Here is a 57671-nt window from a genome sequence, read left to right as displayed (position 1 = left end):
GGCCGTACGCCCGTGGCCCTGCAGGTCGACCAGGATGACGCGGTGGTTCGCCGTGAACTGCCCGAGGATCGGCCCGAACATCTCGCCGGAGCCGAGCCCGCCGTGCAGCAGGATCAGCGGCCGGCCCTCGCCGTGCGACTCGTAGTACAGGTTGATGCCGTTGACCTCGGCGTACTCGCCGGTGCCGGCGTTGTCCTGCGTCCAGTTCGTCATGGGGTGCCTCCGGGCGTCTCGTGTCCTGTGCCCTCTACGACCGGGCCGAGCCGGCGTACTCATCGGTGCGACGGAGGTTTTTCTTGTCGTACCCCTCCGCTAGGTTCGGCACTGTGAGCGACGTTGCCACCCCGATCGAGATCCAGCTCGAGGCCTTCCGCCCCGAGCTCACCGGTTACTGCTACCGCATGCTCGGCTCCGCCTTCGAGGCCGAGGACGCGGTTCAGGACACGATGGTGCGCGCCTGGAAGAGCTACGAGGGCTTCGAGGGCCGCTCGGCCCTGCGCTCGTGGCTCTACCGCATCGCCACCAACGTCTGCCTGACCATGCTCGGCAGCGCCCAGCGGCGTGCCCGGCCCATGGACTTCGGCGGCCCGGGCGACGGGCACGCCACCCATCCGGGCGAGCCGAGACCCGACGAGATCTGGGTCGGCCCCGTGCCGGACGGGCGGGTGCTGGCCTCGGTGGCCGACCCGGCCCAGGTGGTCGCCGACCGCGAGTCGATCCGGCTGGCCTTCGTCGCGGCGCTGCAGCACCTGCCGGCCAAGCAGCGGGCCGTGCTGATCCTGCGCGAGGTGCTCGCCTGGTCGGCGCAGGAGGTGGCCGACCTGCTCGACACGTCGGTGCCCAGCGTCAACAGCGCCCTGCAGCGGGCCCGCGCCACGATCGCCGCCACCGACAAGTCGGCCCAGGTGCTCGAGCCCGGCGACGACGAGCAGAAAAAGCTGCTTGCCCGCTACGTGCAGGCCTTCGAGGCGTACGACCTGACGGCGCTCACCGCCCTGCTCCACGAGGACGCGACGCTGTCCATGCCTCCGCTGCCCCTGTGGCTGCGCGGCCACGACGACATCACCGCCTGGATGTCCGGCACCGGCTCCGGCTGCCGCGGTTCCCGCCTGGTGCCCGTGGTCGCGAACGGCCTGCCCGCCTTCGGGCAATACCGGCGCAGCCTCACCGGCCCCGGCCACGAGCCGTGGGCGCTGATCGTCCTGGAGATCTCAGAGGGGAGGATCGCCGGCGTCAACAACTTCCTCGACACCCAGCGGCTGTTCCCGCTGTTCGGACTCCCCGCCCGCCTCGACCCGGCCGCCTGACCGGGCGCCCACCCACCAGGCCGCCGACCGCCCGCGGCCCGGCGGCCGATCGGGCGCTGGACTGGCTGATGCTCGCTCGGCGGCAGCTGCTCGTTCTGCCGCCGCGTGCTGCGCAGCCACCTGCTGCGCGGCACTTCCGTGGCCGGTCGCCCGCTGCGCGGCGGCTTCGTGCCCGGCCGCTTGCTGCGCGGTTGCTCCGTGCCCGGCCGCTTGCTGCGCGGTTGCTCCGTGGGCGGTCGCCTGTTGCGGCGGGGCGGCGGCGTGCGGCGGGGCGGTGTGCTCGTCGCCTGCCTGGACTGCGGCGTGCGGCGCGGTGGCGTGCGGCGGGACGGTGTGCTCGTCGCCTGCCTGCGCTGCGGCGTGCGGCGCGGTGGCGTGTGGCGGGGCGGTGTGCTCGGCGCCTGCCTGGTCGGCAGGCGGGTGGGGGTCGCCCCGGCGGGAGGCCTGCTGGGCGGCGGCGAAGAAGCCGCCCAGGCCCATCAGGCTGAACAGGCTCAGCAGTTCGGGGCCGGCGCCGCGCACGACGAAACGCCAGCCGTGACGGCCCGCGGTCAGCCGCAGCCGGGCCAGGGCCTCGACGGTCACCACGTCGGGCCGAGTCACCGTGGACACGTCGCAGACGACGTTGCCCGGTGCGTCCCGGTCGCGCAGCCGGTCGGCCAGGCCCGCGCACAGGCAGGGAATGTCCGCGCGGGTGATGGCCGCGCCGACGGCGAAGAGGACCGTCATACCGGGTATGACCGGCCGGAGCCGCCGAACTCATCGCTGCCCGGCACTTTCCGCGACGCAGCGATCACCTCAGCGTCCGGGCGGCGGTCGCGGCGAGGGGCGGCGAGCGGGAGCTCTGCCACGGGTCAGTTCGGCGGCTGCGGCGAGGGGCGGCAAGCGGGAGCCCGCCATGGGTCAGTTCGGCGGCCGCGGCGAGGGGCGGCGAGCGGGAGCCCGCCATGGGTCAGTTCGGCGGCCGCGGCGAGGGGCGGCGAGCGGGAGGCCGCCACGGGTCAGTTCGGCGCCTGCGGCAAGGGCGGCGAGCGGGAGCCCCGCCATGGGTCAGTTCACGGTCAGGCGGATGACTCGGGCGCCGTTGTGCCAGGCGCGGTGGAGGTCGTCGGGCCGGGGGTTGCCGTGGGCGTCGAGGGCGATCTTGTTGAAGCCGGCGAACTGGTGGTTCTCGCGGGCGATCACGGCGTAGTCGGCGACCACCTCGTCCTCGGCGGTGTGGACGCGTACGTCTGCTGTCGTTCTTCTGCCGAGGTAGTCGACCGGCACGCGGTCGCCGGTGCGCAGGTTGCGGGCCCAGGCGAACGGCGTGCCGATGAGCAGCACGCCGTCGTGGCGGACGTAGGCGACGGGGACGGCGTAGTGCTTGCCGGAGCGGCGGCCGGTCACGTGCAGGGTGATCAGGTTGCGGCCGATCACGCGGGCGACGCCGGGCGTGCGCAGCAGGGCGCGCACGATCACGTTGACCAAGCCCTGGGCGGCCAGGGTCTGGGGTTTCTCGTCGGCCATCCGGCTCACCCCTCGATCGGCTGTTCCGACGATATCGCTCCCGCGAAGCATTCGCCGACGTCCGTTTCGTGCCGTGGCCTGCACGGAGTCCGATTCGCGTGCTTGGGTGGCGGCTGCGCCCCTGAACGACGTACGGGAAAGGGTTCTAGATTGGTCTGATGAGCGAGCGAGTGACCAACTGGGCCGGCAACATCGTCTTCAACGCGCGCAGCGTGCGCCGGCCCGCCTCGGTGGACGAGGTGCAGGAGATCGTGGCCGGCGGCGGGCCGATCCGCGTGCTGGGCAGCGGGCACTCCTTCAACCGCATGGCCGACACCGACGGCACCCTGGTCTCGCTCGCCGACCTGCCGCGCGTCGTCGAGATCAGCGCCGACCGCCGCTCGGTGCGCGTCGACGGCGGCATCCGCTACGGCGAGCTGGCCGGGGAGTTGCACCGCAACGGGCTGGCGCTGCACAACATGGCGTCGCTGCCGCACATCTCGGTGGCCGGCGCGATCGCCACCGCCACGCACGGCTCCGGCGCGCGCAACAAGAACCTCGCCTCCGCCGTGTCGTCGATCGAGTTCGTCGACGGCTCGGGCAAGCCGGTCACCGTCTCCCGCGGCGACGCCGACTTCGAGGGCGTGGTGGTCAACCTCGGGGCGCTGGGTGTGGTCACCGCGCTCACGCTCGACGTGCAGCCGGCCTTCGAGCTGCGCCAATACGTGTACGACAACGTGCCGCGCGCCTCCGTCGACGAGCACCTGCACGACATGCTGGGCGACGGCTACAGCGTCAGCCTGTTCACCAACTGGACCGGCCTCGACATCAGCCACGCCTGGCTCAAGCGGGCCGAGCCGCTGGGCGACGAGTGGTACGGCGGCCACCTCGCCGACGGGCCGCGCCACCCCGTGCCCGGCATGCCCGCGATGAACAGCACCGAGCAGGGCGGCGTGCCCGGGCCGTGGCACACGCGGCTGCCGCACTTCCGCATGGAGTTCACGCCGTCCAGCGGCGAGGAGCTCCAGTCGGAGTACCACGTGGCCCGCGCGGACGGTCTCGCCGCGATCGACGCGGTCGCTTCCATCCGTACGCAGGTCGCGTCCGTGCTGCAGGTCTGCGAGGTCCGCTCGATCGCGGGCGACGAGCTGTGGCTGAGCCCGAACTACCGGCGCGACAGCATCGCGCTGCACTTCACCTGGATCGCCGACAGCGACGCGGTGCTGCCGGTGGTGGGCGAGCTGGAGCAGCGGTTGGCGCCGCTGAACGCGCGCGCCCACCTGGGCAAGGTGTTCACGCAGACGCCGTCGACGATCCGTTCCTCGTACGAGCGGTTCGCCGACTTCCAGGAGCTCGTGCGCCGCTACGACCCGGCGGGCACGTTCCGCAACGAGTGGCTGGACGCCATCCTCGGCTAGTCACAGGGCGGCGTGTACGGGATCTCGCCGAGGTAGAGGTCCCACTCGTCGGCGGTCAGGGGCTCGCCGACCAGCGAGCACAGGCGGTCGGTGACCGCGGCTGGTCCGACCGGCCACAAGTCGAGGACGCTATTGCCCTTCGTCGCGAGCATCGTCCCGTCGCGGTTCAACGCGACCGAGTATTCCGGGGCGGTGTCGTCGTACACCAGAGAGGCACGCAGCCGGGGTTTCGACGGTTTGCCGAGGTCCCAGAGATCGAACCGGCCGTCACCGCCGGCAATGGCCAGCGTGCGGCCGTCGTGGCTCAGCGCCATCCGCTGGTTGCCGTTCTCGTTCGAGGTGGTCACCTGAACCGGGTCACCGACGATGCCGTCGTCGCCGATCTCGAAGATGCGCAGGAGCTGGCTCTTGTCGCCGACGACGAGACGGCTGCCGTCGGCGGTGAACGCCCCGCCCGGGAGGCCGGCATCGACCGGGAACCGCCACGACCTGAGCGGTCTCGGGGAGGCGGGATCGGTCAGGTCGTGCAGGAGCACCTGCTCGCTGGTGATGATCGCCAACCGCCGGCCGGCCGGCGCGAAGGCCACCTCCATGGTCATGGCCTCGATCGACGCGACGCGACGGGGACGGGCGGGATCCGACACGTCGAAGATCTTGACCGTGCTGGGTACTCCGCCCGGTTCCCAGGCGCGGTCGGCCACGGCGAGCAAGGTGCCGTCCGCGGAGAAGGACAGGGACACACCGCCGTAGTCCATGTCGGTGATCGTCGCGAGCGGCGGGCCGCCGGGCCGGGCGGTCGGCACGAGCAACACCTGCGGCCGAGTGTCGACGAACCTGGTCGTGGCCAGGACCTTTCCGTCGTTACTGAACGCCAGGCCCATGCCCGCCTCCATCCCGAAGGATTGGTTCTGCCTGCCGATCCCGCGCACGAGGCCGACCCGCCGCGGATGCGCCGGGTCGGACACGTCGAGGATCACGGTCCCGCCGCCGCCGCTCTTGTCGGCCAGCAACGGAGGGCCCACCGGGTTGTAGACGGTGCGCAACGAGAACCCGCCGGGCATGTACGGCAGGGTGGCGATCGTGCCGGAGCGGTACGGGTTGGAGACGTCCCACAGATAGAGCCCGCCGGTGGAGGCGACAGCTGCGACGGCCTGCTCGCGGATCGCTATGGCTCCCGACGTCACGCTCAGCCCCGCGCGGCCCGGCATCTCCATGCCCGGACGCAGTTCGGCGTCGTCGTTCGGGTCCGGCACGACCGTCGTCGTCCTGCGGTCGGAGGACACCACCAAGGCGTGCGGGGTGAGCGCGAGCGCATGGATGCGGTCGCTGGTGACGACGTACTTCGTCATGGCACGAACCTTCTTCGGCACGCGGCCGGAGACGTCGTACGTGATCGGCGTCTCGGCGTATCCGCTGCCGGTGGGCAGGGCGAGGCCCTTGCCGGCGCTGTCGAACGCCAGGCGGTGCTGCACCATCGTGACGGCGGGTGCGAGCTCGACGGTCGATCCGGTGAGCCGGGCTCGCGCGGTCGGCCGGGCCGCGTTCGTGAGGTCCCACAGGCGTACGGCGCCGTCTTCACCGTTGCTGGCCAGCAGCCGGCCGGTCGGGGCGAACAACAGCGAGTCGATCCGCCCGGTGTGGGCGGCAACGGCGGGCAGGGCGCGCGTCTTCGCTCGGTCGGACGTGTCCCAGAGCCGGATGCGCCCGCCGGTGCCGGCCGCCGCCAGCACCCGTCCGTCGGCCGCGAAGGTCAACGTGACGATGCTGGCCTCGCCGGCCGCCAGGGTGGGCAGCGCCCGGGGCCGGTTGGGGTCGGTGACGTCCCACATGCGGATCCGGGGCCGGGGCAGCGTCAGCAGCTGCGTGCCCGCCGACCGGGGTTCGTGGTTGCTCGCCGGGCCTTCCGCGGCGGCCAGCACCGTGCCGTCCGGCGAGAGCGCGACCGGCCCGGTGAAGCCGAGGTCCTGGCGGAAGAACTCCCGCTGCGCGTCGCGGAGGATCACCTCGGTGCCCGTCGCGAGCGCGAGCAGCCTGCCGGCCCGGTCCTGGGCGAGGTCCAGGATCTTCTCCGTGCTGTACAGCTGACCGGGCAGGGCGAGGCTCGGAAGCAGCGCGGTGTAGGCCTCTTCCGGGGCCAGCTTGTGCGCCGCGACCGCCAGCTGTCTGGCCAGCCCGGGCTGCCGATCGCGGATGCGCTCCACGTCCGCCGCCAGGGCCCGGGCCAGAGCTCGGTTGCGCGCCACCGTTGCCGCATCCCGTTCGGCCTCGCTCTCGCGCTGGGCGTCCACCGCCACCAGGAAGCCGGCGCCGGCGAGCACCACCAGCACGGCCAGCACCGCTGTCACCGCCCGGCGGACCCTGGCCGACCGCTGCTCCAGCCGCTGTGACGCCTCGAGGAACTCCCGCGGCTCGGCGGGCAGCTCCGGGTGCGCGTCCGCGCCGTCGCGGGCCGCCGCCAGCCGGCTGCCCCGGTAGGCGAGCGCCGGGTCGCGCCCGGCCCGCCGCCACGCGGCCGCGTCCGCCGCGAGGCGCTGGCTGGTCCGCAGCCACTCGCGGTCGTCGTCGAGCCAGTCGCGCAGCCGCGGCCACACCCGCAGCAGCGCCTCGTGGCTGAGCCGTACCGTGTCGCGGTCCTGGGTGATCAGCCGGGCCGTCGTGAACGCCTCCAGCGCCGCGAGGTCGACCTCGGGCGTACCGGAGAGAAGCTCGTCGCGGGGCACCGGGCGCAGGGTGTCGGGGTGGTCGTCGCCGACCTGCACCAGCCGCGGCAGCATCCGCCGCAGCGCCGCCCGCGCCGGTTCGTCCAGCCTGTCGTACACCTCGTCCGCGCTGGTCGCGACCGCCCGCTCGACGCCACCCGCCGCGCGGTAGCCGCGCACGGTGAGAAGGTCGCCGCTGCGGCGCCCCCAGGTGGCCCACAGCGTGTGCGACAGCAGCGGCAACCGCGCGCTGCCCGCCGTGTCGCCGTCCGCACCGCCGGTCACGCCGAGCTCGTGCAGGATCACGTCGGCCAGCCCGCCCTCGAGCCGCAGCCCCGCCACCTTCGCCGGTTCCTCGATCGCCGCGCGCAGCTCGTCGGGCCCCATCGCCGTGACCCGCTGCTGGTGCTCGTCCAGCGCCGCCCGCAGCTCTACCCGTTCCGCCGCCGCGCCGTAGAAGTCCGCCCGCAGCGCGATCACCACGAGGTGCCGCCGGGCCAGCGCGACCAGCTCGCCGAGGAACGCCGTCCGCTGGTCCGGCGAGCGGCACAGCGTGACCATCTGCTCCGCCTGGTCCACGACGATCACGGCCGGCCCGTCGTCGAGTGCCACGCCGGCCAGCCTTGCCCGCAGCCGCGCCGCCGGTTGCTCGCCCGGCGTCAGCGTGACGACCGGCCACCCGTCGTCGCGGTGCAGCGCGGGCAGCAGCCCGGCGTGCAGCAGCGACGTCTTGCCGGCGCCGGACGGCCCGATGACGAGCAACGGCTGCCCCGCGGCGCGCGCCCGGCCGGCCCTCGCCACCACCTGCGCGACGAGCTCCTCGCGCCCGAAGTAGAGGTGCGCGTCCCCGGCGCCGAAGGCGGACAGACCCAGGTACGGGCTCTCGCCGGCGCCCGGCGGCTCGTCCGCGGCGTCCTCGGCCGGCGGAGCGGCGCGGTTGACCGCGAGCACCAGCGCGCCGGACGTGTCGCCCGCCTGGCGGCGGGGCAGCGGCGCATCCTTGGCCCGCAGCCTGCTGACCAACCGGTCGTAGACCACGTCCAGCGTGAGCCGCCGGCCGGCGCGCTCGTCGCCGTCGGTGAGCAGCCGGACGAGCTCGCCGCCGAACGTGGTGAGCTCCGCGTCCGCGGGCGCCGACGCGAGGTTCTCCGCGGACGCCAGCACGTAGGCGCCGTGCACCGGCGGCGGGACGAACCCCGGCCGTACGCCCGGGACCTCGCCCGGAGCGCCGGCCCGGCCCGAGAAGCAGCAGTCGAGGATCAGCACGACTGTCGACGCGCGGCACCCCGCCAGGGCCTGCCGGATCGCCGAGTAGGCCAGCGCCTGGTGCCCGCTGAGCCCGGGCGTGAGCTCGTCGGTGCCGCACGCGGCCAGGTGCAGCTCACCCGCCGGGTCGAGCAGCCCGTGCCCGGCGAAGAAGATCAGCAGCACCGACTCGGCCTCGCGCGCGGCCCGCGCCACCGCCTCGGCCATGTCCCGCGCCTGCGGCGGATCGAGCAGCAACCGTACGGACTCCTCCGCCGCGCCGCAGGCCTGCGTGAGCGTCTGCGCCACCGCCCGCGCGGTGCGCCCGGCCGACGGCACGGACGGCAGCGCGCCGGTGTGCGTCGCCGTGCCGATGACCAGCGCCCGCACACCGGGCCCGCTCAGCCCGGTCGCCTCGCTCACGACCCCGGGCGCGGTCCGCTCGGCGCCTGCTCGGGCGTGGGGCCGTCCGCTTCGGAGGGGTCGTCCGGCTGCCGGTCGCCGGCCGAGCGGCTCACCTCGGCCCGGCCCTCCGACCCCACCGCGGCCGCCAGCGACGCGACCTCGGCCCGCAGCGCGTCCGCGTCGAGCCCCCGCACCCGCTGGGCGGAGACCTCGAAGGAGCTGCCGTCGGCGCGCTCGACCCGCACCGTCACGTCGCTGTTGCGCTGGCGCAGCCAGGACACCAGCCCGGTGACCAGCGCGGCGGCGGCTCCACCGGGCCCGAGCGCCACGAGCAGCGTCTCGAGCACCGGGCCGAGCGTGTCGGGCCGGGTCGCGGTCTCGCGGGCGCTCACCCGCCCGCGCAGCTCGGGCTCCCCGGCCAGCCAGGAACGCAACGCGCGCAGATCGTCGGCGTCGCCGCCCGCGGCCACGCTGATGGTGACGGTCACCGGCACCTCCTCGGTCGATGGGAGGCCCAGCCAACCAGAAACCGCCGTGCGCTGTCTGCCCCCGTTCGCCCGCCTGTGGAAAACCTTCGCGGCCGCGAACCGGCGGCGCTCAGTAGCGGTCGCGGCGGACGACGTGGTCGTCGACGAGGGCGAGGAACGCGCTCGCGGCCCGCGTCGGCGCGACGGTGGTGTTGCGGGCCAGGGCGAGCATCCAGCTGGTCGCCGGCGGGTCGAGGTCGACGGGCACCACGCCGGTGCCCTCCTCGGCGGCCAGGGGTGGCACGAGCGCCACGCCGATGCCCGACTCGACGTAGCCGGGGATGGTGCTCAGGTCGCCGACCTCGATCGCTATCCGCCGGGTGATGCCGGCCAGCCGGAAGTCGTTGTCGGTGCGCACCCGGTTGCAGAAGCCGGTCGGCAGGTCGACGAACGGCTCGTCGGCCACGGCGGCCGGGCTGACGGTGCCGCGGCCGGCCAGCGGGTGGCCGGCCGGGACGATCAGGCGCGGCTGATAGGTGGCGATCACGTCGAGATGCACGCCGGGGACCACCGGGGACGGCATGCCGGGGACCACCGCGGACGGCACGCCGACGAACGCGAGGTCGAGCGCGTGCGCGTGCAGGTCGGCGAGCAGGCCCTCGGTGCCGGCCGCGGCGACGCCGAGGCTCAGCTGCACCCGGGGGTGGCGCTCGCGGAAGTCGCGGACGAGCCCGGGCAGATCGACCGCGGTCAGCCCCGAGAGCGTCCCGATGCGCAGGCTGCCGCCGATCCCGTCGCGGACCCCGTCCACGGCGGCCCGGGCCAGGTCGAGCGCGTCGAGCGCGCGGCGGGCCTCGGGCAGCAGCGCCTTGCCGGCCTCGGTGAGCACGACCCGCGCGGTCGAGCGCTGGAACAGCGGGGCGCCGAGCTCCCGTTCCAGGACGCGGATGCTCGCCGAGACCGTCGACTGCACGGCGTGGGTGCGGCGCGCGGCCCGGGTGAAGCTGAGCTCCTCGGCCACCGCGACGAAGAACTGCAGCTGACGTTGTTCCACGCCGCGACCTTATCGCGTACGGCGATGAGCGCCATCGGAACTATTCGTTGGTGGCTCATAGCCGGCCGGGGCAAGCTGGAGCCAAGAGATCAACTGCGAGGAGTTGTCATGAACGTCTTCCTGACCGGCGCCACCGGCTACATCGGGTCCCGCGTGCTCGTGGCGCTGGGCGAGGCCGGCCACAACGTCACGGCGCTGGTGCGGAATCCCTCCGTACGCGTGGAGGGCGCGACGACGGTCGTGTCCGACATGCGCGACCGCGAGACCGTACGGCGGCTCGCCGCCGAGGCGGACGCGGTGATCGCCACTGCCTCGCCCGGCGACGCGACGAGCGCCGACGCCGACCGCGACTTCGTCGACGCCGTGCTCGCCGGACTGCGGCCGGGCAGCACGCTGGTGCGTACCGGAGGGGTCTGGGTGCACGGCTCGAGCGCCGACCTGACCGAGGAGACCCCGCTGGCCGCCCCGGGCCTGACCGCCTGGCGCGTGGAGATCGACAACCGGGCCCTGACCGCGCCGGGCATCCGGTCGATGCTGGTCGAGCCGGGCATCGTGTACGGCTACGGCGCCGGCATCCCGGGGATGGTGTTCGGGCAGCCCCGGGTCGGCGACCCGGCCGCGCTGCAGCTGATCGGGCCGGGCTCACAGCACTGGACCACCGTGCACGTCGACGACCTGGCCGACCTCTACGTCGCCGTGCTGACCCAGGGCGGGTCGGGCGAGCGCTACATCGGGGTGAGCGGCGACAACCCGACCGTACGCGAGCTGGGCGAGGCGGCGAGCCGGCGGCTCGGCCTCGACGGGCGGGTGGCGCCCGAGGAGGCGTCGGCCACGGCCGCGCGGCTGGGCGCCTTCGGCGAGGCGCTGCTGCTCGACCAGCAGGCGACGGGGGAGAAGGCCCGGCGCGAGCTCGGCTGGAAGCCGTCGCGGCCGTCGCTGCTCGACGCGATCGCCTCCGGCGAGTACGACCCGGCCTGACGTTTCGGGTTCTGCGAATCCGGGCGCGAGTCTCGCGCGTCACGACCGCGCGTTCCTGTCACACGGTGGGGGTAGCTTCGCGCCATGCCCGCCGATGCGCCCAACACGCCGCCGCCGCAGCGCCCCCACCCGTGGAGGGTGGAGGGCGCGCCGCCGGGCGGCCCACCCGGTGGCCCGCAAGGGTCGCGCTCCACCTGGCTCCGCTTCGGCGGCATGCTCGTCGTGCTGCTCGCCCTCAACTGGATCATCTCGTCGTTCTTCCTGGCGCCACCCGAGCGCGCGCCGGTGTCCTACACGTTCTTCGTGAGCCAGCTCCAGGCGGCGAACGTCTCGGAGATCACCTCGACCGGCGACACGATCGAGGGCCGCTTCAAGAAACAGACGGCCTACACGCCGACCGGCGAGACCAGGTCGGAGCAGGTCGACCGCTTCACCACCCAGCGGCCCTCGTTCGCCGAGGACAACCTGTTCGCGCTGCTCCAGCAGCAGAACGTGCCGGTCAACGCGAACCCGCCGGACGCCCGGGCCCCGGTCTGGCAGCAGCTCCTCATCGGGTTCGGGCCGACGATCCTGCTGGTCGCGCTGTTCGTGTGGATCAGCCGGCGGATGGCGGGCGGCGCCGGCGGCGCGCTGGGCGCGTTCGGCCGCTCCCGCGCCAAGCTCTACCAGCCCGAGTCCGGCCCGCGCACGACGTTCGCCGACGTCGCCGGCATCGAGGAGGTCGAGCAGGAGGTCACCGAGATCGTCGACTTCCTGCGCGAGCCCGAGAAGTACCGCAAGCTCGGCGCGAACATCCCGCACGGCGTGCTGCTGTCGGGCCCGCCCGGCACGGGCAAGACGCTGCTGGCGCGCGCGGTCGCCGGCGAGGCGCGGGTGCCGTTCTTCTCGATCTCGGCGTCGGAGTTCATCGAGGCGATCGTGGGCGTCGGCGCGAGCCGCGTGCGGGACCTGTTCGACCAGGCCAAGAAGGTGGCACCGTCGATCATCTTCATCGACGAGCTCGACGCGATCGGCCGGTCCCGCGGCGGCGCGCAGTCGCTGGGCGGCAACGACGAGCGCGAGCAGACGCTCAACCAGATCCTCACCGAGATGGACGGCTTCACCGGCAGCGAGGGCGTGGTGGTGCTCGCGGCCACCAACCGCGCCGAGATCCTCGACCAGGCGCTGCTGCGGCCCGGCCGCTTCGACCGGCGCGTGGTGGTGAGCCCGCCCGACCTGGCCGGTCGCCGCGAGATCCTGGCCGTGCACACCCGCGGTGTGCCGGTGGCGCCCGGGGTCGACCTCGACGCGCTGGCCGCCGCCACGCCGGGCATGGTCGGCGCCGACCTCAAGAACCTGGTGAACGAGGCCGCGCTGCTGGCCGCCCGCCGCAAGCACGACCAGGTGCAGACCGCCGACTTCACCGACGCTCTGGAGAAGATCGTGCTGGGCACGGTGCGCGGCATCATGCTGACGCCGCAGGAGAAGGAGCGCACGGCGTTCCACGAGTCCGGCCACGCGCTGCTGGGCATGCTCACCCCCGGCGCCGACCCGGTCCGCAAGATCTCGATCATCCCGCGCGGCCAGGCGCTGGGCGTGACGTTCCAGAGCCCGTCGGCGGACCGCTACGGCTACTCGGCGAAATACCTGCGCGGCCGGATCATCGGCGCGCTGGGCGGCCGCGCCGCCGAGGAGGTCGTCTACGGCGACATGACCACCGGCGCCGAGAGCGACCTCGACCAGGTCAGCAACATCGCGCGGCAGATGGTCGGCCGGTGGGGCATGTCCGACGCGATCGGGCCGGTCACGGTGCTGCCGCCGCCCGGTCAGGAGTCGCCGCTCGGGCTCGACGGTGTCGCGCCCGCCACCAAGGAGCTGATCGACGCGGAGGTCCGCAAGATCGTCGACGAGTGCTACGCGGAGGCGCTCGCGCTGCTGCGCTCGCACCGCACCCAGCTCGACCACCTGGCCGGCCGGCTGCTCGAGACCGAGACGCTCGACGAGGCGGACGCGTACGCGGCGGCCGGCATCGACCGCGGCACCGCCCCCGGAGCGGTCGCCCGCGGGGAGGCGCCGGGTGCCCTGCCCGCGCCGGGGCTGCCGCAACCGGCGGTCGACTCCGGCGCGGCCGCCCCCGCCTGAGCGACGCGGACGCGTCGGTCGACTGCGGCGCGGCCGCCCCCGCCTGAGCGACGCGGACGCGTCGGTCGACTCCGGCGTCTCCGCGCGCCTGAGCGACGCGGACGCGGAGACGCGCGCCCGGGTGGGGGTCCGGGCGCGCGTCTGACCGCGGAAGGCTGGGCCTGCTCAGCTCACTGGTTGAGCGCGCAGGGGGCCAGGCCCTCGGCGTTGAGGTCCGGCTTGGCGGCGTTGCGGCCGATCGCCGTCTCGATGCGGTTGATGGTGGCGAACCGCTTGTCCTCCAGCGGGCCGAGGATGGCGTTCCGGATGAAGTTGGGGCCGCCCTGGCCGACGGTCGACGCGATGCGGGCGTTGGCCTCGGCGATCTGCGTGTCGAGCAGCTGCAGGTTGCGCTGCACCTCGGCCTGCGCCTGGGTGGGCACGGCGCCGACCGTCACCTCCGGGCAGTTGACCGTGGGCAGCGCGGCGTTCCCGCCACCGGCGTTGCCGTTGCCCTCGTCACCGCCCGCGTTGCCGCCGGGCACCTCGGTCGGCTGCTCCGCGGAGGCGCCGCCGTCCTCGTTGAGCGAGCATCCCGACAGGCCTTCGGCGTTGAGGTTCGGCTTGGCGGCGTTGCGGCCGATCGCCGTCTCGATGCGGTTGATCGTGGCGAACCGCTTGTCCTTCAGCGGGCCGAGGATCGCGTTCTGGATGAAGTTCGGGCCGCCCTGGCCCACCGTGGACACCAGCCGGGCGTTGGCCTCGGCGATCTGCGTGTTGAGCAGCTGGAGGTTGCGCTGCACCTCCGCCTGGGCCTGCGCGGGCACCGCGCCGACCGTCACCTCCGGGCAGTTCACCGTGGGCACCCCGGCGTTGCCGCCGCCGTTCTCCCCGCCGCCGCCGTTCTCCCCGCCGCCGCCGTTCTGGCCGCCGTTGCCGCCGCCCGCGCCCGGGACCTCGACCGGCTGCTCAGCCGACGCGCCGCCGTCCTGGTTCAGCGAGCACCCCGACAGCCCCTCGGCGTTCAGGTCGGGCTTGGCGGCGTTGCGGCCGATCGCCGTCTCGATGCGGTTGATCGTGGCGAACCGCTTGTCCTTCAGCGGGCCGAGGATCGCATTCTGGATGAAGTTCGGGCCGCCCTCGCCGACCGAGGTGCGCAGCCGGTTGTTCGCCTCGGCGATCTGCGTGTTGAGCAGCTGCAGGTTGCGCTGCACCTCGGCCTGCGCCTGCGCGGGCACCGCCGGCAGGTTCGTCAGCTGAGGACAGTTCACCGTGGGCACCGTCTCCGCGGCCGAGGCAACTCCCAGGCCGATGCCGACCGTGGCCACCGCGACGCCCGCAACCGCCGCGCCGACCTGCCAGCGCCGCGCGTTGGTGCGGGACTTGTTGTACCGGGCTCTGTACATTGGGACTGCGCCTTCCGCGACGGGGGACCGAATTTCGCCTTCGCCCGTCCTTACGGGAGCGCTCCCACGGCCGATCACCGCTTAAGCATTTCTTAAAGTGATCTTTCTGCCGTAGCGGCAAAAGCGCAGGTCACGACGTTCCGGCGACGGGTCGACGGCGCCGGCGAAGCGGTTCGGCGGGCGAGAGGGCCGGCCGCCTCCGGCTGGCGTCCGGCCGGTGCGAGGGACTGGTTCGGCGAGCAGACCGGCTCGATGCGGAATTCCGGCTCGCCCCGGAGACGATCGGACCGTCACGGCCGTTGCGGGCCGGGGAAGCCGGTCCCCGGCCCGGCCGTACGATCCGCAACCGGATCTCCGAGATGCTCGGTAAGCTCGGCGTCTCCGGCCGCGACGAGGCCATCGGCCTGGCCGCTCGGCCGGCCTGGGCCGGCGCTGACCGGAAACGGCGGCGAGGCCCCCGGCGACGCTGCCGGGGGCCTCGTGAGAGAGGAGGAGCGGTCAGTGGCGGCCGACCAGCTCCGGCTCGGGGGTGGGCGGCGCGGTGACGGCCGGTGCGGCGTGGCGCCCCCTGGGGCGCATGAAGCGCGGCGCCCACCAGTTGGCCTTGCCGAGCAGCGTCATCGCCGAGGGCAGCACCACGGCCCGGATGATGGTGGCGTCGAGCAGGATGGCGGCGGCCAGGCCGATGCCGAGCTGCTTCATGTCGATGGTGGACAGCGTCGCGAAGATGGAGAACACGGCGACCATCACCAGCGCCGCGCTGCTGACCGTGCCGGCCGAGCCGGTGATGCCCTCGGCCACGGCCTCGCGGGTCGGGACGCCGCGCAGCACGGCCTCGCGGATCCGGGAGACCACGAACACGTGGTAGTCCATCGACAGGCCGAACAGCACGACGAACAGGAACAGCGGCAGCCAGCTGACGATCGCGTCCATCGACGTGAAGTTGAGCAGGTCCGGCGCCCAGTCGCCCTGGAAGACGAGCACCAGCAGGCCGTACGCGGCCCCGACCGACAGCAGGTTGAGCGCGATCGACGTCAGCGCCACCACGACCGACCGGAACGTCCAGGCCATCATGAGGAACGTCAGCAGCAGCACCACCCCGGCCACGATCGGCAGCGTCTTCCAGATGTGCGCGGCGTAGTCCTCGCTGTCCGCCACGCCGCCGCCGACGGCGTACGTGTATCCGCCGAGCGCGGCCGGCGCCAGCGTCTGCCGCAGCTCGTGCAGCGAGTCCGCGGCCTCGTCGCTGCGCGAGGTGAACGGCGTGGCCAGGTTGAGCACGGTCACCGTCTTGTCGGGGGAGACCTCGATGTCCGGCCCGGTCTGCTCGAGCGGCGCGAACAACCTGTTGCCCTGGGTGCTCTGCGCCAGCTTCTCCAGGGCGTCGCGCACCGAGCCGGCCGACGACGCGGGCGCCTCGACGGCGACCAGGTGGGTGGTGCCGTTGCTCGGGTACGCCGCGGCCAGCCGGTCGTACGCCTGCATGGCCGGGGTCGTCCGCGGCAGGTCCTCGGTGCCGGGGAACTTGAGCTTCATGCCCAGCGCCGGAGCGGCGAGCGCCAGCAGCGCGAGCACGCTCACCAGCAGGGTGACGGCCGGCCAGCGCAGCGCCGGGCGCAGCACGCCGCGCCAGAACCGCGAACCGGTGCCGGTGCGGCGGGCGGTCAGCCGCCACAGGAACGGCACGCGCGGGCGGTCCACCCAGCGGCCCAGCTTGGCCAGGATCGCGGGCAGCACCGTCAGTGAGCCGAGCACGGCCACCGTGACCACCAGGATCGAGCCCACGGCGAGCGAGGAGAACGTGGTGTCGCCGGCCAGGAACAGCCCCGCCATCGCGATGACGACCGCCGTGCCGCTGACCACCACGGCGTGCCCGGACGTCTCCGCGGCGATCTCGACCGCGTCGACGTGGCCGCGGCCCTTGGCGCGTTCCTCCCGTTCCCGCCGCACATAGAACAGCGAGTAGTCCACACCGACCGCCATGCCGATCAGCAGGATCACGCTCGACGTCACGTCGGTGGACGGCACCAGGTGCGAGGCGAGCGTGGAGAGCCCCATGGCGGCGGCCACCGACGACAGCGCCAGCAGCACCGGCACCCCGGCGGCGATCAGCGCGCCGAAGACCAGGATCAGGATGGCCAGCGTGACCGGCAGGCTGAGCAGCTCGGCCCGCTTGAAGTCGCCGCCGAGCGTGTCGTCGAGGGCCTTGCCGATCGACGGCCCGCCGACCTGTTCCACGCGCAGCGCCGGATGGGCCTGCTGCACCTCGGCGGTGGCCGCGCGCAGCGGCTCGATGCGGTCGGAGGCGGTCTCCGGGTCACCGGCCACGGTGATCGGCACGAGCAGCGCCGAGCCGTCGCGCGCCGGGATCGGCTTGCCGACCTCGGCGACGCCGTTCACCGAGCGCAGCTTGGCGGTGGCGTCGGCGGCGGCGCGCTGGGCGGCCGCGGCGTCAAGCTTCCCCGAGCGGGCGGTGATCAGCACGTTGTCGACGGCGGGCTCGTCCTCGAACCCACCCTTCTCGATCATGACGTACGCGCGGCCGGCCTCGCCGATCGCGTCGTCCTGCGCGGTCGACTCCTTGAGGCCGGCCGCGTTGCCGCCCACGAAGCACACCGCCACGAAGACCACCCAGAGCGCGATCGCGCGCCACGGATGCTCGGCGCTCCACCGCGCCATGCGTACCGTCACCGGTCGCCTGCCCATGTCGTTTCCCCCCAGCTTTCCTGTGTAGAACCTGAACCTAGGAATCCCTGGAGCTGACAACATCCGGGCTCGACCCCCGTCCGACCCCGATCATGCCGGGACCCGAAACCGTCGGATGGGCGACTGCGGGCGCCCGCGAAAAGCCGCGAACCGGCGCGACACGCCCTCCGGCCCTCAGGGATTCCCCGGAGAACGTCCCGGAGTTCCACCCTTGAACCGCGGGGCTAAGGTCCTCCACATGGGACAGCGAAAAAGGTCGATACTCACCGTGCTCGGGGCCTTCGCCCTCGTGATCGCCGGGTCCGCGGCCCCGGCGAACGCGATCGCGAACGGCGACCCGGTCAAGCCGGGCCGATACGCCTTCTCGGTCAAGCTGACCATGACCGGCATCCCGACGGCGGACGGCGGCAGACGCAACAGCGCCTGCTCCGGCTCGCTGGTGGCGCCGCAGTGGGTGCTCACGGCCGGGCACTGCTTCCGGGACGCGAACGGCGTCCGGGTCGAGCGCCCGGTCGCCGACTCCACGGTCGCCACCGTCGGCCGCACCGACCTCACCGACACCTCGCGCGGGCACGAGCTCGAGGTCGTGGCGGTGCGCCAGTCGCCCACCGCGGACGTGTCGCTCGCCAGGCTCGCCGAGCCGGTGCGCGACGTCCACCCGATCCGGCTCGCCCGCACGGCGCCGGAGGCGGGCGACGTCCTGCGGGTCACCGGTTACGGGTCCACCACCAGCACCAACCCGGCTCCGGTGACGTGGCTGCGCACCGGGAGGATGCAGGTCGTCGCGCTCACCGACACGGTCACCCAGGTCAAGGGGTACGCCCCGCAGCCCGACACCACCCCCTGCCCGTACGACTCGGGGGGCCCGTTCTTCGTCGAGCGCGGCCGGAAGGGCCCGGCGCTGGTCGCGGTCGTCAGCAACGGCCCGTCGTGCCCGCACACCCAGATCGAGAACGCGGCCCGCGTCGACAACATCGCCGGATGGGTGGCCTCGGTCATCCGCTGACTTCTGCAGGGTTCGACGGCCGGTTGCGGGGAAACCCGCAGCCGGCCGTTTTGTTTGGGGTAGGTCTGAGGGATGCGCTTCCCTACTGTGAGGACCGCCACGGTCGGTGACCGACCGACCTGGTCCCTGTCCGACTAGGCTGGTCCACATGCCGCGGCCGACCAAGCAGCAGATCGACGACGAGATCCTCGAGGCTGCCGCCACGCTGTTCGCGCGGCACGGCTTCAAGGAGACGTCGGTCCAGCGCATCGCCGACGCGGTGGGCTACTCCAAGACCGGCCTGCTGCACCGCTATCCGACCAAGGAGGCGCTGCAGCAGGCGGTGGTCGACCGCGCGCTGCGCGACATCCGCGCGGTCGCCGACGAGGTCGCCGCCCTGCCGCTCGGGCCGGCCCGCGACCGCGCGGCCATCACCGGCGTCGCCCGGCTCGCGGTGGAGTGCCCCGGCACGGTGGCGCTGCTGCTCACCGGCCTGTCGAACCCCCAGGACAGCGACTTCGCCGGCGTCCTCGAGAGCATCGGCGAGGTGGTGTTCGAGATCTTCGCGGTCGACCCTGACGCCGACCCGGTGCGCGGCGTCCGGGTGGTCGGCGCGCTCGGCGCCCTCGCCGTCGCGGGCGTCGCCCTGCGCGAGAAGCCGCTGCAGGCGGGCGTCGACGACCTCATCGACGTCAGCTACGACGCGCTCGGCCACGGGCGCACGACCCACCACCAGTAAAGGGAATCCCCACATGGCAACGCTGCTGCATCGCCTCGGACTGGGCGCCGTACGCCATAAGGCACTGGTCATGGTCGCCTGGCTGGTGGCCGTGCTCGCGCTCGGCGCCGGCGCCGCCACGCTCTCGGGCACGATGGTCAACTCGTTCTCGATCCCGGGCCAGGAGTCGACCACCGCGCTCGAGCTCATGCGCGAGCGGTTCGGCGACGCCTCGGCCGGGGCGAGCGCCCAGGTGGTGATGGAGGCGCCCGGCGGCGGCAGGATCACCGACCAGGCGAACGCGGCGCAGGTGGCCGCGGCCGTCGCCAAGCTGCAGAAGCTGCCCGGCGTCGTGTCGGCGAGCAACCCGCTCGATCCCAAGGCACCGACCGTGTCGCAGGACCAGCGGGCCGCCTACAGCACGGTGACGTACGGCGTGCAGGCGTCCGAGATCACCGTCGAGGAGCGCGAGGCGCTGACCTCCGTCGTGGACCAGTCCCGCGCGGGCGGGCTGATCGTCGAGGCGCGCGGCGAGGCCACCCAGGAGTCGGGCGCCGACATCGGCGGCACGGGCGAGATCCTCGGTGTGGTCGTCGCGCTGGTCGTGCTCGCCGTCACGTACGGCTCCCTGGTCCTGGCCGGCATGAACCTGCTCACCGCGCTGGCCGGCGTCGCCATCGGCGCGCTGGGCATCACGACGCTCAGCGGGTTCACCGAGCTGCAGTCGACCACCCCGATCCTGGCGATCATGCTGGGCCTCGCGGTCGGCATCGACTACGCGCTGTTCATCGTCACCCGGTTCCGGCAGGAGCTGCGCCGCGGGCTGCCGGTGCCCGAGGCGGTCGCGCTCGCGGTGGGCACCGCGGGCTCGGCCGTGGTCACCGCCGGCCTGACCGTGGTGATCGCGCTCGCCGGCCTGTCGGTCGCGGGCATCCCGTTCCTCACCGAGATGGGCCTCGCCGCGGCCGGCACCATCGTGTTCGCCGTGCTGGTCGCCATCACGCTGGTGCCCGCCTTCCTCGGCGCGGTCGGCATGCGGGCGCTGCCCAAGCGCGAGCGCACCGACCCCGCCGCGGCACAGGCCAGGGACCGCGGCTTCTACCGCGGCTGGGCGACCATGGTCACCCGCCGCCGGCTGCTCAGCCTCGTCGTCGCGGTCGCCGCGCTGGCGGTCGTCGCGATCCCGTTCTTCTCGATGCGGACCACGCTCAACCAGGCGCCCGCCGAGGGCAGCAGCGCGGCCAAGGCCGACGCGATCATCGCCGAGCGCTTCGGGCCGGGCTTCGCGGGCCCGCTGCTGGTGCTCGTCGACGGCTCCGGCGCCCCCGCGTACGCGACGACCGTACGGGAGAAGGTCGCCACCCTCCCGGACGTGACCTTCGTGGCCCCGCCACGGGTCAACCAGGCGGGCGACGCCGCCCTGATCACGATCATCCCGGCCTCGGAGCCCGACAGCGGCACCACCGTCGACCTCGTGCACGCCATCCGCGACGACGTGGCCGACGGGCCGGGCGCCGAGGTGTACGTCACCGGCACCACCGCGGTCAGCATCGACGTGTCGCAGAAGCTCGACCAGGCCCTGCCGGTCTACCTGATCCTGGTCGTCGGGCTGGCGTTCGTGCTGCTCGTGCTCGTGTTCCGGTCGCTGCTCGTGCCGGTCGTCGGCGTGCTGGGCTTCCTGCTCACCATCGGCGCCGCGCTGGGCGCCACTACCGCGGTCTTCCAGTGGGGCTGGCTGGCCGGCGTGGTCAACGCACAGACCACCGGCCCGCTGCTCAGCCTGGCGCCGATCATCATCGTCGGCATCCTGTTCGGGCTCGCCATGGACTACCAGGTCTTCCTGGTCTCGCGCATGCACGAGGCGCACGCCCACGGCGCCGAGCCGCGCGAGGCCGTGGTCACCGGATTCAAGCAGGCCGCCCCGGTCGTTGTGGCCGCGGCGACGATCATGTTCGCGGTGTTCGCGGGCTTCGTGCCCGAGGGCAACGACACGATCAAGCCGATCGCGTTCGCGCTGGCCATCGGCATCCTGTTCGACGCGCTCGTGGTCCGCATGATCGCGGTGCCGGCGGCGATCGCGCTGCTCGGCCGGTCGGCGTGGTGGCTGCCCCGCTGGCTGTCCTGGCTGCCCGCGGTCGACGTGGAGGGCGCCGCGCTCGAGCGCCACGCCCCCGGGCGTCCGCGCGATGTCGAGGAGCCCGCCCACGCGGCGTGACGGCCGTCGTGCCGATCACCGTCGCGTGATCGGCACGACAGGTCCCCGCAAGCCCGCAAGGACCGGTATGCCGCAAATAGCCGAATTGCCAGCGTAACGGGCGTCCGTCTTGCTGCAATTGAGGCATGTGGCCGGAACATGAAGCGGATACGGATGGGCTCCCGGGCGCCGAGGTCAGGTCGGCGCTGGAGACCTGGCGCTCCGGCCTGGTCGACCTGACCGGCACCAACCCCCTGCTCAACTTCGCTCGCGTCCCGTCGGGCGCCGTGGAGATCACCGGCCCGTCGCCCAAGGTGATCGTCAAGGTGCTGCAGGACGGCGGCGGCTACGCCTTCCACGACGACCACCGGGAGCCCACGGCGCACGTGCTGCGTACCGAGCTGCCCGAGGAGCAGCTGGGCGCGCTGCTGCACCACTTCTGGCGCCGCTCCCGGCAGGAGATGCAGGACCGCGGGGTCTCGCCGCTCTACCTGGGCCTGGGCATGCTGCACTGGTCGGACGACGACGGGTCGCCGTACGAGAGCCCGATCCTGCTGATCCCCGTCGAGATCGACCCCGCGGGGCCGCGGCTGGTCGCCCGCCCCGAGGACCCGATCGTCAACCCGGCGCTGGTCGTGCGGATGGGCGAGCTCGACATCGACATCCCCGAGGTCACCTCGCTGGCCGAGCTCGACGTCACCGTGCTGTGGGCCAAGGTCGACGTGGCGATCGGCGAGCGCCGCGGGTGGTACGCCGACGAGACCGTGACGCTGTCCTGCCTGAGCGTGCACCGCGAGGCGATGTACTACGACCTGTTCGAGAACGAGCCGCACATCGTCGAGCACCCGGTCGTGCGCGCGCTGGCCACGCGCGACGCCGACCGTACGTTCGCCTTCGAGCCCACCCCGGTCGAGCGCATCGACGTGGTCGCGCCGCCCGAGGACGTGCCGCTCGTGCTCGACGCCGACGCCACCCAGCGGGTCGCGGTCGCCGCCGCGGTGGCCGGGCGCAGCTTCGTGCTCGACGGCCCGCCCGGCACCGGCAAGTCCCAGACGATCGCCACCATGGTCGGCGGCCTGCTGCACGCCGGCAAGCGCGTGCTCGTGGTGTCGGAGAAGGCCGCCGCGCTCGACACCGTGCAGCGCCGGCTCACCCAGGCGGGGCTGGGCAACTACCTGCTCGCGCTGCACAGCGACCTGGTCGGGCGGCGCGAGGTGGCGGCCGAGCTCGCCACGGCGCTCGAGACCGACCCGGTGCCGCTGGCGAGCATGGACCCGATCGACCGGCGGGCCGCGCGCGAGCGGCGGGAGCGGCTCACCTCGTACGCCGAGGCCTTGAACCGGGTGCGGCAGCCGCTGGGCCGCAGCCTGTTCGAGGTGCTGGGCATCTGCGCCCGGCTGCTCGACGTGCCCGCCGCGCCGGTGGCGACGGTCTCCCCGCACGACCTGAGCAGCGAGTCGATCTATCGGATCCGCGACGCGGTGGCCCGGCTCGGGCGGGTCCGCAGCGAGAGCTACCTGTGGCGCGAGGCGATCGACCGGGAACCGCTCGACCCGCGGCTGCGCCAGGCGATCACCGCGCTGGGCAAGCTGGCCGAGACGGTGATCGCCAACTCGACCCTGGCCGACGCGTTCGACCTGCACGAGCCGTCCGGCGCGGGCAAGCTGGCCGCGCTCTCGGCGCACGCCGGCAAGCGGCCGCCCAAGGTCGAGGAGGACTGGCTGACGATCGACAGCATCCAGCCGGTGCAGAAGGCGGCCACCGACCTGACCCGCCACCTGGCCGCGCTGCGCTACGGCGGCATCCCGTGGTCGGAGCTGCCGTCGGCCGACGAGATGGCGTCCGTGCCGGACCTGTCGCACCTGGTGCCCGAGGCCGTCGACCTCAAGCCGCTCAACGCCGCGCAGGCCGACCACCTGGCCAACAAGTTCGCCGAGGAGGCCGACCGGCTGGAGAGCCGCCAGGAGAGCCTCGACCGGGTCACCGCCCGCCTCGGCCTGCCCAACGTGGTGACCTTCCCCGACTCGGCCCGCGTCATCACGATCGCCGAGCTGATCGAGCGGGAGCACAAGCCCGAGCCCGCCTGGTTCGAGACCGGCGGGATGGCCGCCGCGCACGCCGCCGTCCGCGTGCTGCGGCTGGCGATCGAGCGGGTGCGCGAGACCGAGGCACGGGCCCGGCGCCACTTCGGCGAGGAGGTGCTCGAGGAGCCGATCACCGAGGTGGCCGACCGGCTCACCCGCAACCGCGGGCCGCGCAAGCTGCTGCGCCCCTACCGGCGCGACAAGCGGCTGGCGGCCGAGGTCGCGCTGCCGGACGTCAAGCCCGCCGAGGCGGTCGCCAACGTCGAGGACGCCGCCGCCTGGAAGCAGGCGCTGGAGGACCTGGCCGAGGCCGAGGCCGAGCACGCCGAGCTGCTGGGCCGGCACTACAAGGGCGTGGACACCGACTTCCACGCGATCCAGGAGGCCCTGCACACCGCCGACGAGGTGATGCGCGAGGTGCCCACCGACGCGCTGCCCGCGGTCACCGTGCACGTCTGCGCGCCGCGGCCCAACAGCGCGCTGCTACGCATCGTCGGCGAGGCCCGCGACGAGTTCACCCGCTTCCGCACCACGCTGCGGCCCTCGCCGGCCCGCGCGCCGCGACCCGAGCTGGGGGAGGGGCCGATCGCCGAGGCGGTCAGCTGGCTGCGCGCCCACATCGCGCCGCTGCACGCCGCGGCCGAGATGATCCGCTCCTACAGCGTGCCGACCGGGCGCGACCTCACGCTGGCCGAGGCTCTGGCCATCGCCGAGCAGCGGCAGGCGGCCACCGACGCCGAGGAGGCGATCTGGGCCGAGGCCGCCGCGCACGCAGCCGTGCTGGGCTCGGTCTACCGGGGCGCCAAGACCGACGACGAGACGATGAACGAGGTCGTCGCGTGGACGGTGCAGGCCCGCCGGCTGAGCACCGGCGAGGACGCGCCGATGACCCGCGAGCAGGCCCACGCGCTGATGACCGCCCAGCCCACCGAAGGGCTGGCCGCCGCGGTGGCCGGCTGGGAGGCGGCGCGCTCGCAGGTGCTCGACGCGTTCGGCCCCGCCCGGCACCCCGAGCTCATCGAGCGGCTCGGCGACTACGACAACGCCCGCGACCTGCTCGTCGAGCTGCTGCACGACCCCGAGGGCCAGCAGGAGTGGTTCCGCCACGAGGACGCCCGGCGGGTGCTGGTCGAGCACGGCCTGGCCGAGGCGCTGGAGTTCTGCGCCGACGAGGAGCTCGAGGCCGACCAGGTGTGGCCGGTGCTGGAGCGTGCGCTGCTGCGCGGCTGGGCCGACGCGGTCATCGACGAGGACCCGGGCCTGCAGCCGGTGGCGGCCGAGGACCGTACGCACCTGGTCGACGTCTACCGGCTGCTGGACCACGAGCTCACCGGCGCGGCGCTGGCCGACATCGTGTACGCCGTGGAGGCGCGCCGGCCGTCCGCCTCGTCCAGCGGCGAGCCGGGGGTGCTGCGGCGCGAGGGCAACAAGCAGTCCGGCCACCTTCCCGTACGGGAACTGCTCGCCCAGGCGCGGCACGCCGTGCAGGGTCTCAAGCCGTGCTTCCTGATGTCGCCGCTCGCGGTGAGCCGCTACCTGCCGCCCGAGATGGAGTTCGACACCGTCATCATCGACGAGGCGTCGCAGGTCACCACCGCCGATGCGATCAACTGCATCTACCGCGGCGACGCGCTGGTGGTCTCGGGCGACGAGCGGCAGCTGCCGCCCACCTCGTACTACGACCGCGTCGAGGACGACGTCACCGACTTCCCGTCGATCCTCGAGCTGGCCCGCGAGACGTTCCCGGTCCTGCACCTGGGCTGGCACCACCGCAGCCGGCACGAGGCGCTGTTCGCGTTCGCCAACCTCGCCTACTACCACGGCCGGCTGGTCGGGCTGACCCGCTGCTACCCGCAGGAGCCCGACCACGGCGTCGAGATGTTCCTGGTGGACGGCGTCTACCGGCGGCAGACCACGTCGGACAACCCGATCGAGGCCGAGGCGGTCGCCGAGCGGGTGCTGCACCACTACGCCACCCGGCCCGGCAAGACCCTCGGCGTGGTCACGCTGTCGGTGGCGCAGGCCGACGCGGTCGACGACGCCGTACGCCGGGCGATGGCCGAGCGCCCCGACCTCGAGCACCACCTCGAGGACGACGACCGGCTCACCGGCTTCTTCTGCAAGAGCCTCGAGGCCGTGCAGGGCGACGAGCGCGACGTGATCATCCTGTCGGTCGGCTACGGCTACGACGAGAACGACAAGATCAGTACGAACTTCGGGGCGCTCAACCGGCCCCGCGGCTGGCGCCGGCTCAACGTCGCGATCACCCGTGCCCGCGAGCGGGTCGAGGTGATCTCCTCGATCCGGTCCGCGGACGTGCCCGACATGGGCAACGAGAGCGTGCGGCACCTCAAGGCCTATCTGGAGTACGCCGAGAGGTCCGCGGCCACGCTCGGGCGCGAGATCACGGATCGGGACGACGCGTCGCCGTTCGAGGACGCCGTGGTCACCGCCCTGCTGTCGTGGGGTTACCGCGTACGGCGGCGGGTCGGCGCGGCCGGGCACTGGATCGACCTGGCCGTGCTGCACCCCGACCAGGACGACGACGTGTTCGCCATCGGCATCGAGTTCGACGGTCCGGAGTACCAGGCCGTGCCGTCCGCCCGCGACCGGGACCGGCTGCGCGGCGAGGAGCTGCGCGCGCTCGGCTGGCACCTGCACCGGATCTGGTCGGTGGCCTGGTACCAGAACCCCGCCGAGGAGCAGAACCGGCTGCGGGCCGCGATCGACCGCGCGCTGGCCGACCCGGTGGGCGTCGACGAGCTCGCCGCGCCGGAGTGGCCGCCCTACCGGGCCATCTCGGGGGAGTTGCTGCCGCCGGAGTCCAGCGACCGCCGATGACCTCTTTCGGGGTACCCCTTATGCAGTGAATAGCCGATATCCGCACATGGTGAGTCGTTTACCGGCCAGCCGTGGCCGGTTGCGGAGGGCCTTCGTTGGTTCGTCATGCGCGGACGTCATGCAATCTCTCGGCACGGGCACCGGGAGGGCATCGGCACTGTGACCGTGACGGCGGACTGGGACACCGCCGTCACCGTGGTTACCGTGCGCGGGCCCTGGGGAAACCCGTTGCGCCAGGAAACTTTCACGGCCATCAAAAAGGTGCTCAGCGAGCACCCGGCGGCGATGATCGTCGATCTCTGCGACCTCCGCGACGTGCGCGCGGTGAGCGTGCCCACGTGGCTCACGGTGTCCCAGGTGGCGGCCTCGATGGAACCGCCCGTGCGGGCGGTCGGCTGCCTGCCGCGCGGCAGCGCGCTCGGCAACCGGCTCGACCGGCTCGGCGCGCGCAACTTCCTGCCGCTGTTCGACGACCTGGCCGGGGCGGAGGCGGCGGTGGCGGCCGGCGGGCCGGTCACCGACCGGCTGCGCATCGACCTGGCGCCGCACCCGGACAGCCCGGCGCTGGCGCGCAACCTCGTGACCGAGGCGTGCGGCGCGTGGGGTCTGCCCGAGGTGCTCTACCCCGCGCGGCTGGTGATGAGCGAGCTCGCGGCCAACGCCGTCGAACACGCCCGTACGGCCTTCACCGCGCTGGTGCTGCGGCGCGGCGCCGGTGTGCACCTGATCGTCAGCGACCGCGAGCCGCGCATGCCCCGGCTCGTGGAAGCGCCCCACGACCCGCCCGGCAACCTGTGGGACGTCCGCGGCCAAGGGCTACGCACGGTGCAGGCCGCCGCGGCGGGGTGGGGCGCACTGCCGACCCGGGACGGCAAGATGGTCTGGGCCACCGTCCGCCCGGGCTGAGCTACTTGCCGGCCGGCACCCGGGCGCCCGTCTTCTCGACCTGCTCGGCCGGGTGCTTGCCGCTCGGCACGGCGGTCGCGTCGGAGTCGCCGAGCGAGGTGTCGGCGTCCTCGCTGGTCGACGTGGACTCGGCCCGGACGCTGGCGAACGGGTCGCCGAACTGCTGCATGGCCCGCCTGGCGAACGCCTGCTGCTCGGTCGCCACGCGCTCGGCCCGGCCGCGGCCCAGGAAGCTGACCGCCCAGTGCAGCACCGTGGTGAACCTGTTCTTGAAGCCGACCAGGTAGACCACGTGCACGGCCAGCCACATCAGCCAGGCGATGAAGCCCGACAGGTGCAGCTTGCCGATGCTGGCCACCGCGGAGAACCGCGAAATCGTGGCCATGCTGCCCTTGTCGAAGTACTTGAACGGCTCCGGCGCGTCCTTGCGGCGCAGCCGGCGCTTGATGACGTCGGCCGCGTAGCGCCCGCCCTGGATCGCGACCTGCGCGACACCGGGCAGCGGACGGCCGTCCTCGCCGGGCAGGTGCATCATGTCGCCCAGCACGAAGATCTCGGGGTGCCCCGGCACGGTCAGGTCGGGCTGCACCATGACCCGGCCCGCGCGGTCGGTCTCGGCCCCGGCGGCCTCGGCGAGCTGCTTGGCCAGCGGGGGAGCGGCGACGCCCGCGGCCCACACCTTGGTCATCGACGGGATGCGCTGGTGGCCGCGCTCGGAGTCGACCTCGATGCCGGTCAGGTCGACGTTGACGACCTTGGTGTTGAGCTCGACCTCGACGCCCATCAGGTGCAGCTGGCGCAGCGCGCGCGTGGAAAGGCGGTCGCCGAACGTGTTGAGCACCGCGCCCACCGCGTCGATCAGGATGATCCGGGCCTTGCGCGGGTCGATGTGCTTGTACTGCCCCGGCAGGTTGCGGTGCGCGAGCTCGGCGATCTGGCCGGCCATCTCGACACCGGTCGGGCCCGCGCCGACGACCACGAAGGTCAGCCAGCGCTCCCGCGCCTCGGGGTCGGTCTGCAGGTCGGCGATCTCGAACGCGCCGAAGATCTTGGCGCGCAGCTCGAGCGCGTCGTCGATGCTCTTCATGCCGGGCGCGTAGTCGTTGAAGTGGTCGTTGCCGAAGTACGACTGCGAGGCGCCCGCGGCCACGATCAGCGTGTCGTAGTCGACCGTGTAGTCGATGCCCGGGCCCGCGACGTAGATGCGCTTGGCGTCCGGGTCCACCCGCTGCGCCCAGCCGAGCTTGACGTCGACGTTGTCCTGGTTCTTCAGCACCTCGCGGATCGGCGGCGCGATCTCGCCCTCGGAGAGGACGCCCGTGGCCACCTGATAGAGCAAGGGCTGGAACAGGTGGTAAGCCGTGCCGTTGATGAGCGTGATGTCGACGTTCGCCTTGCGGAGCGCCCTGATCGCGAAAAGACCCCCGAAGCCGGCGCCGATGACTGCCACCCGATGCCGCTGCATTACCACTCCCTCGGTGCTCGGTGTCTCACCTAGTAGAGCACCCTGGCCAGGCCGATTATGCCGTGAGTATCAACACTGTGGAGGCCCGCCGGGGGCCTCCGCGGCTGATGTTCCCAGCCCGGCAGGGGGATAACCCGATTCCGCCATCATGCCGCAGATCACGGCGTTACCGTGAGGGTTTCGTGGGGTAGATCGCCTCGCATGGCAGAAGTGCGCACCAATGTGCCGGCGCGGCTCGACCGGCTGCCCTGGGCCCGATGGCACTGGATGATCGTGATCGGGCTCGGCACGGTGTGGATCCTCGACGGGCTCGAGGTCACCATCGTCGGCAACCTCTCCGGGCGTCTCGCCGAGCCCGGCAGCGGCCTGGACATCACGCAGAGCCAGGTCACCGGCCTGGGCGCGGCGATCTACGTGCTCGGGGCTTGCTTCGGGGCGCTCTTCTTCGGCTGGCTGACCGACCGGTTCGGACGCAAGAAGCTGTTCATCCTCACGCTCGGCGTCTACCTGTTCGGCACGGCGATGACCGCGCTGTCGTTCGACCCGTGGTGGTTCTTCGTCTTCCGGTTCGTCACCGGCGCCGGCATCGGCGGCGAGTACGCAGCGATCAACTCGGCGATCGACGAGCTCATCCCGGCGCGCTACCGCGGCCGCATCGACATCGTCATCAACGGCACCTACTGGGCCGGCGCTGCGTTCGGCGCGCTGCTCACCGTGCCGATCCTCACCGCGCTGCCGGTGAGCTGGGGCTGGCGGGTCGCGTTCGGCCTCGGCGTCGTGCTGGGGCTGGTCATCCTGCTGGTGCGCCGGCACGTCCCGGAGAGCCCGCGGTGGCTGTTCATCCACGGCCGCGGCGACGAGGCCGAGAAGCTGGTCGCCGAGGTCGAGCAGACGGTCGCGCGCGAGGACGACGTACAGCTGGAGCCGGCCGAGAAGTACATCACCATCCACCAGCGCCGCACGATCGGGTTCGGCGAGATCGCGAAGACGCTCGTACGCCAGTATCCCAAGCGGGCGGGGCTGGGGTTCGCGCTCTTCGTCGGCCAGGCGTTCCTCTACAACGCGATCACCTTCGGCTACGCGCAGATCCTGCAGACGTTCTTCGACGTGCCCTCCGGCAGCACCGGCTACTACTTCGCCGTGATCGCCGTCGGCAACCTGGCGGGGCCGCTGCTGCTCGCGCGCTTCTTCGACTCGGTCGGCCGCAAGGTGATGATCACCGGGACGTACGTCCTGTCGGGTGTGCTGCTGCTGGTCACGGCGTGGCTGTTCAGCGCCGGAGCCCTGAACGCGGTCACGATGACGGTCTGCTGGTGCGTGGTGCTGTTCTTCGCCTCCGCGGGGGCCAGCTCCGCCTACCTGACCGTCTCGGAGATCTTCCCGATGGAGACGCGGGCGCTGGCCATCGCCTTCTTCTACGCGGTCGGGACCGCGGTCGGTGGCATCACGGGGCCGCTGCTCTTCGCCGAGCTGGTCGGGACCGGGCAGGTGGGGGACACCGTGCTGGCGTTCGTCATCGGTGCTTGCCTGATGATCGTTGCCGGGCTGGTGGAGGCGGTCCTGGGAGTCAAGGCTGAGGGTCGCAGTCTGGAGGATCTCGCTACGCCTTTGACTGCTGCTCAGTCTTGAGTTTCCTCGGTTTCCTTGCGGTGGGACGGTCTTAGGTTTCCTCGGATCTCTTGGGCTGGGACGGACCGGGGCCGAGGGTGCCCGAGCTCGATCGTCAGGCTTGATATCGATCTCGGTCACCCTCGGCCCCGGACCTTGCATGGGGGCCTGTGACGGCCAGGTGGGGGCTTACTCGCTGCTTTGTGCGTGGCCGGCGTGGGCGGTCCCCCTGCGGTGGGTGGTCCGGCTGCCGCGCTGTGGGCACGCCAGGGGATTCCGTCGGGCTGGCCGACCTTGGTGGGTGGCTGGTGTGACTAACCGCGCCGCTGACGGCCGGCGCTGCGCGCCTAGTGGTGAGAGACGTCGCAAGCGCCACACACCATCACTCCCGACCCGACCAGCTCACCCGTCAACCGACCCCGCCGCCCTACGCGGCCAGTTCGCCCGCGCCCGCCTCACTCCGTCGCCTACGCGGCCTACCCCGCTACACGGCCGACCCGGCCGACCCGGCCGACACGGCTGACCCGGCCGACACGGCTGACCCGGCCGACACGGCCGACCCGGCCGACACGGCCGACCCGGCCGACACGGCCGACCTGGCCCGTCTCGCCGTTCGGCCTGCCCGGGCCTGCCGGGCCTGCCGGCCTGCCCCGCCTCCCCGGTCTGCCCGGCTGACCCGGCTGATCCGGCTGACCGGGCCTACCCGGCCTGCGGGCCTACCCGGCCTGCGGGCCTACCCGGCATGCGGGGCCTGCTGGGCCTACCTCGCCAACCCGGCTGACCCGGCCTGCCTGGCCTGCGGCATGCCTGGCCTGCCCGGCCTTCTGGGTCTGCCAGTTGAGTGCGGACTCTCGGGCCCGCGTCGAAGGCCGCGCGGGGGCGGGTGGTTGTGAGGGCTTGTGACGCTAGGCGCGCAGCGCCGGCCGTGAGCGGCGCGGTTCGTCACACCAGCCACCCACCAAGGCCGGCCTGCCCGACGGGATCCCCTGGCGGCACCACAGCGCGGCAGCCGGACCGCTCAGCGCAAGGGGACCGCCGCCCGGGCCATGCAACCAGCAGCGAGTAAGCCAACGCCTGGCCGCCGCAGGACACCATGCAAGGTCCGGGGCCGAGGGTGACCGAGATCGATATCAAGCCTGACGATCGAGCTCGGGCACCCTCGGCCCCGGACCGTCCCAGCGCAAGAGATCCGAGGAAACCTAAGACCGTCCCAGCGCAAGAGATCCGAGGAAACCTAAGGCCGTCCCAGCGCGAGAGATCCGAGGAAACCTGAGACCGTCCCAGCGCAAGAAAGCCGGCGGTCCAAAACGCTCAGCGGACGCTTTCGTGGGGCAGCGACTGGGGGGAGAGAGTGTCCCGGCGCAGGACCTGGAGGAGTTCCTCGTACGGCCCGATCAGGTAGGCGCGGTCGCCGGCCGCGAAGCGGGTGTCCCGGCGCGGCGGGTGCTCGAGACGGCCGTTGCCCGCGGCGCGGCTGATGGCGACCACCCGCGTACGGGCGGAAAGGTCCTGCATGGCGAGACCGTCGAGACCGCCGCCCGGGGCCACGGTCAGGCGGCCCACCAGCATGAGCTGGGAGCTGACGTAGAACGTGGCGATGACGTCCAGGCCGAGCGCGGCCCCGACGAACCAGGGTGCGGCCAGGGCGGCGGTCGAGCGGGCCAGGCCGAGGCCGAAGTTGCGTTCGACGGTGGCGGCCAGGGTGCGGTCGAACAGGCGCAGCACGACCGGCACGTCCTCGCGGCGGTCGCCGAGCTGGTCGCGGATCGCCAGGCCGGTCTCGAGGTTGACCAGGTCGTCGCTGGTGAGCACGGCGACCGCGCGGGCCTGGGCGAGCTGCACCCGGTCGAGGGTGCGCGGCAGCGTGGCGTCGGCGAACACCACCGGTACGCCCGCGTCGCGCACCTGGTCGGCGTACCTGTTGCTCTCGTCGCTCTCCACGACTACCACGTCGATGCCCGCGCCCGCGAGCCGCTCCACCACCCGGACGCCCACCGAGCCCAGCCCGACCACCACCACGTGCCCCGCCAGCTGGGTGAGCCGCCGCCGGCCCAGCGCCTCCTCGAGCCGGATGGTCACCAGCGTGTTGGTCAGCAGCGCATAGAACGTGGTCGCCAGCAGCACGCCCAGCACCATCAGCAGGATCGCGAACCCGCGCAGCCACGACGCCTGTTCGCGGAAGTAGAAGTCGCCGAAGCCGACCGTCGCGATGGTCTCGACCGCGAAGTACGCCGCGTCCAGGATCGTCATGCGGCTGCCGTCCGGGTCGCGGTACCCCACGCGCAGCACCACGACCGCCGACGTGAGGAGCAGGAACAGCGCTCCCAGCACGTACGCGAGACGCCTGTCCACCGCCGTGAGCACGGTCTGCGCGAGGTGCCACTTCTGGCGCAGCCGCCCGGGTCGCTGCGACTCCGGCGCGGCGGTGGCGTCGCCCAGCCCGGCCTCGGCCAGTTCCGCCGGGGTGCCCAGCAACGTCACGACGTCGCCCGGCCGCACCTCGTGGTCGCGTCCCGGGCACACCTCGATGTCGCGGCCCTCGGCGCCCACGACCGCGAGCGGGGCCAGCGCGCCGTAGCGGGTGCGCAGCGGCCCGCCGACGTCCGCGACCGTCTGCACCGCGACGAACCGGTCGCCCTCCAGGTCGAGCTCGTGCGCCCCGGTACGCAGGCAGGCCTCCACCAGCGACGGCGCCGACAGCCCCGCCACGTCCAGCACCGACACCGACAGCGCCGACAGGGCGCGGCCCACCGCCGGGTTGCGCAGCTGCACCACGATGCGGATGTCCGGCCGGTTCTCCCTGGTCAGCAGCGCCGCCTCGATGGTGTGCAGGTCGTCGGCGAGCACGCAGATCACCGCCGTCGCGCCGGGCAGTCCCGCGTCGCCGAGCGTCTCGATCAGCCGGGGGCTGCCCACCACGACGGGGACGCCCCAGCCGCGTACCACCCGGACCAGCCGGGGGTCGGCGTCGTCCTCGACCACCACGACCGGGACGCCGGCCAGGTGCAGTTGCTCGACCGTCCGCAGGCCCACGTCGTCGAGCCCGCAGACGATGATGTGGCCCCGCCGGTCCGCGCAGCTCTCACCCACACGGGCAGGCTATCGACGTTCCGCCCGCCCGCACCGGTGAATGGTCAGCCGCCGGCGGCGCCGGCCGGGTGCCGGCAGGAGCCCGTGCCGGCACCCGGCAGGGGAAATCGTCCGCCTGATATCCATGATGGTCAATAAGCTGACCGTGCAGGTTTGTTGCAGTGCAGGCGCTCGACGATGCCCGCGCGCAGGCGTTCGCTCTCGACGACCTCGAAGCCGGCCGCCTCGGCGAGCGGCAGCTGGCGCCGGGTGAAGTGCTCGCCGGCCAGGCGGACGGTCACGCGTTCGAACAGCCACTGGGCGGCGTACAGCGGTGGCCACGTGCTGCCGACGTGGTCGAGCAGCAGCAGCCGGCCGCCCGGCACGAGCACCCGGTGCATCTCGCCGATCGCGGTGGCGGGGGCGGGGATCGAGCACAGGGCCAGCGCGCAGACCACGGTGTCGAACGCCTCGTCCGGGAAGGGCAGGTGCTGGGCGTCGGCCTCGCGCAGGTCGGCGTCGCGGCCCAGGTCGTGGGCGCGGCGGCGGGCCAGGGCGAGCATGCCGGGGCTCAGGTCGACGCCGGTGATCGTGGTGCCTGGCGGGTAGTGCGGCAGGTTGAGGCCCGTACCGACGCCGACCTCGAGAACCCGCCCGCGGGCGCGCTCGCCGAGCCACTCGCGGCCGCCGGTGAACAGCCGCCGTTCGAGGAACGCCATCTGCCGGTCGTAGGTGGGGGCGGCGTCGTCCCAGAACCGCCGTTGCCGTGCTGCCGGGTCGTCACCGCTCATGACGTCCATGGTTGCGGACGGTGGCTAGCGTTCCACCATGGAGAGTGCGAGGAGGGTACGCGTGCCGCCCCGGTGGTTCGTCCGGGGCGCGTGGGCGGTGCACCGCGGCATCTACCGGATCAGCGGCGGGCGGCTCGGGCTGTGGCGGCCCCGCGCGACGAAATGGGGCACGCTGCGGCTGACCACGCTCGGGCGGCGCAGCGGGCGGGAACGGTCGGTCATCCTGGCGTACTTCGAGGACGGGCCCGACCTGGTGCTGCTGTCGATGAACGGGTGGGGCGAGGGCGAGCCGGCCTGGCGGCTCAACCTGCGCGCACACCCCGAGGCGACCGTCGAGCTGCCGGACGGCGTCCGGGCGGTGCGCGCCCGGGAGGCGGTGGGCGACGAGCGGGCGAGGCTCTGGGCGCGGTGGCGGGAGTTCGACGAGAAACTCGACGCGTACGCGGCCCTGCGGTCCACCGAGTCGGTGGTGATCGTGCTGGAGCCCCGCCCGGTCGCGGCCTAGACGGCGTTGCTGATGTCGATCATCTCCTGGCGCGGCACGACCTTGATGCGCTTGCGGCCGTGCGGCGAGCCCAGGCCGATCTCGTGCTCGTCGAGCTTCTTCCAGCCGGCCCAGGTGGTGTAGCCGAGGCCGCGCCGGTCGAGGTGGGTGAGCACGTCGGCCGGGTCGCGGTGGGTCGCGGGCGGCAGCGCGTCGGCGTCGGCCAGCAGGCTGGTGATCGTCTCGTTCGCGTCCTTCTTGGTGTGGCCGATCAGCCCGACCGGGCCGCGCTTGATCCAGCCGGTGGCGTACAGCCCGGGCACCCGCTCGCCGTCGAGGTCGAGCACGCGGCCGGCCTCGTGCGGGACCGTGCCGGTGACGTGGTCGAACGGCAGGTCGGCGATCGGGCGGCTGAGGTAGCCGATGGCGCGGTACACCGCCTGCACGTCCCAGTCGGTGAACTCGCCGGTGCCCCGTACGGTGCCGTCGCCGATCAGCTCCTGGGTCTCGGTGCGCAGGCCGGTCACCCGGTCGGTGCCGAGGATCTCGACCGGCGCCTGCAGGAAGTGCAGGTGCAGCCGGCGGGCGCGGCCCCGCGGCTCGCGGGCGCACCAGTTCTGCAGCGTGTCGACGCACATCTTGAGCGAGCGCCGGGCCCGGATGGCGGCGAGGCTGCCCTCGTCGAACTCCATGCCCTCGGGGTGCACGACGACCTCGACGTTTGGCGACTCGTCGAGCTCGCGCAGCTCCATCGGCGTGAACTTGACCTGGCCGGGCCCGCGCCGCGAGAACACGTGCACGTCGGTCACCGGGCTCGCCAGCAGCCCCCGGTGCACGTTGTCGGGGATCTCCGTCTCGAGCAGCTCGTCGGCGGTCTTCGCGAGGATGCGGGCGACGTCCACCGCGACGTTGCCGGCCCCGATGACGGCGACCTTCGACGCGGTCAGAGGCCAGTCCCGCGGTACGTCGGGGTGGCCGTCGTACCAGGAGACGAAGTCCGCGGCCCCGAAGCTGCCCGGCAGGTCGATCCCGGGGATGTCCAGCCCACGGTCCCGGTCGGCGCCGGTGGCCAGCACGGTGGCGTCGTAGAACTGGTCGAGCTCCTCGGGCTTCACGTCGACGCCGTAGTCGACGTTGCCGATGAAGCGGATCCGCGGCTCCTCGAGCACGTGGTGCAGCGCCACGACGATCTCTTTGATGCGCGGGTGGTCGGGCGCCACCCCGTACCGGATCAGCCCGTACGGGGTGGGCAGCCGGTCGTAGATGTCGACCGTGGCGTTCGGGGCGGCCTTCGTCAGGATGTCGGCGGCGTAGATGCCGGCCGGACCCGCTCCGACGACGGCGACGCGCAGGGGGCGCTCCATGAGGTGCTGTGTTTCCTTCCGCTGGGGCCGAGACCGGCTTGCAACGTTAAAACCTCAACCTCGGTTGAGGTCAACGCCCACCGCGGCGACCCTCGTCACACCGCCTCGCCCCGCGCCGCCACTATGGCGCGGTGAGCATCTCTCGTCGTGGAGTCGTGCTGGTCCCGCTCGCGGTCGTCGCCGTCCTGCCGCTGGCGTTCGACCTCTACCTGCTGTGATACTGGCTGCCCGCCCTAACCGGCCCGGCCACCGGCCCGTGTCCGCCGGTGTCGTGCTGGCGTCCCGAGCAGCGGGTGCTGTGGACGACGGCGGCCGCCGCCTTCCTGGCGGGGTCGTTCTGCCTGCTGATGGCCTTTCGCCGGGCCGGTCGACCCGGCCGTTGGTGGCCGTGGCCCCCGGCAGCTCTCGGCCTGCTCGTGCTCGCCGGGTGGCAAGCGGCCGGCATCGGCTGATCGCGCGGCGCCGCCCGTCAGAAGACGTTGTCCGAGGTCGCGGGGGCATCCGCGGGGCGGTCGGCGCCGTCGCACTCGTCGGCGGGCTCGGCGCCGGCGGCCGTGGCCTCGTCGCCGGGGGAGTGGAGCAGGTCGAGCAGGTCGGGGCCCTCGTGGCCGACGTCGACCGAGCGCCCGGTGAGCCCGAGCTGGGCGGCGCACTCCTTGCCGTAGCCCTTGACCATGCGGTCGGCCCGCGTCGGATGCCCGCATCGGGGGCACCGCCGCATCTCCACGGGACGCTCGGGACCGGCCATCCGCCCCAGTATCGCGTTCCCGCGGCGTGCCGGCACGCAAAGGCGGACGATCGATCTGACGGATCATCGCGGCCCGGGGTGCGGACCGCCGGGGGCTGGATTAGGGTCGGATCGTGGGCGTCAAAACGTGGATCGAGGGCTGGCCGGTCTACCGGCAGCTGACGGGCACCGACCCGCTGGGGCGGGGCGCCGCGGCTCAGTCGAAGAAGTCCAAGGCGCTCACCTCGCGCATCGAGACCGCGGACAAGGTGGCCAAGTCGGTCTGTCCCTACTGCGCGGTCGGGTGCGGGCAGCGGATCTTCGTGAAGGACGAGAAGGTCGTCCAGATCGAGGGCGACCCCGACAGCCCGATCTCGCGCGGCCGGCTGTGCCCCAAGGGGTCGGCGAGCCTGAGCCTGGTGACCAGCGACCGGCGGCAGCAGAAGGTGCTCTACCGGCGGCCGTACGGCACCGACTGGGAGGAGCTCGACCTCGACACGGCGATGGACATGATCGCCGACCGGGTGCTGTCGGCGCGCGACACGACGTGGCAGGACACCGACGACGAGGGTCGGCCCCTCAACCGCACGCTGGGCATCTCGAGCCTGGGCGGCGCGACGCTGGACAACGAAGAGAACTATCTGATTAAGAAGCTCTTCACGGCGATCGGCGCCATTCAGATCGAGAACCAGGCGCGTATTTGACACTCCGCCACCGTCCCCGGTCTGGGGACCTCCTTCGGCCGTGGCGGGGCCACCAACTTCCTCCAGGATTTGGCTAACGCCGACTGCATCGTCATCCAGGGCTCGAACATGGCCGAGGCGCACCCGGTGGGCTTCCAGTGGGTCGTCGAGGCCAAGAAGCGCGGCGCGAAGGTCATCCACATCGATCCTCGCTTCACGCGGACGAGCGCGCTCGCGCACACCTATCTGCCGGTGCGCGCCGGTGCCGACATTGCGTTCCTGGGCGGCGTGATCAACTACATCCTCAGCAACGAGAAGGACTTCCGGGAGTACGTGGTCTCGTACACCAACGCGTCCATGATCGTCAGTGAGGACTTCCGGGACACCGAGGACCTCGACGGGCTGTTCTCCGGCTACGACTCCGAGAAGAACGTGTACGACCAGGGCAGCTGGCAGTACGAGGGGCAGCAGGAGGAGGGCCAGGAGGGCCACGAGTCGCACGCCGACCGCGAGACCGCCTCGGGGCTGGAGCAGGAGTCGCACGGCCCGCCGATCCCCGCGGACGTGCCCCGCGACCCCACGCTGCAGCACCCGCGCTGCGTCTACCAGGTGCTCAAGCGGCACTACGCCCGCTACACCCCGGAGGTCGTCGAGCGGCTCTGCGGCGTCCCGCAGGACAAGTTCCTCGAGGTCTGCGAGGCGTGGACGGCGAACTCGGGCCGCGAGCGGACGACCGCGCTGGTCTACTCCGTGGGCTGGACGCAGCACAGCGTCGGCGTGCAGTACATCCGCGCCGGCGCGATCATCCAGCTGCTGCTGGGCAACATGGGGCGGCCGGGCGGCGGCGTGATGGCGCTGCGCGGGCACGCCAGCATCCAGGGCTCCACCGACATCCCGACGCTGTTCAACCTGCTGCCCGGCTACCTGCCGATGCCGCACTACAAGCAGCACCAGACGTTCGACGAGTGGATCGACGCGATCCGGCATCCGGAGCAGTCCGGCTTCTGGGCCAACGCCAAGGCGTACGCGGTCAGCCTGCTCAAGTCGTACTGGGGCGACGCGGCGACCGCGGAGAACGACTACGGGTACGGCTGGATGCCCCGGCTGACCGGCGACCACGGCACGTACCAGCAGGTCCTCGACATGATCGACGGCAAGATCAAGGGGTACTTCCTGCTCGGGCAGAACCCCGCGGTCGGCTCGGCGCACGGCAAGGCGCAGCGCCTCGGCATGGCCAACCTGGACTGGCTGGTCGTCCGCGACCTGTTCCTGATCGAGAGCGCGACGTTCTGGAAGAACGGGCCCGAGGTCGGCACCGGCGAGATCGTGCCGGAGCAGTGCAAGACCGAGGTGTTCTTCATGCCGGCCGCCTCGCACGCCGAGAAGGCGGGCACGTTCACCCAGACGCAGCGCATGCTGCAGTGGCGCGAGCAGGCCGTCGAGCCGCCGGGCGACGCGCGCAGCGAGCTGTGGTTCTTCTACCACCTGGGCCGCAAGATCCGGGAGCGGCTGGCTTCGTCGACGCTGCCGCGCGACGCGGGCATCCAGAACCTGACCTGGGACTACGAGCTGCACGGCGAGCTGCAGGAGCCCAGCGGCGAGGACATCCTGAAGGAGATCAACGGGTACGACCTGACGACCGGCAAGCTGCTGAGCACCTTCACCGAGATGAAGCCCGACGGCTCCACCTCGGGCGGCTGCTGGATCTACACCGGCGTCTACAAGGACGGCGTCAACCAGGCCGCGCGGCGCAAGCCCGGCCGCGAGCAGGACTACGTGGCCCGCGAGTGGGGCTGGGTGTGGCCGTCGGACCGCCGCACGCTCTACAACCGCGCCTCCGCCGACCCGGACGGCAAGCCGTGGTCGGAGCGCAAGAAGTACGTCTGGTGGGACGAGGCCAAGGGCGAGTGGGTCGGCGACGACGTGCCCGACTTCGAGAAGAAGAAGCCGCCGTCCTACCGGCCGCCGGAGGGCGCCACCGGGGTCGACGCGATCTCGGGCGACGACCCGTTCATCATGCAGGGCGACGGCAAGGGCTGGCTGTACGCGCCGAGCGGGCTGATCGACGGCCCGATGCCGACGCACTACGAGCCCGCCGAGTCGATGATCCGCAACCCGCTCTACGGCCAGCAGGCGAACCCGACCCGCAAGGTGTACGAGCGGTCGGACAACCTGACCAACCCGAGCCCGCCCGAGCGGCACGCCGAGGTCTTCCCGTACGTCTTCAGCACCAGCCGCCTCACCGAGCACCACACGGCCGGCGGCATGAGCCGCCAGCTGGCGTACCTCTCGGAACTGCAGCCCGAGATGTTCGTCGAGGTGTCGCCGGAGCTGGCGGCCGAGCGGGGCCTGGAGCACATGGGCTGGGCGCACGTCGTCACCGCCCGCGCGGCGATCGAGGCGAAGGTGATGGTCACCGACCGGCTCGCGCCGCTGCGCATCGACGACCGGATCGTGCACCAGATCTGGATGCCGTACCACTGGGGCGGCGAGGGCCTGGTCACCGGCGACTCGGCCAACGACCTGATCGGGATCACGCTGGATCCCAACGTGCTCATCCAGGAGAGCAAGGTGGGCACCTGCGACATCCAGCCGGGACGCCGCCCCACCGGGCCCGAGCTGCTGGAGTTCGTGCAGGGCTACCGCGACCGGGCCGGGCTCACCCCCGACCACCGCACGCCGATCGAGACGCCGAGGGACGCAGATGGGCAGCAATAGTCTCTACGGGCCGCTCGACCCGGCGCCCGACGCGGGATACACCGAGGCGCCCCCGCGGATGGGGTTCTTCACCGACACGTCGGTGTGCATCGGCTGCAAGGCGTGCGAGGTCGCCTGTAAGACGTGGAACGCGATCCCGGACGACGGGTTCGACCTGCTCGGCCACTCGTACGACAACACCGGCGGCCTGACCGCGAACTCGTGGCGGCACGTGGCGTTCATCGAGCAGCCCAGGTCGTCGTCGGGCGCCGGCACCGACTCGCCGGGCGCCTTCGCGGGGCTGCCGGTCGGCCCGACGTCCGTCCCGGCCACGAACGTGATCGCCGCGCAGACTGCCGCCGACACGGGCACCGAGCCGGGCATCCAGCCCGCCGTCGACGCGCTGGCCGCGGCCGGCACGGCGGGCACCCAGTTCCTCGGCATGCCGATGTCCGACCTGCCCGGACGCGTCAACGAGGCGCCGCGCAGCGACTTCCGCTGGCTGATGATGTCGAACGTGTGCAAGCACTGCACGCACGCGGGCTGCCTCGACGTGTGCCCGACCGGCGCGCTGTTCCGCACCGAGTTCGGCACGGTCGTGGTGCAGGACGACATCTGCAACGGCTGCGGCTACTGCGTGTCGGGATGCCCGTACGGCGTCATCGACCGGCGGGAGGACGACGGCCGCGCCTGGAAGTGCACGCTCTGCTACGACCGGATCGGCGACGGGCTCATGCCGGCCTGCGCGACGGCGTGCCCCACCGAGTCGATCCAGTACGGCGAGCTCGACGAGCTGCGCGAACGCGCCCAGAAGCGGGTCGACACGCTGCACGAGCAGGGCATGGCTGAGGCCCGGCTCTACGGCAACGACCCCGGTGACGGGGTGGGCGGCGACGGGGCCTTCTTCCTGCTTCTCGACGAGCCCGAGGTGTACGGGTTGCCGCCCGACCCGCACGTGCCGACCCGCGACCTGCCCGCCATGTGGAAGCGTGCCGGGCTGGCCGCTCTGACGATGGCCGCCACGGCGTTCGTCGCGTTCGCCGGGAGGCGCCGGTGAGGCCCCGCGAGGAAGCCGAGCAGCAGCGCGACGAGTCGCTGTCCCCGCCGCCGGCCGGTCGCCCCGGCAGCGGCCTGGCCCGCGACGAGGCGTCCGGCGGGCCGGTGCGCGACAAGGGCGGCAAGCGCGGCGGGGGCCGCGGGGACCGCTCGATGGTGCCCAAGGCCGACTTCCAGTCCTACTACGGCCGGCCGATCGTGCGGCCGCCGGTGTGGACCCACGACATCGCGATCTACCTGTTCACCGGCGGTCTCGCGGCGGGCTCCTCGCTGCTCGCGGCCGGCGGCCAGGCCTCCGGCAACCCTGCGCTGCGCCTGGCGGGCCGGGCCACCTCGCTGGGCGCGCTGGGCGCCAGCACGTTCTTCCTCATCAAGGACCTCGGCCGGCCGGATCGCTTCCACCACATGCTGCGGGTGGCCAAGCCGACCTCGCCGATGTCGGTGGGCACGTGGATCCTCAGCGCGTTCGGCGGCGCCGCGGCGGTGGCTGCGGCCGCCGAGGTCGCGCCGTTCCTGCCGTCGGACGGGGTGCTCGGGCTGGCGCGGCGGGTGCTGCCGCCGGTGGGCGCCGCCGCGGGGTACGGCGCTGCCGCGCTCGCGCCGGGCCTGGCGACGTACACCGCGGTGCTCTTCGCCGACACCGCCGTGCCGAGCTGGAACGCCGTGTACCCGGACCTGCCGTTCATGTTCGCGGGCAGCGCCCTGGCCAGCGGCGCCGGCGTCGGGCTGATCGCCGCGCCGGGCCGGCCGGCGGTGCGGATGGCGGCGATCGGCGCCGCGGTCGAGCTGGCGGCCGGGCATCGGGTCGAGACCGCGTACGGACTGGTCAGCGAGCCCTATCACCAGGGCCGGCCGGGCAAGCTGCTCAAGGCCGCGCGCGCGTTGACGGTGGCCGGGGCGGTCGGGGCCGTGGTGGGGCGGCGCAGCCGGGTCGTGTCGGCGCTCGCCGGGGTGTCGCTGCTGGCGGGCTCGCTGCTGACCCGGTTCGGGGTGTTCGAGGCCGGCGTCGAGTCGGCGAAGGACCCGCGCTACACCGTCGTGCCGCAGCGGGAGCGGCTCGCCGAGTCCGGCGGTCGGAAGGTCAACGGCCCGTCCTGACCGCCGCCTCCTCCGCCTGACGGGCCATGTCGCCGTAGTAGGCGATCTTGTAGTCGAGCATGGTGAGGTCCTGCTGGAGCTCGGCGATGTGCGCGAGGACCCGTTCGCGGTGCTCGACGAACAGCTGCAGCCGCTCGCCCATGGTGTGGTCGCCGGCGCGCACCATCTCGGCGTAGCGGCGCATGTCGCGCACCGGCATGCCCGTGCCCCGCAGGCGGATCAGCAGCTTGAGCCAGCCGATGTCGTCCTCGCAGTAGCGGCGGCGGCCCGCGGTGTCGCGCTCCACGGGCGCGACCAGGCCCTCCTGCTCGTACCAGCGCAGCGTGTGCACGGTGAGCCCGACCAGCTCGGCCGCCTCGCCGACGGTGAGTCCGTTCGCCATGGGCCGAGTTTTTCAGTTCGAGTGCACTCGAAGTCAACCCCGCACGTCGAGGGTCGTGCCGTCGGCGCGGCCCGGCAGCAGCTCGCCGATCACCGGGTAGCCCGGCACCTCGCCGGCCACCAGCAGCCCGCCGCTCGTCTGCGCGTCGGCGAGCAGCAGCAGCTCGTCCTCGGAAACCGCGGCGTTCAGATGCGGACGTACCCAGTCCAGGTTGCGGCGCGTGCCGCCGCTCACGTAGCCGTCCCTCAAGGCCTCGCGCGCGCCGTCGAGGTACGGGACCTTGGAGGCCTCGATGCGGGCGGTGACGCCGCTGGCGCGGGCCAGCTTGTGCAGGTGGCCCAGCAGGCCGAAGCCGGTCACGTCGGTCGCGCTGCGGGCGCCGGCCCTGAGCGCCGCCGCCGCGGCCGCCAGGTTGAGCGTGGTCATCGCGTCGACCGCCTGCGGGAACACCTCACCGGTCGCCTTGTGCCGGCTGTTGAGCACACCGATGCCGAGCGGCTTGGTCAGCGTGAGCGGCACACCCGCGACGGCCGCGTCGTTGCGCATCAGCCGCTCCGGGTCGGCGATGCCGGTGACCGCCATGCCGTACTTGGGTTCCGGGTCGTCCACGCTGTGCCCGCCCGCGAGGTGGCACCCCGCCTCCCGCGCGATCGCCAGCCCGCCCGCCAGCACCTCGGCCGCGAGCTCCATCGGCAGCAGGTCGCGCGGCCACGCGAGCAGGTTCACCGCCACGACCGGCGTGCCCCCCATCGCGTACACATCGGACAGGGCGTTCGCCGCCGCGATGCGACCCCAGTCGTACGCATCGTCCACCACCGGCGTGAAGAAGTCCGCGGTCGCCACCACCGCCGTGCCGTTGGCCAGGCTCACCACGGCCGCGTCGTCCCCATCGTCGAGGCCGACCAGCAGCTCGCCGGGCCCCTTCGGCGTGCCCGTGCCGACCAGCCCCGCCACCACCGCTTCCAGCTCCCCGGGCGGTATCTTGCAGGCGCAGCCGCCGCCGTGCGCGTACTGGGTCAGCCGGGGCGCATCCGTGGTCGTCACACCGACCACTCTGGCACGCCGCCGCGGGTGGCGCCCGCCGGGGCGTCTAGGCTGACCAACGGAGGCGTTCAGGTGGCTGGTGCCCCTCCCGGTCTTCAAAACCGGTGTGGCCCGGCATCCGGGCCAGGCGGGTTCGATTCCCGTCCGCCTCCGCTGATCGGTCGGAAACCCCGGCTGAGCTGGTGTTTCACCGCTCGGCCGGGTTCTCGCGCATGGGCGTCGCTGTCGCACTGGTACCCACCGCAACCCACTGCGTCTCAGGAGCTGCGGCAGATACGCGGCGAATCTTCCCCTCAGGTTTGGTCGCTTGCGGCAGGCCCAGCGCGTCAGCGATCCGGCGCCGCGCCAGGTGCTCCTGCCCGTCGCAGTCGAAAGGTAACTGGTAAGTCGCAGCCTTGCCGCGCACGTCTTAACGACGCTCGGGCGTCCGAATCATCGAGCCACATCAGATGAACCGGACCCGGAGATCCTGCCGGCAGCTGCGACCAAGCTGCGACCCCAAGCCCGCTGACTGCACCTTGATCGGCGACTCGCTCACCGACGTTGGAGCTGCATGGGCGGCAGGAATAAGCGTGATCGGATATGCCGACCAGGCTTGGAAGTAAACGCTTTCCGCGGCGTAGATGCCGTCGTTACCTATATGCAAGAAATAGTGCAGGCGCTAACAAGACGGGTGGTAGAAGTACTCAACTCGGTCAGGCTGCTGTCGACGGGAAGCCCGTGTCTAAGGTGAAGCTGATGCGGTGGGCGGTAGTCGAACGGAAGAAGCCGACCGTTGGCCCCGAACGCTGGCCAGTGGCTCATAGACCAAGTCGGCTCGCTACTGGCGCCATCTGCGGCCACGACCTCACGAACGCGACATTCGTCCCAGACGAAGAGCTCCCGAAAGACGCCCGGAAGTGCGATAACTGTGAACGCCGCCATGATGAACGGCTCGACGCGGCGCGACGGGAGCATGAGCGAGACGAGCGTCGCCATGAATGGATTTTCCGTCGGTACGGCCCAAGGCCCGAGGCAAATGGGCCTTGGCCTCGGCGTCCGCGGCAATGAAGTTAGATCAGTAACGATCTCGTTGTCGGATGCCTGCGAGGGACCACGCCGCCCCTCTTCCGACTTAACTGCGGCAAATCCGTGGCAACGAAGGTTCAGTACAACACGTTGACGCGGGTGGGCACTTGCATCCAGTTAGGTCTCAGAACCGCTGTGGCTCGGCATCCGGGCCAGGCCGGTTCGATTCCCGTCCGCCTCCGCTTCTCGTTTCGCCTGCCCGGCCGGAGGGCCGCCCTATCTGGTCCAGAGGGAGTCGGCTGCGGCGGTGAGCAGGGGTAAGAAAGCCCGTACCGCTGCGGAGTCGGCGCGGTCGGTGGGGGTGGCGGCGGAGATGCGGCGTACGGGGGCGTCGTCTTTGTGCAGGCGCAGCAGGGCTATGTCGGCGGGCTTGGTGCGCATGGCTAGGGCGGGGACGAGGGCCACCCCGAGGCCGGCGGCGACGCAGCCTAGCTTGCCGGTCCACTCGGCGGCGACGATGTCGATGCGAGGGCGGAAGCCCGAATGCAGGGCGGCGCGCAGCAGGGTTTCCTCGGCGTCGGCGGAGCCGGCGATGAAAGGGTCGGCGGCGAGGTCGGTCAGGCGGACGGTGCGGCGGCGGGCTAGCGGGTGGGTCCGAGGGACGGCCACCAGCAAGCGCTCGTCGAGGACGTGCCGCAGGTGGAAGCGGGTGGGGTCGACCGGGCCGGCGGGGGACGAGCTGACCACGGCGACGTCGACGTCGCCGTCGGAAAGGCCTTTCAGCAAGGTGGGGGTGAGGCCCTCGACGAGGCTGACGGCGACTTCGGGGTACGCCTTCCGGAAGCGCGCGAGGGCCCGGGGAACCAGGGCGGCGACGGCAGTGGGGAAAGCGCCTACCCGTAGGCGGCCGGCGCCCAGGGTGCGCAGGTCGTCGACGGCGCGGCGGGCGTCGGTGAGGCGGTCGAGGATGGCGTCGGCGTGGGGCAGGAGGGTGCGGCCTTCTTCGGTGAGCGTGACGCCGCGCGGCAGGCGGTCGAAAACGCGCGCGCCGAGCTCGGTCTCGAGGGCGCCGATCTGGCGGGACACGGCGGACTGTGTGTACTGCAGGCGCCGGGCGGCTGCGGAGATCGAGCCGAGGTGGGCGACGGTGCGGAAGACCTCGAGCAGCACGGTGTCCATGAGGGGCAAGCATGGCAGCCATGCCGGACATTCGTTAGGGGCATGGGGCGGCGGGGCCTAGCGTCGCCGGCATGGTGAAGATGAGTCTGGACAACCCGCCGGGCGTGGCGGCGCCGTTCGGGGACCGGTTCGCGCACGTGGCCCGGGTGGATGTGGCCGGCGGAGCGCTGCTGATGCTGGCCGGGCAGGTCGCCGTGGACGATGCGGGACAGGTGGTGGCGCCGGGGGACGCGGGCGCGCAGGCGGAGCGGATCTTCGAGATCGTCGCCGGGCTGCTCGAGGCGCACGGGTCGAGCCTTGCGGACGTGCTGTTCATCCGCACGTTCATGACCGACCTGGGGGACCTGCCGGCCTACGCGGCGGTGCGGCGGCGGCTCTTCCCGGCGGCGGAGGCGGGGCGCCCGCCGGCCAGCACGACCGTCGAAGTGAGCCGCCTGTTCCTGCCGGGGGCGGTGCTCGAGGTGGAGGTCACCGCGGTCGCGGGCGCCCCGAAGTTGGCATGATCCGGGGCTCGCCGCGGCGACGATCACCGCCCTGGTCCTGAGCCTTCACGCCCACCGAGGCGGCCGATCCGATTTGGACACCGCTGCGCCTTCGGGTCCCGGCGCGGCTGAGGTCAGCGCAGGCGGCGGCGGTCGTCCGGTAGACGTTCGGTGACCGTACGGCGATCGAGCAGTTCCAGCAGCGGCACCGCCACGCGGCGGGTGGTGCCGAGGGCGCGCCGGGCCTCGCTGAGCGTGAACGGCTGGGGGATCGCGGCCAGCGCCCGGCCCGCCGCCTCCACGGCGCCCGCCGCCAGCACCACCTGGGGGGACAGCTGGACCACCAGGCCGGTGCGGGCGGCGGCGGCCAGCTGACGCGGGCCGAGGCCGAGCGCGGTCAGGTCGTACGCCTCGGGGGCCTCGAACGGGCCGAGCCCGTCGAACGCCTTGGCGACCAGCGCGACGAGCTCCTCCGGCGGCCCCGACTGCGCCGCGGCGACCCGGCCGCCGCGCAGCTGCAGCGGTGCGCGGACCAGCGCGGTGACGAGGGTGCGGTCGGGCAGGCCGAGGCGGTGCCGCAGCGCGTCGATCGGCATGCCGGGCTCGAGGGGATGCTCGCGCAGGTACGACGTGACCTCGGCGGGCAGGCGCTCACCGAGCGATGCCCAGTGGGTGGGATCGGCGTACCAGTCGCCGGCCACGGGGGAGACGGACCCGGTCAGCGGTACGCCCATCGCGGTCAGCGTCTCGCCGCGGATCAGCCGGCGGCGGGACAGCTCGCCGGCCAGGTCGGGGCGGCCGGTCATCGACTCGAGAACGCCGGCGCGGGCGGCTGCGGCGCCGCGGCGCTGCAGGGTGGGCGGTGCCACGTCGAGGACGGTGACGCCGCCGGCGACGTGGTGCAGGCCCGGATCGCGCAGCAGGGCGCGGTCGCCGATGCGCAGCGGCAGGGCGCGGTTGAGGCGCAGCCGGGCGGTGTCGGGGCCGAGGGGGCGTACGCGTACGGGAACGGCTGCCGACCCGGCGTGCAGGGTCATCGTTGCGGGCAGGTCCGCGGCGGCGTCGCCGTGCACGCGGACGTCGACCAGGTCGGTGGGACGGAACCGGCCGGGCGTGAGCAGGGCGTCGCCTCGGCTCACGTCGTCGCGCGGAGTGCCCCGCAGGTTGACCGCGACGCGGGCGACGGCCTCGACGGAGTCGGCGGAAGTGCCGAGCGACTGCAGACCGCGTACGCGGACCACTGTGTCGCCGAGCGCGAGCTCGTCACCCGTGCGCAGAACGCCGGCGCCGAGCGTGCCGGTGACGACGGTGCCCGCGCCCTTGACCGTGAACGCGCGGTCGATCCAGAGCCGCACCGGTTCGTCGAGCGAGGGCGCGGGCAGGGCGGCGATGAGGTCGTCGAGGGCGGTCCGCAGCTCGTCCAGCCCCTCGCCGGTGAGCCCGCTGACCGCGACGGCGGGCACGGCGCCCAGCGGTGTCGCGGCGATCCGGGCGCGGGCGTCCGCCAGCGCGGGAGCGGGGTCGGCGAGGTCGCTGCGGGTGACGACGAGCAGACCATGGCGTACGTCGAGGGCCGCCAGCGCCGCGAGGTGCTCGGCCGACTGGGGCATCCAGCCCTCGTCCGCCGCCACGACGATCATCGCCGCGGGCACCGGTCCGATGCCGGCGAGCATGTTCGGCACGAAGCGCTCATGCCCGGGAACGTCGACGAACGCGACCGTCTCGCCCGAGGAAAGCGTTGTCCAAGCGAACCCGAGGTCGATCGTCATGCCCCGGCGGCGCTCCTCGGCCCACCGGTCGGGCTCCATGCCGGTCAGTGCCCGCACCAGCGTCGACTTGCCGTGGTCGACGTGTCCCGCGGTGGCCAGTACGTGCATGTCAGCCCACCCTCGGGGCGACGGACAGGACCATGTCGACCACGGTTGCGTCGGCCGAGGGCGGCACGCAGCGCAGGTCCAGCAGCAGGCGGCCGCGCTCGACGCGCCCGACGACGGGAGTGGCCGCGGCGCGCAGCGGGGACGCGTACGCCGAAGGCAGCGACAGCGACCACGACGGGAGCGTGACCTCCGGAGCTCCGCCGCCGCCCACCACCGCGGCCGACTCCACCAGATCGGCGGGCACACCGGCCTCGGCGAGCAGCTTGTGGGCGTGCTCCGTGCGGTCGCGCAGCACGGCCGGGTCGAGGCGCAGCGCGTCCCAGGTGGGGGTCGACGGGCCCGCGAGGGTGGCCTGCAGGGCGGCGAGGGTGAGCTTGTCGACGCGCAGCGCCCGGGCCAGCGGGTGCCGCCGCAGCCGCTCGACCAGCGGCGCGGAGCCCAGCAGCAGGCCCGCCTGGGGGCCGCCCAGCAGCTTGTCGCCGCTGGCGATGACCAGGTCGGCGCCGTCGGTCAGCGTGGTGTCCGCGTCCGGCTCGTCGGGCAGCAGCGGGTCGGGGCGCAGCAGGCCCGAGCCGATGTCCGCGACCAGCGGCACCGGCAGGGCCGCCAGGTCGCGGATCGACGCCGAGCTGGTGAAGCCGCGGACCACGAAGTTCGACGGGTGCACCTTGAGGAGGAAGGCGGTTTCCGGGCCGATCGCCTGCTCGTAGTCGCGGACAGTCGTGCGGTTGGTGGTGCCCACCTCGCGGAGCCGGGCGCCCGTCGACTCGAGCAGGTCGGGCAGCCGGAAACCGTCGCCGATCTCCACCATCTCGCCGCGGCTCACAATGATCTCCCGACCGCCGAGGCGCTGCTCGCCGCCGCGCTCCCAGCCGTTGGGGCGTTCGCTGCCGTGCTCTCCGCCGGCGGCCAGGGCGGTCGCGGCGAGCACCAGCGCGGCGGCTCCGTTGTTGACCACGTGCACGTCGCCGGCGGCCGGGACGGCTCGGTGCAGGGCGGCGAGGGCGGTGCGGCCCCGCTTGGCGCGGCGGCCGGTGACCAGGTCGAGCTCCACGTCGGTGTGCCCGGCGGCGGCCACGACGGCGTCGCGCGCGGCCGGGGAAAGCGCTGCCCTGCCCAGGTTCGTGTGCAGGACGACCCCCGTGGCGTTCAGCACCGGCCGCAACCCACCGGGCAGGGCGGCCAGCGCGGCGCCGACCACGTCGTCGGGCTCGAGCTCCCCGGAACGTACGCGGGAAAGCGCTTGCACCACTGCCGCCTTGACGGCCGCGCGGCCCTCGGCCTCGGTCGCCGCGGCCAGGCGGGGATCGGCCAGGACCACATCCGTACGCGGCACGCGCCGCCGCGGGTCCGTCGGGGCCTCACCCATGTCCGCTCCTCTCGACCCGCACCCGGATGCCCGGAAAGCGCTGTCCGATGCGTGAAAACTACCCGCCGGCGAGCCGGGGACGGCCGACCGGCCGGGCGTTGCGCGTTCGGGCTGTCGGTGCGCGTTCGGCACTCGCGGATTGTGCGTGTTGTTCGACGTTCGGCGTTGACGCGGTTCGGCATGGTGTTGCGCGTTCGGTGTTGTCGCGGTCCGCGTGTTGTTGCCTGCTCTGAGCGATGTTGCGCGTTCGGCCTCTGCGGGTTCGCCGGTGCGCGTTCGGCACTGGCGGCTGGGGCGTGCCTCTGCGCCTTGGACGTTGGCGGTCCAGCGTGTTGATGGGTGCGGCGGGATGTCGTGCATTGGCATTCGCCGGTTGGTGCGTTGCCGCGTACCCGGCGTTGTCGCGGGCTGGCCAGTTGTCGCGGTCCCGGTGCGTTGGAGCGTGTTGATGCGCGTTGGGCTGGTTGGCGCGTTGGGCTTGTTGGTGCTGGGTCGGCGCTTGCGGTCCGGCGCGGTGATGTGCATGGGGCGGCGCGGTGATGTGCATGGGGCGGTGCGGCGCGGTGGTGCGCGTTGGGCGGTGCGGCGCGGTGGTGCGCGTTGGGCGGTCCGGCGCGGTGGTGCGCGTTCGGCGTGTTGTTGCTGGTTCGGTACTTGCAGTCCGGGGCGTTGGTGCGCGTTCGGCGTGTTGTTGCTGGTTCGGTACTTGCAGTCCGGGGCGTTGGTGCGCGTTCGGCGTGTTGTTGCTGGTTCGGTACTTGCAGTCCGGGGCGTTGGTGCGCGTTCGGCGTGCTGTTGCTGGTTCGGCACTTGCGGCCCGGGGCGTTGGTGCGCGTTCGGCGTGTTGGTACTGGTTCGGCACTTGCGGTCCGACGCGTTGTTGCGCGTTCGGCGTGTTGGTGCGCGTCGGACTGTTGTGCGCTTTTCCACGCTGATGAGCTGGATCTTTGTCGGCCGGGTGGACGTTGCGGGCCAGTTCGATCATGGAGTGGGATGGCGGGCCTGGGGGTGACATGCGGCTGGAAGTGGACTGGCACGACAACGGGGCGCTGATCTGGACGTGGCCGCTCGCGTTGATCGTGGGGGCGGCCGGGGTGGCGCTGCTCGGTGTCGCCGTGTTCCTGCGGGACGGCACGGTCTCGATCTTCGGCGGGATTCTGCTCTTCGTCGCCGGTAGTGGGCGGATGTGCTCGGCCCTTGAGCTGCGGTATGCCGAGGTGGCCTTGGCGCAGCCGTCGGGTGTGGTGCACCACTCGGGTATCCGGCGGCGGTCGCTGCGCCGCAGCAGTGGGGTGCCATGGGTGACTGTGGCGCTCGGTGTGCTCGTGGTGGCTGCCGTCGCGTTGTCGGGGGACGGGCCTACGACGGTCGACGCGGAGACGATCGTTGCCCGTGGTGTGTTCTTCGGCGGTGGGGTGGGGCTGATCCTGTTCGGGGTGATGGTCGGGCCGGTCGCCGGGTTCGTGGTCACGCCGCAGCATCTGCACATCGACACGGCGCTGCACCGTGTGAGCGTGCCGCGGCGGCTGATCGGCGAGTTCGAGCACGGCGACTCCGACGTGCGGCTGCGACTGCGCGACGGCGACCACGTCGACATCCGCGTCGACTCGCCCATTCTGGAGTACACGTCGCGCGGCTACTGGATGAACGCGCGCTGCCGAGTCCGTACGGTCGAGAAGCTCGTTCGGATGCTGCAGGAGGTGCCGCCGGCGGAGTGCCCGGACGAAGGGGTCATCCGGCGGTGGCGTCCTGTCGTCATGGGCGGGGCGGGGGTCGTCGCTCTCGCTTCGCTCGGCGTGGGATGGGTGTTGCTCGTCGCCTGAGTCCGGGAGCGGCAGTGAAACGGGCCTGGCGGACGATGGCGTCGTCGAGGGTGTCGCTTTCAAGATGAGGGCGTGCACGTCGAGGTGGGACTGCTCGGGCCGGTCGAGCTGCGGCTCGGCGGGCGGCCCGCGCGGCTGACGGGGGCGCCGCAGAGGATCGTGCTGGCGCGGCTGGCGCTGGCGGGTGGGCGCGTTGTTCCGGTCGGGGACCTGATCGATGCGCTCTGGGACGACGAGCCGCCCGGTAACGCGGTGGGCAACCTGCACAGCTACGTTTCGCGGCTGCGCAGGCACACGGGCGGCGAGGTGATCTGCCGGGAGCCGGGGGGCTACCGGCTCGACCTGCCGGCGGAGGCGCTCGACACCGGCCGGGTGGAGCGGCTGGTCGCTGCGGCCCGCGAGCAGGCGCCGGCGGAGGCGGCGGGGACGCTGGCGGAGGCCCTCGGCATGTGGCGCGGCGATCCGCTGGCGGACGTTGCGGACCGGCTGGCGTTCGCGCCGGACGTCGCGCGGCTCGCCGAATGGCGACGGCACCTGCGCGAGGAGCACCTGGACCGGCGCCTGGACGCGGGGCAGGCGGCGGAGGCGCTGCCGGAGATCGAGGCGTACGCGACCGCGGAACCGATGCGGGAAAGGGCTTGCCTGCTGCTGATGCGGGCGCTGCACCAGACCGGGCGTACGGCGGAGGCGCTGGCGGCCGCGCGTGCGTACCGGGAAAGGGTCGTCGACGGGCACGGCGTGGACCCGTCGCCCGCGCTGGACGACCTGCAGAAGCGCATCCTCGCGGAGGATCCGGCGCTGAGGCCGGGAAAGGCCTTGCCCGCGCCGGCGCCGAGGCGGCGGGCCGACCGGTTCTTCGGGCGGCGCGAGGAGCTGCGGGCCTTGCGGGCGGCGCTTTCCGGCGGACGCGTGACCACGCTGGTCGGGCCGGGCGGGGTGGGCAAGACCCGGCTGATGACCGAGGCGCTGACCGGGCAGGAACTCGTGGTGGAGCTGGCGGAGCGGTCGGTGCCGGGCGACGTCGCGACCGCGGTGGCGGGAGCGCTGGGGTTGCGGTTCGCGCCGCGCGGCGGAGCGGCGGCCATCGCGGACCGGCTCGGCACGGCCCCGGCGCTGCTGGTGCTGGACAACTGCGAGCACCTGCTCGACGCCGTACGGGAACTGGTCGAGGAGATCGTCGCGAGGTGTCCCGGCGTACGCGTCCTGGCGACCTCGCGGCAGCGGCTCGGCGTGGCGGGGGAGCGGGTGCTGCGCGTCGGGCCGCTGCCGGAGGACGACCGGGTGGCGCTGTTCTGCGACCGGGCCGCTTTGCTGCGCGCCGACTTTCCGCGCGATGCCCGCAGCCGGGCGCTGGCGGCCGAGGTGTGCCGGCTGGTCGACGGGCTGCCGCTCGCGGTGGAGCTCGCCGCGCGGCGCGAGGCGGTGTTCGGGCTGGTCCACCTGCGCGACCGGCTGGGCGCGGGGCTGCAGGTGCTCGACCCGGCGCGCGGCGGCGACCGGGCCACCGCGGTGACGGCGACGGTCGAATGGTCGTACCGGCTGCTTGACCCGGCCGCGCAGCAGCTGCTCGACCGGCTGGCGGTGTGCCGCGGCGGCTTCGGGCTGGACGCGCTGCCGTTCTTCGGCGCCTCGGAGAGCCTGCTCGCCGAGCTGGTGGACGCCTCGCTGATCGGCTGTGACCTCGACGCGGACCCGCCGCGCTACCGGCTGCTCGAGACCGTACGGCACGTCGGCCTCGCCCACCTCGACGCCGACGCCGAGCGGGAGGCCCGCGACGCGCACGGGCGCTGGATGCTCGCCTTCGTCACCGACCTGCTGCGCCGCCAGCGCGTCCGCAACCCGCACACGACTCCCGCGCTGCGGCGCGAGCTGGGCAATCTGCAGGAGGCGCTGGCCTGGGCGGGCGACACGGACGAAGGCGCCCGGCTGGCCGCGTGGATCGCCGCCGCCTCCTCGGTGGCGCCCGACCCGGGGCTCACCGCGCAGCTCGTACGGCTGACGCCCCGGGCGGTCGAGACCGAGGCCGACGCGCTGCGGGCGCTCGCCGCGGGCGCGGGGGTCTGGCTCAACGGCCACATCGGCGAGGCCCAGCGGCTGCTCGGCGCCGCGGTCGATCGGCTGCCCACGGGTCACCCGCTGCGCCCGTCCGCCCTGCTGATCAAGATTTCCAACTCGATGTTCCGGGGACAGGCCGACGACGTACGGGCGGACGCGCTGCGCATGCGGGACGAGCCCCTGGCGGCGGGCTGGCTGCGCGCGACCGCGCTGTGCTGCGCGGCGCTGATGGACGCCTACGGCGGGGACGCGGCCGCGGGGCTGCGCCGGCTGGAGGCGTACGCGGAGGAACTGGATGTCGACCGGCTGGACGGCTTCGTGCCGTTCGCCCGCGGCGAGCTGCTCGCCGGCACCGATCCCGAGAGGGCGCTGAGCTACTACGACGAGTCGCTGCGGCGCACCGAGGCGGCCGGCTTCGACTACACCACGAACATCGCGCGGGTGGCGCGCGCCGCGGTGCTGATCCGCATGGGCCGCCGTGACCAGGCGATCGAGGCCTGCCGCAGTACGATCCGGCAGGTGCGCGCGGCCGGCATGACGGCCCAGCTGTGGACGATCCTGCGGCTCACGGCCGAGCTGCTGGGCGACCTGGGCGACGCGACGGCGGCCGCGCTGATCGTGGCGGCTGCCGACTCCGACCCGTACGCCCCGGCGGTCATGGGCCCGGACCGTGAACGCCTGGCCCGGCTGCGGGCGGGAGCCCGAGCTCTGCCCACGCCGCCCGCGGACATCGCCGCGTACGCCCTGGAACTGCTGGAGCAAGCGGCGAGCAAGCAGCCGGCAAGCGCCGGTCCCCATCCTCGGGACCATGACTGACACCCACATCGACGAGGCCCGCGTCGAGGCCTTCGCAGGACAACTCCTCACCGACGTCGCCGGCGCCGGCACCATCGCCCTCACGGTGATCGGCGACCGGCTCGGGCTCTACCGCGCGCTCACCGGCGCCGGCCCGACCACCGCCGCCAAGCTCGCCGCCGCCACCGGGCTGAACCCGCGGCTGATCGGCGAGTGGCTCGCCGCGCAGACCGTTTCGGGACATCTGGTCAGCGACGGCGAGACGTACGAGCTGCCGCTGGAGCACGCGCTCGCGCTGTCCGTGGTGGACTCCCCGGCGTACGTGGTGGGAGGCGCCGAGATCGTCGCGGGCTTCTACCTGACACTGGACAAGCTGGAGCAGGCCTTCCGCGGTGACGGCGGGCTGCCGTACGCGGACATGCCCGGCTGCGTGCACCACGGCATCGAGCGGTTCTTCCGGACGGCGTACGTGAACCACCTCGCGCAGACGTGGTTCCCGGCCGTGCCGGGGCTGGTGGAGAAGCTCGAGGCGGGCGCGCGGGTCGCCGACGTCGGCTGCGGGCACGGGGTGGCCTCGCTGCTCGTGCAGCAGACGTGGCCGGCCTCGACCGTGACCGGTTTCGACAGCCACGAGCCGTCGATCGCGGTGGCTCGGGCGAACGCGCTGGAGGCGGGCAGCCCGGTCACGTTCCGGGTCGCCGACGCGGCCGCGATCACCGGCGAGTTCGACGTGGTCGTGTTCTTCGACTCGCTGCACGACCTGGGCGACCCGCCGGCGGCGCTGCGGGCGGCCTACGAATCGCTCAGCGAGGGCGGGCTGGTCGTGGCGGTGGAGCCGTGGTCGGCCGACGACTTCACCACTGTGATCGGCAACCCGGTCGCGCGGGCGAACTTCAACGCGTCGACGGCGCTGTGCACGCCGGGGTCGCTGAGCCAGCCGGGCGCGTACGCCCTGGGGACGCAGGGCGGACCGGGAAAGCGCTTGCAGCTGCTGGCCGAGGCGGGCTTCACCGACCCGGTGGTGGCCGCCGACACCGGCTTCAACCTGGTTCTGGCCGCTCGACGCTGATCTTCTGGGGGCGCCGGCCGTCGCGCCTCGTCCTGACTGTCACGCTCGGCTTGACTGCCGCGCCCGGCCTCGGCCGTCGCGCCCGGCCGCGGCCGAGAGCCCGGGCCGACGGCCGGGCGGCGGTCACGTGTCCAACGCGTACGCCCGGCCGCGGTGGCGCGGATTCACCCTGGCAAGGCCTTTCCCGCAGCAAGTCGGACGTATAGGGCGTGCCCTCGGGGGTACGCCCTTGTCCATGTCCATCGTCAAGGAAAGGCGTTTCCCCACGGCGGGATGCGAGCTCGACGGTGACCTGACGCTGCCGGACGGGGCCACGGGCGTCGTCCTGTTCGCCCACGGCAGCGGCAGCTCGCAGCACAGCCCGCGCAACCGGACAGTCGCGGACACCCTCCACCGGCACGGCCTCGGCACGCTGCTGGTCGACCTGCTCACCTCCGACGAGGACGTGCAGGACGTCCGTACCCGGGAGATGCGCTTCGACATCGGGCTCCTCGCCGACCGGCTGATCGGCCTCACCGACTGGCTCAGCACGTCCGGCGAGACGGCGCATCTGCCGGTCGGGATCTTCGGCGCCAGCACCGGGGGAGCGGCCGCGCTCGTGTGCGCGGCGGCGCGCCCCGAGGCCGTACGGGCCGTCGTGTCCCGGGGCGGGCGGCCGGACCTCGCCGGGCCCGCCCTGGTGCAGGTGGACGCGCCGACCCTGCTGATCGTCGGCGGGGACGACGAGGTGGTGCTCGAGCTGAACCAGCAGGCCCGCGCCGTCCTGGCGGCGGTGGCGGAGCTGCGGGTCATCCCGGGCGCCACGCATCTGTTCGAGGAGCCGGGCGCCCTCGACGTGGTCGCCGAGGAGGCGGGAACGTGGTTCACGAAGCACCTGCGATGACCTTCGAGGACCGGGACGACGCGGGCCGGCAGCTGGCCGAGGCGATCGCCGCCCAGGTGCCCAAGCACCCCGGACCGGTGCCGCTGGTGCTGGCCCTGCCGCGCGGCGGGGTGCCGGTCGCCGTACGGGTCGCGGCCCGCATCGGCGGTGAGCTCGACGTGGTGGTCGCGCGGAAGATCGGGGCGCCGGGACGGCCGGAGTTCGGCATCGGCGCGATCGCCGAGGACGGCCCGCCGGTCTTCGACGAGGACAGCCTCGAGCAGCTCGGGCTGTCCCCGGCGGATCTCGAGGAGACGGTCGCGGCGGAACGTGCCGAGCTGAGCCGCCGGGTAAGGGCTTACCGCGGCGATCGGCCGCCGCCCGATCCGACCGGCCGCGATGTCGTGGTGGTCGACGACGGGCTGGCCACGGGGGTCACGGCGCGCGCCGCGCTGCGGTGGCTGCGCGGCCGCAAGCCGGAGCGGCTGCTGTTCGCCGCGCCGGTCTGCTCGCCGGTGGCCCACGACCGGCTGGGCGACGCCGCCGACACGGTCATCTGCCTCAGCTCGCCGCCCGGCTTCCGGGCGGTGGGCCAGTGGTACCGGAGCTTCGGCCAGCTCAGCGACGACGACGTCGAGACGGCGCTGAGAGGCTTCGCTCACACCTGACGGTAGCTGTGTACGAGCGTACATACGGTATGTACGCTCGTACGCATGACGACTCTGGCGGCCGTGCCCACCCGGCAGACGCGCCTGGCGCGCGCTGCCGTCGCCGCGTTGTTCCTCACGAACGGCGCGGTGTTCTTCAACGTTGTTCCGCGTTATCCGCAGATCAAGGCGGATCTCGGGGTGAGCAACGCCGTCTTCGGCACGGCGCTGGCCGCCTACCCGATCGGCGCGCTGCTGGCGGGTCTGCTCGCCGGCGCCTTCATCCGCCGCCTCGGATCCGCGCGCGTGGCCTCGTACGGCATCGTCGTGACCACCCTCTTCACGCTGCTGATCCCGTTCGCGCCGCACTGGGTCGCCTTCGCCGCCGTGCTGTTCTTCGTCGGCGCGCTGGACTCGGTCGTCGACGTCGCGCAGAACGCCCACGGCCTGCGGGTCCAGCGCCTGTACGGCCGGTCGATCCTCAACTCGCTGCACGGCGTCTGGAGCATCGGCGCGGTGCTCGGCGGGCTCATGGGCTCGGCCGCCGCCGGTCTCGACCTGCCGCTCGGGCTGCATCTGAGCATCTCGGCGGTGCTGTTCAGCGGGCTCGCGCTGCTCGCGTACCGCTATCTGCTGCGCGGCCCCGAGGACGCCGAGCGCACCGACGAGCCCGCCCCGGCCGGCCGGAGCTGGATGACCGGCGCGGCCCTACGGATGCTGGCCGCCCTGGGTGTGCTCGCCGCCGCGGGCGCGCTGGTCGAGGACGCCGGATCGTCGTGGGGCGCGCTGTTCTTCACCGACGAGCTGCACACCGGCGCGGCAACCGCCGGCCTGGCCGTCGTGGCGCTGCAGACCGCCATGACCGTCGGCCGCCTCCTCGGCGATCGCGTGGTGGACCGCTTCGGGCAGCGCACGGTGGTCCGGGTGGGGGGTGCGCTGGCGGCCGTCGGCATGGGGGTGGCGCTTGCCGTGCCGTCCGTTGATACCGCACTGGGCGGCTTCGCCCTCGCCGGGCTGGGCGTCGCCACGCTCGTGC

41 protein-coding genes and 1 tRNA gene (2 of these 42 running past the window's edge) are annotated in these 57671 nt (G+C 73.0%); 24 read left to right on the top strand and 18 right to left on the bottom strand.

Annotation, left to right across the window (positions count from 1 at the left end):
* A protein-coding gene (locus ACSNN8_RS23680; RefSeq protein WP_436651545.1) for an alpha/beta fold hydrolase crosses the window boundary here: on the bottom strand, positions 1–213 show its start. 612 nt of this gene lie to the left of the window's left edge; the window shows 213 of its 825 coding nt (coding positions 1–213); it begins with the start codon at positions 211–213; its stop codon lies off the left edge, out of view.
* A 113-nt stretch (positions 214–326) separates the two neighbouring features.
* On the opposite strand from ACSNN8_RS23680, the gene ACSNN8_RS23675 reads away from it, so the two are divergent.
* Positions 327–1307 carry a sigma-70 family RNA polymerase sigma factor gene (locus ACSNN8_RS23675; RefSeq protein ID WP_436651544.1) on the top strand — a complete coding sequence of 327 codons (981 nt, stop codon included), beginning with the start codon at positions 327–329 and terminating at the stop codon, positions 1305–1307.
* Here ACSNN8_RS23675 and ACSNN8_RS23670 read toward each other — a convergent pair.
* Both ACSNN8_RS23670 and ACSNN8_RS23665 read right to left on the bottom strand, forming a co-directional pair.
* Positions 1212–2036 (bottom strand): STAS domain-containing protein, encoded by an 825-nt coding sequence (locus tag ACSNN8_RS23670; protein ID WP_436651542.1) that lies wholly within the window; start codon positions 2034–2036, stop codon positions 1212–1214. The two genes, ACSNN8_RS23675 and ACSNN8_RS23670, sit on opposite strands and share 96 nt — an antisense overlap.
* A 321-nt stretch (positions 2037–2357) precedes the next feature.
* Positions 2358–2816 carry a nitroreductase/quinone reductase family protein gene (locus tag ACSNN8_RS23665; protein ID WP_436651541.1) on the bottom strand — a complete coding sequence of 153 codons (459 nt, stop codon included), beginning with the start codon at positions 2814–2816 and terminating at the stop codon, positions 2358–2360.
* A 158-nt stretch (positions 2817–2974) separates the two neighbouring features.
* Between ACSNN8_RS23665 and ACSNN8_RS23660 the strand changes: the two genes are divergently transcribed.
* On the top strand, positions 2975–4213 hold the full coding sequence (locus ACSNN8_RS23660) for an FAD-binding protein (protein WP_436651539.1): 1239 nt from the start codon (positions 2975–2977) through the stop codon (positions 4211–4213).
* On the opposite strand, the gene ACSNN8_RS23655 is transcribed toward ACSNN8_RS23660, so the two are convergent.
* From ACSNN8_RS23655 to ACSNN8_RS23645, 3 genes are all read right to left on the bottom strand, one after another.
* Positions 4210–8580: a caspase, EACC1-associated type gene (locus tag ACSNN8_RS23655; RefSeq protein ID WP_436651537.1), complete on the bottom strand. Its 4371-nt coding sequence runs from the start codon at positions 8578–8580 to the stop codon at positions 4210–4212. The two genes, ACSNN8_RS23660 and ACSNN8_RS23655, sit on opposite strands and share 4 nt — an antisense overlap.
* Positions 8577–9050, bottom strand: coding sequence for an effector-associated constant component EACC1 (locus ACSNN8_RS23650; protein ID WP_436651536.1), 474 nt, complete (start codon positions 9048–9050; stop codon positions 8577–8579). The genes ACSNN8_RS23655 and ACSNN8_RS23650 overlap by 4 nt, the downstream gene beginning before the upstream one ends.
* Before the next feature lie 109 nt (positions 9051–9159).
* Complete coding sequence (locus ACSNN8_RS23645) at positions 9160–10083, bottom strand: LysR family transcriptional regulator (RefSeq protein WP_436651535.1); 924 nt, start codon at positions 10081–10083, stop codon at positions 9160–9162.
* Between the two features lie 108 nt (positions 10084–10191).
* On the opposite strand from ACSNN8_RS23645, the gene ACSNN8_RS23640 reads away from it, so the two are divergent.
* A complete protein-coding gene (locus ACSNN8_RS23640) occupies positions 10192–11061 on the top strand; it encodes an NAD-dependent epimerase/dehydratase family protein (protein WP_436651533.1) in 870 nt (289 codons plus the stop codon).
* 84 nt (positions 11062–11145) lie between these two features.
* Positions 11146–13182 (top strand): ATP-dependent zinc metalloprotease FtsH, encoded by a 2037-nt coding sequence (gene ftsH / locus ACSNN8_RS23635; RefSeq protein ID WP_436651532.1) that lies wholly within the window; start codon positions 11146–11148, stop codon positions 13180–13182.
* Positions 13183–13352: 170 nt separating this feature from the next.
* Here the strand turns inward: ftsH and ACSNN8_RS23630 are convergent, their stop codons facing one another.
* Together ACSNN8_RS23630 and ACSNN8_RS23625 are read right to left on the bottom strand one after the other, a co-directional pair.
* Positions 13353–14567 (bottom strand): hypothetical protein, encoded by a 1215-nt coding sequence (locus ACSNN8_RS23630; RefSeq protein ID WP_436651531.1) that lies wholly within the window; start codon positions 14565–14567, stop codon positions 13353–13355.
* A 498-nt stretch (positions 14568–15065) separates the two neighbouring features.
* Entirely contained in the window at positions 15066–17258 is a 2193-nt protein-coding gene (locus ACSNN8_RS23625) for an MMPL family transporter (RefSeq protein WP_436651529.1), read from the bottom strand.
* A gap of 253 nt (positions 17259–17511) precedes the next feature.
* Here ACSNN8_RS23625 and ACSNN8_RS23620 point away from each other — a divergent pair, with 253 nt between their 5' ends.
* From ACSNN8_RS23620 to ACSNN8_RS23600, 5 genes are all read left to right on the top strand, one after another.
* On the top strand, positions 17512–18279 hold the full coding sequence (locus ACSNN8_RS23620) for a S1 family peptidase (RefSeq protein WP_436651528.1): 768 nt from the start codon (positions 17512–17514) through the stop codon (positions 18277–18279).
* Positions 18280–18427: 148 nt separating this feature from the next.
* On the top strand, positions 18428–18997 hold the full coding sequence (locus ACSNN8_RS23615; protein WP_436651526.1) for a TetR/AcrR family transcriptional regulator: 570 nt from the start codon (positions 18428–18430) through the stop codon (positions 18995–18997).
* A 13-nt stretch (positions 18998–19010) separates the two neighbouring features.
* Positions 19011–21191, top strand: coding sequence for an MMPL family transporter (locus ACSNN8_RS23610; protein ID WP_436651525.1), 2181 nt, complete (start codon positions 19011–19013; stop codon positions 21189–21191).
* Between the two features lie 125 nt (positions 21192–21316).
* A complete protein-coding gene (locus tag ACSNN8_RS23605) occupies positions 21317–26095 on the top strand; it encodes a DUF4011 domain-containing protein (RefSeq protein WP_436651523.1) in 4779 nt (1592 codons plus the stop codon).
* 159 nt (positions 26096–26254) lie between these two features.
* Complete coding sequence (locus ACSNN8_RS23600; RefSeq protein WP_436651522.1) at positions 26255–27001, top strand: ATP-binding protein; 747 nt, start codon at positions 26255–26257, stop codon at positions 26999–27001.
* Position 27002: 1 nt separating this feature from the next.
* Here the strand turns inward: ACSNN8_RS23600 and ACSNN8_RS23595 are convergent, their stop codons facing one another.
* Positions 27003–28466, bottom strand: coding sequence for an NAD(P)/FAD-dependent oxidoreductase (locus ACSNN8_RS23595; protein WP_436651520.1), 1464 nt, complete (start codon positions 28464–28466; stop codon positions 27003–27005).
* Positions 28467–28667: 201 nt separating this feature from the next.
* Between ACSNN8_RS23595 and ACSNN8_RS23590 the strand changes: the two genes are divergently transcribed.
* Entirely contained in the window at positions 28668–30095 is a 1428-nt protein-coding gene (locus ACSNN8_RS23590) for an MFS transporter (RefSeq protein WP_436651519.1), read from the top strand.
* Between the two features lie 1290 nt (positions 30096–31385).
* Here the strand turns inward: ACSNN8_RS23590 and ACSNN8_RS23585 are convergent.
* The gene (locus ACSNN8_RS23585) at positions 31386–33164 is read right to left on the bottom strand and encodes an NAD-binding protein (RefSeq protein ID WP_436651518.1); all 1779 of its coding nucleotides are present in this window, start codon (positions 33162–33164) and stop codon (positions 31386–31388) included.
* Between the two features lie 131 nt (positions 33165–33295).
* Positions 33296–33934 (bottom strand): class I SAM-dependent methyltransferase, encoded by a 639-nt coding sequence (locus ACSNN8_RS23580; RefSeq protein ID WP_436651517.1) that lies wholly within the window; start codon positions 33932–33934, stop codon positions 33296–33298.
* 37 nt (positions 33935–33971) lie between these two features.
* Here ACSNN8_RS23580 and ACSNN8_RS23575 point away from each other — a divergent pair, with 37 nt between their 5' ends.
* Positions 33972–34439 carry a nitroreductase/quinone reductase family protein gene (locus ACSNN8_RS23575; RefSeq protein ID WP_436651516.1) on the top strand — a complete coding sequence of 156 codons (468 nt, stop codon included), beginning with the start codon at positions 33972–33974 and terminating at the stop codon, positions 34437–34439.
* Here the strand turns inward: ACSNN8_RS23575 and ACSNN8_RS23570 are convergent.
* Positions 34436–35782, bottom strand: coding sequence for an FAD-dependent oxidoreductase (locus tag ACSNN8_RS23570; RefSeq protein WP_436651515.1), 1347 nt, complete (start codon positions 35780–35782; stop codon positions 34436–34438). The two genes, ACSNN8_RS23575 and ACSNN8_RS23570, sit on opposite strands and share 4 nt — an antisense overlap.
* A gap of 266 nt (positions 35783–36048) precedes the next feature.
* Between ACSNN8_RS23570 and ACSNN8_RS23565 the strand changes: the two genes are divergently transcribed.
* Positions 36049–36234 (top strand): hypothetical protein, encoded by a 186-nt coding sequence (locus ACSNN8_RS23565; protein WP_436651513.1) that lies wholly within the window; start codon positions 36049–36051, stop codon positions 36232–36234.
* 17 nt (positions 36235–36251) lie between these two features.
* Here the strand turns inward: ACSNN8_RS23565 and ACSNN8_RS23560 are convergent, their stop codons facing one another.
* The gene (locus ACSNN8_RS23560; RefSeq protein ID WP_436651512.1) at positions 36252–36530 is read right to left on the bottom strand and encodes a hypothetical protein; all 279 of its coding nucleotides are present in this window, start codon (positions 36528–36530) and stop codon (positions 36252–36254) included.
* Positions 36531–36643: 113 nt separating this feature from the next.
* Here ACSNN8_RS23560 and fdh point away from each other — a divergent pair, with 113 nt between their 5' ends.
* The 3 genes from fdh (at position 36644) to nrfD (ending at position 42043) form a co-directional block, all read left to right on the top strand.
* The gene (fdh, locus tag ACSNN8_RS23555; protein WP_436651511.1) at positions 36644–39910 is read left to right on the top strand and encodes a formate dehydrogenase; all 3267 of its coding nucleotides are present in this window, start codon (positions 36644–36646) and stop codon (positions 39908–39910) included.
* The gene (locus ACSNN8_RS23550) at positions 39897–40946 is read left to right on the top strand and encodes a 4Fe-4S dicluster domain-containing protein (RefSeq protein ID WP_436651510.1); all 1050 of its coding nucleotides are present in this window, start codon (positions 39897–39899) and stop codon (positions 40944–40946) included. Before fdh ends, ACSNN8_RS23550 begins: the two co-directional genes overlap by 14 nt.
* 152 nt (positions 40947–41098) lie before the next feature.
* Positions 41099–42043, top strand: coding sequence for an NrfD/PsrC family molybdoenzyme membrane anchor subunit (gene nrfD / locus ACSNN8_RS23545; RefSeq protein ID WP_436651977.1), 945 nt, complete (start codon positions 41099–41101; stop codon positions 42041–42043).
* On the opposite strand, the gene ACSNN8_RS23540 is transcribed toward nrfD, so the two are convergent.
* Positions 42027–42425: a MerR family transcriptional regulator gene (locus ACSNN8_RS23540; protein WP_436651509.1), complete on the bottom strand. Its 399-nt coding sequence runs from the start codon at positions 42423–42425 to the stop codon at positions 42027–42029. The two genes, nrfD and ACSNN8_RS23540, sit on opposite strands and share 17 nt — an antisense overlap.
* A gap of 33 nt (positions 42426–42458) precedes the next feature.
* The gene (gene selD / locus ACSNN8_RS23535) at positions 42459–43478 is read right to left on the bottom strand and encodes a selenide, water dikinase SelD (RefSeq protein ID WP_436651508.1); all 1020 of its coding nucleotides are present in this window, start codon (positions 43476–43478) and stop codon (positions 42459–42461) included.
* Between the two features lie 51 nt (positions 43479–43529).
* On the opposite strand from selD, the gene ACSNN8_RS23530 reads away from it, so the two are divergent.
* Positions 43530–43623: transfer RNA gene (locus ACSNN8_RS23530), tRNA-Sec, on the top strand.
* 295 nt (positions 43624–43918) lie between these two features.
* On the top strand, positions 43919–44074 hold the full coding sequence (locus tag ACSNN8_RS23525) for an HAD hydrolase-like protein (RefSeq protein WP_436651506.1): 156 nt from the start codon (positions 43919–43921) through the stop codon (positions 44072–44074).
* 679 nt (positions 44075–44753) lie between these two features.
* Here ACSNN8_RS23525 and ACSNN8_RS23520 read toward each other — a convergent pair.
* The gene (locus ACSNN8_RS23520; protein ID WP_436651504.1) at positions 44754–45656 is read right to left on the bottom strand and encodes a LysR family transcriptional regulator; all 903 of its coding nucleotides are present in this window, start codon (positions 45654–45656) and stop codon (positions 44754–44756) included.
* 71 nt (positions 45657–45727) lie between these two features.
* On the opposite strand from ACSNN8_RS23520, the gene ACSNN8_RS23515 reads away from it, so the two are divergent.
* Positions 45728–46159, top strand: coding sequence for a RidA family protein (locus ACSNN8_RS23515; RefSeq protein ID WP_436651503.1), 432 nt, complete (start codon positions 45728–45730; stop codon positions 46157–46159).
* A gap of 113 nt (positions 46160–46272) precedes the next feature.
* Here the strand turns inward: ACSNN8_RS23515 and selB are convergent, their stop codons facing one another.
* Both selB and selA read right to left on the bottom strand, forming a co-directional pair.
* Positions 46273–48015, bottom strand: a complete 1743-nt coding sequence (gene selB / locus ACSNN8_RS23510; RefSeq protein ID WP_436651501.1) for a selenocysteine-specific translation elongation factor — start codon at positions 48013–48015, stop codon at positions 46273–46275.
* A gap of 1 nt (position 48016) precedes the next feature.
* The gene (selA, locus tag ACSNN8_RS23505; protein ID WP_436651499.1) at positions 48017–49384 is read right to left on the bottom strand and encodes an L-seryl-tRNA(Sec) selenium transferase; all 1368 of its coding nucleotides are present in this window, start codon (positions 49382–49384) and stop codon (positions 48017–48019) included.
* A gap of 1013 nt (positions 49385–50397) precedes the next feature.
* Here selA and ACSNN8_RS23500 point away from each other — a divergent pair.
* The 6 genes from ACSNN8_RS23500 to ACSNN8_RS23475 all read left to right on the top strand — a co-directional run.
* The gene (locus ACSNN8_RS23500) at positions 50398–51207 is read left to right on the top strand and encodes a hypothetical protein (RefSeq protein WP_436651498.1); all 810 of its coding nucleotides are present in this window, start codon (positions 50398–50400) and stop codon (positions 51205–51207) included.
* A 72-nt stretch (positions 51208–51279) separates the two neighbouring features.
* The gene (locus tag ACSNN8_RS23495; protein ID WP_436651496.1) at positions 51280–54078 is read left to right on the top strand and encodes a BTAD domain-containing putative transcriptional regulator; all 2799 of its coding nucleotides are present in this window, start codon (positions 51280–51282) and stop codon (positions 54076–54078) included.
* Positions 54071–55126, top strand: a complete 1056-nt coding sequence (locus ACSNN8_RS23490) for a class I SAM-dependent methyltransferase (RefSeq protein WP_436651494.1) — start codon at positions 54071–54073, stop codon at positions 55124–55126. The genes ACSNN8_RS23495 and ACSNN8_RS23490 overlap by 8 nt, the downstream gene beginning before the upstream one ends.
* Positions 55127–55361: 235 nt before the next feature.
* On the top strand, positions 55362–56009 hold the full coding sequence (locus tag ACSNN8_RS23485) for a dienelactone hydrolase family protein (RefSeq protein WP_436651492.1): 648 nt from the start codon (positions 55362–55364) through the stop codon (positions 56007–56009).
* Entirely contained in the window at positions 56006–56656 is a 651-nt protein-coding gene (locus ACSNN8_RS23480) for a phosphoribosyltransferase (protein WP_436651490.1), read from the top strand. Before ACSNN8_RS23485 ends, ACSNN8_RS23480 begins: the two co-directional genes overlap by 4 nt.
* 45 nt (positions 56657–56701) lie before the next feature.
* Positions 56702–57671: the 5' portion of an MFS transporter gene (locus ACSNN8_RS23475; RefSeq protein ID WP_436651489.1), read on the top strand. 221 nt of this gene lie beyond the right edge of the window; the window shows 970 of its 1191 coding nt (coding positions 1–970); the start codon lies at positions 56702–56704; its stop codon lies beyond the right edge, outside the window.

The sequence above is a fragment of the Actinoplanes sp. URMC 104 genome (assembly GCF_051386375.1).
GTDB lineage: Bacteria > Actinomycetota > Actinomycetes > Mycobacteriales > Micromonosporaceae > Actinoplanes.
Note: the sequence above shows the minus strand (reverse complement) of the source record. Positions and strands in the feature narration are given on the sequence as shown.

Bases quoted from the DNA above. Each gene is read 5' to 3' on its own strand.
- ACSNN8_RS23670 (WP_436651542.1), bottom strand. From the start codon at position 2,036: ATGACGGTCCTCTTCGCCGTCGGCGCGGCCATCACCCGCGCGGACATT.
- ACSNN8_RS23665 (WP_436651541.1), bottom strand. From the start codon at position 2,816: ATGGCCGACGAGAAACCCCAGACCCTGGCCGCCCAGGGCTTGGTCAAC.
- ACSNN8_RS23660 (WP_436651539.1), top strand. From the start codon at position 2,975: ATGAGCGAGCGAGTGACCAACTGGGCCGGCAACATCGTCTTCAACGCG.
- ACSNN8_RS23640 (WP_436651533.1), top strand. From the start codon at position 10,192: ATGAACGTCTTCCTGACCGGCGCCACCGGCTACATCGGGTCCCGCGTG.
- ftsH (WP_436651532.1), top strand. From the start codon at position 11,146: ATGCCCGCCGATGCGCCCAACACGCCGCCGCCGCAGCGCCCCCACCCG.
- ACSNN8_RS23630 (WP_436651531.1), bottom strand. From the start codon at position 14,567: ATGTACAGAGCCCGGTACAACAAGTCCCGCACCAACGCGCGGCGCTGG.
- ACSNN8_RS23620 (WP_436651528.1), top strand. From the start codon at position 17,512: ATGGGACAGCGAAAAAGGTCGATACTCACCGTGCTCGGGGCCTTCGCC.
- ACSNN8_RS23615 (WP_436651526.1), top strand. From the start codon at position 18,428: ATGCCGCGGCCGACCAAGCAGCAGATCGACGACGAGATCCTCGAGGCT.
- ACSNN8_RS23610 (WP_436651525.1), top strand. From the start codon at position 19,011: ATGGCAACGCTGCTGCATCGCCTCGGACTGGGCGCCGTACGCCATAAG.
- ACSNN8_RS23605 (WP_436651523.1), top strand. From the start codon at position 21,317: ATGTGGCCGGAACATGAAGCGGATACGGATGGGCTCCCGGGCGCCGAG.
- ACSNN8_RS23595 (WP_436651520.1), bottom strand. From the start codon at position 28,466: ATGCAGCGGCATCGGGTGGCAGTCATCGGCGCCGGCTTCGGGGGTCTT.
- ACSNN8_RS23590 (WP_436651519.1), top strand. From the start codon at position 28,668: ATGGCAGAAGTGCGCACCAATGTGCCGGCGCGGCTCGACCGGCTGCCC.
- ACSNN8_RS23580 (WP_436651517.1), bottom strand. From the start codon at position 33,934: ATGAGCGGTGACGACCCGGCAGCACGGCAACGGCGGTTCTGGGACGAC.
- ACSNN8_RS23575 (WP_436651516.1), top strand. From the start codon at position 33,972: ATGGAGAGTGCGAGGAGGGTACGCGTGCCGCCCCGGTGGTTCGTCCGG.
- ACSNN8_RS23570 (WP_436651515.1), bottom strand. From the start codon at position 35,782: ATGGAGCGCCCCCTGCGCGTCGCCGTCGTCGGAGCGGGTCCGGCCGGC.
- ACSNN8_RS23560 (WP_436651512.1), bottom strand. From the start codon at position 36,530: ATGGCCGGTCCCGAGCGTCCCGTGGAGATGCGGCGGTGCCCCCGATGC.
- ACSNN8_RS23550 (WP_436651510.1), top strand. From the start codon at position 39,897: ATGGGCAGCAATAGTCTCTACGGGCCGCTCGACCCGGCGCCCGACGCG.
- nrfD (WP_436651977.1), top strand. From the start codon at position 41,099: ATGGTGCCCAAGGCCGACTTCCAGTCCTACTACGGCCGGCCGATCGTG.
- ACSNN8_RS23540 (WP_436651509.1), bottom strand. From the start codon at position 42,425: ATGGCGAACGGACTCACCGTCGGCGAGGCGGCCGAGCTGGTCGGGCTC.
- ACSNN8_RS23525 (WP_436651506.1), top strand. From the start codon at position 43,919: ATGAACCGGACCCGGAGATCCTGCCGGCAGCTGCGACCAAGCTGCGAC.
- ACSNN8_RS23520 (WP_436651504.1), bottom strand. From the start codon at position 45,656: ATGGACACCGTGCTGCTCGAGGTCTTCCGCACCGTCGCCCACCTCGGC.
- ACSNN8_RS23515 (WP_436651503.1), top strand. From the start codon at position 45,728: ATGGTGAAGATGAGTCTGGACAACCCGCCGGGCGTGGCGGCGCCGTTC.
- selB (WP_436651501.1), bottom strand. From the start codon at position 48,015: ATGCACGTACTGGCCACCGCGGGACACGTCGACCACGGCAAGTCGACG.
- selA (WP_436651499.1), bottom strand. From the start codon at position 49,384: ATGGGTGAGGCCCCGACGGACCCGCGGCGGCGCGTGCCGCGTACGGAT.
- ACSNN8_RS23500 (WP_436651498.1), top strand. From the start codon at position 50,398: ATGCGGCTGGAAGTGGACTGGCACGACAACGGGGCGCTGATCTGGACG.
- ACSNN8_RS23490 (WP_436651494.1), top strand. From the start codon at position 54,071: ATGACTGACACCCACATCGACGAGGCCCGCGTCGAGGCCTTCGCAGGA.
- ACSNN8_RS23485 (WP_436651492.1), top strand. From the start codon at position 55,362: ATGTCCATCGTCAAGGAAAGGCGTTTCCCCACGGCGGGATGCGAGCTC.
- ACSNN8_RS23480 (WP_436651490.1), top strand. From the start codon at position 56,006: ATGACCTTCGAGGACCGGGACGACGCGGGCCGGCAGCTGGCCGAGGCG.